The 42,956-nt window shown below is 62.3% G+C and carries 33 protein-coding genes and 1 pseudogene; 18 read left to right on the plus strand and 16 right to left on the minus strand.

What is annotated here, in order from left to right:
* The first annotated feature begins 88 nt into the window (after positions 1–88).
* The 8 genes from eat to BHC62_RS19525 all read left to right on the plus strand — a co-directional run bounded on the left by eat (position 89) and on the right by BHC62_RS19525 (position 7,789).
* A complete protein-coding gene (gene eat, locus BHC62_RS19490) occupies positions 89–1,522 on the plus strand; it encodes an ethanolamine permease (RefSeq protein ID WP_070995842.1) in 1,434 nt (477 codons plus the stop codon).
* Positions 1,523–1,574: 52 nt separating this feature from the next.
* Positions 1,575–2,969: an ethanolamine ammonia-lyase subunit EutB gene (locus tag BHC62_RS19495; protein WP_029292282.1), complete on the plus strand. Its 1,395-nt coding sequence runs from the start codon at positions 1,575–1,577 to the stop codon at positions 2,967–2,969.
* On the plus strand, positions 2,966–3,808 hold the full coding sequence (eutC, locus tag BHC62_RS19500; protein ID WP_070995843.1) for an ethanolamine ammonia-lyase subunit EutC: 843 nt from the start codon (positions 2,966–2,968) through the stop codon (positions 3,806–3,808). The genes BHC62_RS19495 and eutC overlap by 4 nt, the downstream gene beginning before the upstream one ends.
* Before the next feature lie 105 nt (positions 3,809–3,913).
* The gene (locus BHC62_RS19505) at positions 3,914–4,372 is read left to right on the plus strand and encodes an N-acetyltransferase (protein WP_029292284.1); all 459 of its coding nucleotides are present in this window, start codon (positions 3,914–3,916) and stop codon (positions 4,370–4,372) included.
* Between the two features lie 288 nt (positions 4,373–4,660).
* The gene (locus BHC62_RS19510; protein WP_029292285.1) at positions 4,661–5,317 is read left to right on the plus strand and encodes a DedA family protein; all 657 of its coding nucleotides are present in this window, start codon (positions 4,661–4,663) and stop codon (positions 5,315–5,317) included.
* A 6-nt stretch (positions 5,318–5,323) separates the two neighbouring features.
* Complete coding sequence (locus BHC62_RS19515) at positions 5,324–6,136, plus strand: zinc-dependent peptidase (protein ID WP_029292286.1); 813 nt, start codon at positions 5,324–5,326, stop codon at positions 6,134–6,136.
* 111 nt (positions 6,137–6,247) lie between these two features.
* Complete coding sequence (gene ppa, locus BHC62_RS19520) at positions 6,248–6,775, plus strand: inorganic diphosphatase (RefSeq protein WP_003176323.1); 528 nt, start codon at positions 6,248–6,250, stop codon at positions 6,773–6,775.
* A gap of 225 nt (positions 6,776–7,000) precedes the next feature.
* Complete coding sequence (locus BHC62_RS19525) at positions 7,001–7,789, plus strand: XRE family transcriptional regulator (RefSeq protein ID WP_029292287.1); 789 nt, start codon at positions 7,001–7,003, stop codon at positions 7,787–7,789.
* A 399-nt stretch (positions 7,790–8,188) separates the two neighbouring features.
* Here the strand turns inward: BHC62_RS19525 and BHC62_RS19530 are convergent, their stop codons facing one another.
* The 7 genes from BHC62_RS19530 to BHC62_RS19560 all read right to left on the minus strand — a co-directional run bounded on the left by BHC62_RS19530 (position 8,189) and on the right by BHC62_RS19560 (position 17,501).
* Positions 8,189–10,372, minus strand: a complete 2,184-nt coding sequence (locus BHC62_RS19530) for a TonB-dependent siderophore receptor (RefSeq protein WP_224791119.1) — start codon at positions 10,370–10,372, stop codon at positions 8,189–8,191.
* A gap of 66 nt (positions 10,373–10,438) precedes the next feature.
* Entirely contained in the window at positions 10,439–11,371 is a 933-nt protein-coding gene (locus tag BHC62_RS19535) for a siderophore ABC transporter substrate-binding protein (protein WP_070995844.1), read from the minus strand.
* Positions 11,372–11,379: 8 nt separating this feature from the next.
* Positions 11,380–12,144, minus strand: a complete 765-nt coding sequence (locus BHC62_RS19540) for an ABC transporter ATP-binding protein (RefSeq protein WP_070995845.1) — start codon at positions 12,142–12,144, stop codon at positions 11,380–11,382.
* Positions 12,141–13,073 carry an iron chelate uptake ABC transporter family permease subunit gene (locus tag BHC62_RS19545; protein ID WP_029292291.1) on the minus strand — a complete coding sequence of 311 codons (933 nt, stop codon included), beginning with the start codon at positions 13,071–13,073 and terminating at the stop codon, positions 12,141–12,143. The genes BHC62_RS19540 and BHC62_RS19545 overlap by 4 nt, the downstream gene beginning before the upstream one ends.
* On the minus strand, positions 13,070–14,002 hold the full coding sequence (locus BHC62_RS19550; protein WP_070995860.1) for an ABC transporter permease: 933 nt from the start codon (positions 14,000–14,002) through the stop codon (positions 13,070–13,072). Before BHC62_RS19550 ends, BHC62_RS19545 begins: the two co-directional genes overlap by 4 nt.
* Complete coding sequence (locus tag BHC62_RS19555) at positions 14,002–15,729, minus strand: ABC transporter ATP-binding protein (RefSeq protein WP_070995846.1); 1,728 nt, start codon at positions 15,727–15,729, stop codon at positions 14,002–14,004. Before BHC62_RS19555 ends, BHC62_RS19550 begins: the two co-directional genes overlap by 1 nt.
* Entirely contained in the window at positions 15,723–17,501 is a 1,779-nt protein-coding gene (locus BHC62_RS19560) for an ABC transporter ATP-binding protein (RefSeq protein ID WP_070995847.1), read from the minus strand. Before BHC62_RS19560 ends, BHC62_RS19555 begins: the two co-directional genes overlap by 7 nt.
* Before the next feature lie 116 nt (positions 17,502–17,617).
* Between BHC62_RS19560 and BHC62_RS19565 the strand changes: the two genes are divergently transcribed.
* Complete coding sequence (locus BHC62_RS19565) at positions 17,618–18,229, plus strand: TetR/AcrR family transcriptional regulator (RefSeq protein WP_029292295.1); 612 nt, start codon at positions 17,618–17,620, stop codon at positions 18,227–18,229.
* A gap of 387 nt (positions 18,230–18,616) precedes the next feature.
* Here BHC62_RS19565 and BHC62_RS19570 read toward each other — a convergent pair whose 3' ends face one another.
* From BHC62_RS19570 to BHC62_RS19595, 6 genes are all read right to left on the minus strand, one after another.
* Positions 18,617–19,972 (minus strand): DUF1329 domain-containing protein, encoded by a 1,356-nt coding sequence (locus BHC62_RS19570; RefSeq protein ID WP_070995848.1) that lies wholly within the window; start codon positions 19,970–19,972, stop codon positions 18,617–18,619.
* Between the two features lie 60 nt (positions 19,973–20,032).
* The gene (locus BHC62_RS19575; protein WP_070995849.1) at positions 20,033–22,018 is read right to left on the minus strand and encodes a DUF1302 domain-containing protein; all 1,986 of its coding nucleotides are present in this window, start codon (positions 22,016–22,018) and stop codon (positions 20,033–20,035) included.
* A 57-nt stretch (positions 22,019–22,075) separates the two neighbouring features.
* Positions 22,076–23,380 carry a phospholipase gene (locus tag BHC62_RS19580; protein WP_070995850.1) on the minus strand — a complete coding sequence of 435 codons (1,305 nt, stop codon included), beginning with the start codon at positions 23,378–23,380 and terminating at the stop codon, positions 22,076–22,078.
* Between the two features lie 223 nt (positions 23,381–23,603).
* Positions 23,604–25,193 carry an FGGY-family carbohydrate kinase gene (locus tag BHC62_RS19585; protein ID WP_050492741.1) on the minus strand — a complete coding sequence of 530 codons (1,590 nt, stop codon included), beginning with the start codon at positions 25,191–25,193 and terminating at the stop codon, positions 23,604–23,606.
* 10 nt (positions 25,194–25,203) lie between these two features.
* Entirely contained in the window at positions 25,204–26,793 is a 1,590-nt protein-coding gene (locus tag BHC62_RS19590; RefSeq protein ID WP_070995851.1) for a glycerol-3-phosphate dehydrogenase/oxidase, read from the minus strand.
* 4 nt (positions 26,794–26,797) lie between these two features.
* Complete coding sequence (locus BHC62_RS19595; protein WP_070995852.1) at positions 26,798–28,393, minus strand: FAD-binding oxidoreductase; 1,596 nt, start codon at positions 28,391–28,393, stop codon at positions 26,798–26,800.
* A gap of 229 nt (positions 28,394–28,622) precedes the next feature.
* Between BHC62_RS19595 and BHC62_RS19600 the strand changes: the two genes are divergently transcribed.
* Complete coding sequence (locus tag BHC62_RS19600; protein WP_029292302.1) at positions 28,623–29,642, plus strand: AraC family transcriptional regulator; 1,020 nt, start codon at positions 28,623–28,625, stop codon at positions 29,640–29,642.
* A 9-nt stretch (positions 29,643–29,651) separates the two neighbouring features.
* Here BHC62_RS19600 and BHC62_RS19605 read toward each other — a convergent pair whose 3' ends face one another.
* On the minus strand, positions 29,652–30,725 hold the full coding sequence (locus tag BHC62_RS19605; RefSeq protein ID WP_070995853.1) for a GlxA family transcriptional regulator: 1,074 nt from the start codon (positions 30,723–30,725) through the stop codon (positions 29,652–29,654).
* Positions 30,726–30,974: 249 nt separating this feature from the next.
* Between BHC62_RS19605 and BHC62_RS19610 the strand changes: the two genes are divergently transcribed.
* The 6 genes and pseudogenes from BHC62_RS19610 to BHC62_RS19635 all read left to right on the plus strand — a co-directional run bounded on the left by BHC62_RS19610 (position 30,975) and on the right by BHC62_RS19635 (position 38,107).
* Entirely contained in the window at positions 30,975–32,834 is a 1,860-nt protein-coding gene (locus BHC62_RS19610; protein ID WP_256324400.1) for a DUF1302 domain-containing protein, read from the plus strand.
* 27 nt (positions 32,835–32,861) lie between these two features.
* Positions 32,862–34,154: an MFS transporter gene (locus BHC62_RS19615; RefSeq protein ID WP_029292305.1), complete on the plus strand. Its 1,293-nt coding sequence runs from the start codon at positions 32,862–32,864 to the stop codon at positions 34,152–34,154.
* Between the two features lie 74 nt (positions 34,155–34,228).
* The gene (locus BHC62_RS19620) at positions 34,229–35,317 is read left to right on the plus strand and encodes a M14 family metallopeptidase (RefSeq protein WP_070995854.1); all 1,089 of its coding nucleotides are present in this window, start codon (positions 34,229–34,231) and stop codon (positions 35,315–35,317) included.
* 54 nt (positions 35,318–35,371) lie between these two features.
* Positions 35,372–37,012, plus strand: a complete 1,641-nt coding sequence (locus tag BHC62_RS19625; RefSeq protein ID WP_070995855.1) for a CapA family protein — start codon at positions 35,372–35,374, stop codon at positions 37,010–37,012.
* A gap of 114 nt (positions 37,013–37,126) precedes the next feature.
* Positions 37,127–37,722: pseudogene (locus tag BHC62_RS19630) on the plus strand (NAD(P)H-dependent oxidoreductase).
* Entirely contained in the window at positions 37,709–38,107 is a 399-nt protein-coding gene (locus BHC62_RS19635) for a MerR family transcriptional regulator (protein WP_070995857.1), read from the plus strand. The pseudogene BHC62_RS19630 and the gene BHC62_RS19635 overlap by 14 nt, the downstream one beginning before the upstream one ends.
* Here BHC62_RS19635 and BHC62_RS19640 read toward each other — a convergent pair.
* Complete coding sequence (locus BHC62_RS19640) at positions 38,104–40,068, minus strand: hypothetical protein (protein WP_070995858.1); 1,965 nt, start codon at positions 40,066–40,068, stop codon at positions 38,104–38,106. The two genes, BHC62_RS19635 and BHC62_RS19640, sit on opposite strands and share 4 nt — an antisense overlap.
* A gap of 97 nt (positions 40,069–40,165) precedes the next feature.
* A complete protein-coding gene (locus BHC62_RS19645; protein ID WP_029292311.1) occupies positions 40,166–40,399 on the minus strand; it encodes a hypothetical protein in 234 nt (77 codons plus the stop codon).
* Positions 40,400–40,521: 122 nt separating this feature from the next.
* Between BHC62_RS19645 and BHC62_RS19650 the strand changes: the two genes are divergently transcribed.
* Both BHC62_RS19650 and BHC62_RS19655 read left to right on the plus strand, forming a co-directional pair.
* On the plus strand, positions 40,522–41,394 hold the full coding sequence (locus BHC62_RS19650; RefSeq protein ID WP_029292312.1) for a WYL domain-containing protein: 873 nt from the start codon (positions 40,522–40,524) through the stop codon (positions 41,392–41,394).
* 170 nt (positions 41,395–41,564) lie between these two features.
* Positions 41,565–42,956: DUF6531 domain-containing protein (locus BHC62_RS19655; RefSeq protein ID WP_256324401.1), on the plus strand; the 1,392-nt coding region annotated here is incomplete at its 3' end.

Raw genomic sequence — 42,956 nt, forward strand, 5'->3', positions numbered from 1 at the left:
CTCCCACACTGAATCATCATAAATACTCGGCATCTCATCCGGCTCAAGTCAGTCGGGATAAAACAATAAGAACCAAAGGTACTTCCCCATGCCTAGCGAACCGACAGGATCCTCCGTCGACTTCGAAAAAGTCGACTCCGAATATTTCCAACAACGTGAACTGAAAAAAGGCGCTGCCGGCTGGGTGCTGTTAGTCGGCCTCGGCGTTGCCTATGTGATCTCCGGCGACTACGCCGGCTGGAACTTCGGCCTGGCCCAAGGCGGCTGGGGCGGGATGTTCCTCGCCACATTGCTGATGGCCACCATGTACTTGTGCATGTGCTTTTCCCTCGCTGAACTGTCTTCCATGATCCCCACCGCCGGCGGTGGCTACGGGTTTGCCCGCAGTGCATTCGGGCCCTGGGGTGGGTTCCTCACCGGCACGGCGATCCTCATCGAGTACGCGATCGCCCCCGCCGCCATTGCGGTGTTTATCGGCGCCTATTGCGAGTCGCTGTTCGGCATTGGCGGCTGGATGATCTACCTGGCGTTCTACATCATCTTTATCGGCATCCACATCTTTGGTGTCGGGGAAGCGCTGAAGCTGATGTTTGTGATCACCGCTGTCGCCGCGATTGCCCTGGGCGTGTTCCTAGTAGCGATGGTGCCGCACTTCAGCGTCGCCAACCTGTTGGATATCCCCGTGACCGAGGCCAAGGGCGCCAGCAGTTTCCTGCCGTTTGGCTATGTCGGTGTGTGGGCCGCGATCCCCTACGCGATCTGGTTCTTCCTGGCGGTCGAAGGCGTGCCCCTGGCTGCCGAAGAAACCAAGAACCCGAAACGCGACCTGCCCCGCGGCCTGATCGGCGCGATTGTGGTGCTGACCAGTTTTGCCCTGCTGATCCTGGTGATCGCACCCGGTGGCGCCGGTACCCTGGCGCTGGTCAAGTCCGGCAACCCGCTGGTGGAGTCCCTGGCCCTGGCCTACGGCGGTTCGACCTGGATGGGCAGCTTCGTCAACCTGGTGGGTCTGGCCGGGCTGATCGCGAGTTTCTTCTCGATCATCTACGCCTACTCCCGGCAGATCTTCGCCCTGTCCCGCGCCGGCTACCTGCCGCGCAAGCTGTCGCAGACCAATAAAAGCAAGGCGCCGGTACTGGCCCTGGTTATCCCCGGGATCATCGGCTTCGGCCTGTCGCTGACCGGCCAAGGCGATCTGCTGATTTTGGTGGCGGTGTTTGGCGCGACCATTTCCTATGTATTGATGATGGCCGCGCATATCACCCTGCGCATCCGTCGCCCCAAAATGGAGCGTCCATACCGCACGCCGGGTGGCATCTTCACCTCGGGCCTGGCCCTGATACTGGCCTGCATCGCGGTCGTGGCGGGTTTCCTGGTGGATCCACGCGTGGTGATTGGCGCGGCGATCATCTATGGAGTATTAATTGCTTACTTTGCTTTCTACAGTCGGCATCACTTGGTAGCAGGCACGCCGGAAGAAGAATTCGCGGCGATCCAGGCCGCAGAGGCCGCCTTGCACTAAACGCCGTAAACCACGATGCGGGCCAGCGCCCGCGTCGTCATGGAGAGTCTGTATGGCAAGTTTTTCCCATTCGGTCGGTGCATTGACCTACCGTTTCGACAGCCTCAAGGACGTGATGGCCAAGGCCAGTCCCGCACGCTCCGGGGATTTTCTCGCAGGCGTCGCCGCGCAGAACGATGGCGAACGGGTTGCGGCGCAAATGGCCCTGGCCAATATCCCGTTGAAGCACTTCCTTGAAGAAGCGCTGATCCCTTACGAAAGCGATGAAGTCACCCGGCTGATCATCGACACCCACGACCAGCAAGCCTTTGCCGTGGTCAGCCACCTGACCGTCGGCGGCTTGCGCGACTGGCTGCTCAGCGACGCCGCCGACGAAAACAGCCTGCGCGCCCTGGCGCCGGGGCTAACCCCGGAAATGGCCGCCGCCGTGTCGAAGATCATGCGCGTGCAGGACCTGGTGCTGGTGGCGCAGAAGATCCGCGTCGTTACCCAGTTTCGCGGCACCCTGGGCCTGCGCGGGCGCCTGTCCACACGCCTGCAACCCAACCACCCTACGGATGAACCGGCGGGCATTGCCGCGAGCATCCTCGACGGTCTGCTGTACGGCAACGGCGACGCCATGATCGGCATCAACCCGGCCACCGACAGCATCGCCTCGATCTGCGCCATGCTGGAGATGCTCGACGCGATCATCCAGCGCTACGAGATTCCGACCCAGGCCTGCGTGCTGACCCACGTCACCACCTCCATCGAGGCGATCAACCGGGGCGTGCCCCTGGACCTGGTGTTCCAGTCGATTGCCGGCACCGAAGCGGCCAACGCCAGCTTCGGGATCAACCTGAATGTGCTGCAGGAAGGCTACGATGCGGGCTTGAGCCTGAATCGCGGGACCCTGGGGCAAAACCTGATGTATTTCGAGACCGGGCAAGGCAGTGCCCTGTCGGCCAACGCGCACTTTGGCATCGACCAGCAAACCTGCGAAACCCGCGCCTACGCCGTGGCGCGGCATTTCAAGCCGTTCCTGGTCAACACCGTGGTCGGTTTTATCGGCCCCGAGTACCTGTACAACGGCAAGCAGATCATCCGCGCCGGCCTCGAAGACCACTTCTGCGGCAAGCTGCTGGGCGTGCCGATGGGGTGCGACATCTGCTACACCAACCATGCCGAAGCCGACCAGGATGATATGGACACCCTGCTGACCCTGCTGGGCGTGGCCGGGATCAACTTCATCATGGGCATCCCGGGCTCCGACGACATCATGCTCAACTACCAGACCACGTCCTTTCACGACGCGCTCTACGCCCGCCAGACCTTGGGGCTCAAGCCCGCGCCGGAATTCGAACAGTGGCTGGCGAAAATGGGCATCTTCACGCAAGCCGATGGCAAGGTGCAGTTTGGCAACAACCTGCCACCGGCCTTCCGCCATGCCTTGGCGCAATTGGGATGAAGAAGGAGCCTGAAGTGCAGACCGACACACCTCCAAGCGATAACCCATGGCTGGAACTGCGGCGCCTGACCCCGGCGCGGATTGCCCTGGGCCGCACCGGCACCAGCATCCCCACCGGCGCGCAACTGGACTTCCAGTTCGCCCACGCCCAGGCGCGGGACGCGGTGCACCTACCGTTCGACCATGCCGGCCTGAGCAGCCAGATGGCCGAGCGCGGCCGCGACAGCCTGTTGCTGCACAGCGCCGCCCCCGACCGCCATAGCTACCTGCAGCGCCCGGACCTGGGGCGGCGCCTGAGCGATGAGTCGGCGCAGGCCCTGCGCGACTACGCCCTGGCCAACCCGGGTGGCGTGGACCTGGCGGTGGTGGTGGCCGATGGTTTATCGGCGCTGGCGGTGCATAAACATACCGTGCCGTTTCTGACACGCATGGAAGAACAGACCCGCGCCGAAGGCTGGTCGTTGTCGCCGGTGATCCTGGTGGAACAAGGCCGGGTCGCGGTCGCCGATGAAATCGGTCAGTTGCTCGGCGCCAAAATGGTGGTGATCCTGATCGGCGAACGGCCGGGGCTCAGCTCGCCGGACAGCCTGGGGCTGTATTTCACCTACAACCCCAAGGTGGGCCTGACCGATGCGTACCGCAACTGCATTTCCAACGTGCGCCTGGAGGGCCTGAGCTACGGCATGGCGGCCCACCGTTTGCTGTACTTGATGCGCGAGGCCTGCCGGCGACACCTGTCGGGGGTCAACCTCAAGGACGAGGCGCAGGTTCAGACCCTGGAAACGGATGATCCGGACTTGATGAAAGGCAACTTCCTGCTCAGCCCGCCCAAGGAGTGATGCCAGCACGATTGCGATTTTTCGCCGCTTTAGGCAGCATCAAGCAGCGGGCGCCCGAGTAAAGGACCGTTTGCCGTCGTATTCCTATAGAAGTTGAGGCCTAGCATGCGGATCACTCAAGCGACTCTGGAACACCTGGACCTGTTGACCCCGTTATTCGTCAAATACCGTGAGTTCTATGGCGCGCTGCCCTTTCCTGACTCATCCCGGGCCTTTCTGGAAAAGCGCCTGCGGCGCAAGGAATCGGTAATCTACCTGGCCCTGCCCGATGACGACGACAGCAAACTACTCGGCTTTTGCCAGCTGTATCCGAGCTTTTCTTCGCTGTCATTGAAACGGGTGTGGATCCTCAACGACATCTACGTCGCCGAGGATGCCCGGCGCCAATTGGTGGCCGATAACCTGATGCGTACCGCAAAAAAGATGGCCAAGGAAACCAATGCCGTGCGCTTGCGCGTATCGACCAGCAGCGATAACGCCGTGGCGCAGAAGACCTATGAGTCCATGGGCTTTCGTGAAGACACCGAGTTCAAGAACTACACGCTCCCGATCAGCGAAGACTGAAACACCGCAAAAAAATGTAGGAGCTGGCTTGCCTGCGATGCAGGCACCTCGGTGTGTCAGTCAGACCCCGGTGATGCTATCGCAGGCAAGCCAGCGCCTACATTTGGATCAGTGCTAGGCAGAATAGCTGCGACATCCCCCGCTACAAAACCAACACGCATTTCATCATTCAATCCGTATAATGCCGACCTTTTAGGACTGTAAGAAAACCGGCATACGCCTGTAGCCTTATTGCCCGAAGCTTCCGCACAGGCCCGCTGAGCCAGGCCGTCCACACAGGTGCCATCCATGGATTTCAACCCGCTCGACCTTATCCTGCATCTCGACGTGTACCTCGACTTGCTGGTAACCAATTACGGTCCGTGGATCTACGCCATCCTGTTCCTGGTGATTTTTTGCGAAACCGGCCTGGTGGTCATGCCGTTCCTGCCGGGCGATTCGCTGCTGTTCATTGCCGGCGCCGTAGCCGCAGGCGGCGGCATGGACCCGGTCCTGCTGGGCGGCCTGCTGATGCTGGCGGCGATCATGGGTGACAGTACCAACTACGTGATCGGCCGAACCGCCGGGGAACGCTTGTTCAGCAACCCCAACTCGAAAATCTTCCGTCGCGACTACCTGCAAAAAACCCACGATTTCTACGACAAGCACGGTGGCAAAACCGTGACCCTGGCGCGCTTCCTGCCAATCCTGCGTACCTTCGCGCCGTTCGTCGCCGGTGTTGCCAGAATGCCTTACCCGCGGTTCTTCGGCTTCAGCGTGCTGGGCACCATCCTCTGGGTCGGCGGCCTGGTCACCCTCGGCTACTTCTTCGGCAACGTACCGTTCATCAAGAAAAACCTCTCGCTGCTGGTGGTGTTCATCATCCTGCTGTCGCTGGTGCCGATGATCATTGGCGTGGCCCGCAGCCGCTTTGGCCGCACCTCATCCGAAGCCAAGCCGCACTGATCGGCCATGTGGTCCCTCAGCGCCTGGCGTCGCCGGCGCCTCCTGGCCAAGCATCCCGTTGCCGATGACACTTGGCAGCGGGTGCGCCATCACCTGACCTTCCTCGACGGTATCAGTGCCGAACAGGACCAATGGTTGCGTGAGGCCAGCGTGCTGTTCCTCGCCGAAAAGCACCTCACCGCCCTGCCCGGCGTCGAACTGCACCAGGAACAACGCCTGCTGCTCGCCGCCCAGGCGCAACTGCCGCTGATGAACCTGGGCGACCTGGATTGGTACCAGGGTTTCCACGAAATCATCCTTTACCCCGATGACTTCCGCAGCCCCCAGCGCCATCGCGACGCCAGCGGCGTGGAACATGAATGGGACGGCGAACACAGTGGTGAAGCCTGGCAGCAAGGCCCGGTGATCCTCGCCTGGCCGGGCGTGCTGGCCAGTGGCAATTGGGAAGGCTACAACCTGGTGATCCACGAACTGGCACACAAACTCGACATGCTCAATGGCGACGCCAACGGCCTGCCACCCCTGCACCACGACATGCGCGTCCAGGAGTGGGCCAGCGTGATGCAGAGCGCTTATGACGACCTCAACCGCCAGCTCGACCACAACCCCGACGCCGAAACCGCCATCGACCCCTACGCGGCGGAAAACCCTGCGGAATTTTTTGCCGTCACCAGCGAGTATTTTTTCAGTGCGCCGGATTTACTCACTGAGAGTTATCCACAGGTCTACGAGCAACTGAGCCACTTTTACCGCCAGGATCCCCTGGCCCGCCTGAAACATCTGCAGGCCAGCGACCTGCGCTATCAGACTGAAGGCTAAGTACCGTACGACGTCTGGCGCGTGGCATCGGCACAGGAATATGCCTATAATCGCCGCCACTTTTAGGCCAATCCGGCCAATTTACCTGGCCACCAACGGGGGCAACGCCCAATGAGCTACAGCAAGATTCCGGCTGGCAAAGACCTGCCGAACGACATCTACGTCGCCATCGAGATTCCGGCCAACCACGCGCCGATCAAATACGAAATCGACAAAGACAGCGACTGCCTGTTCGTTGACCGTTTCATGGCCACCCCGATGTTCTACCCGGCCAACTACGGTTTCATCCCTAACACCCTGGCTGACGACGGTGACCCCCTCGACGTGCTGGTCGTGACCCCTTACCCGGTCACCCCAGGCTCGGTCATCCGCGCTCGCCCGGTGGGCATCCTGAACATGACCGACGACGGCGGCGGCGATGCCAAAGTTATCGCCGTGCCACACGACAAGCTGTCCCAGCTGTACGTCGACGTGAAGGAATACACCGACCTGCCGCCACTGTTGCTGGAGCAGATCAAGCACTTCTTCGAGAACTACAAAGACCTCGAAAAAGGCAAATGGGTGAAGATCGACGGTTGGGGCAACGCAGACGCTGCCCGCGCCGAGATCATGAAGTCGGTAGCTGCCTACAAAGGCTGATACCCGCTACTCATTGCCACGGCAATCAAAAAAGCCCCGATCATTCGGGGCTTTTTTTGTGGGAAAAAATAAACGGCAAGTTCATTTAGATAAACAAAACAGCAACTAACGTTTAACTAATCTCAATTCAATCAAGACTTTACTTGCAATAAGGAAATACCTACATACACCAACTCAACGCATGGTTTATTTGATCTAGTTTTCCGGCCAGTAAACTCTGCGTTTATGAATACATCAGGTGATCGCTTAAGAACGTTACTTAGGGAAGTGCATCTTTCCGCCTCCGACTTCGCCAAGAATCGCGACGTCACGCCCCAGCACGTCAATAACTGGTTCAAGCGTGGCGTGCCCATGGCCCGGCTCGACGAAATAGCAGAACTGCTGTGTGTCACCAGCCGCTGGCTGCGTACCGGCGAAGGCCCCAAACACCCGCCGACCAACTACCACCTGGAAGGCTCCAACCGCGCAAACAACGCCGCCGCACGCGAAGACTGCGGCCACTACCTCTGCGACCCCAGCAGCGGCCCGGAAAAAGTCGACGTGGAAGTCCCCCTCCACGCTTCCTTCAACGCCCAGGAAACCCTACGCCTGTCCCTGCATACCCTGGAACAACTCAACGTCACCGCCGACCGCGCCTTGGGAGCCTATATGGTTGGCAACAGCATGATCGACATCATCCAGGACGGCGCCATCCTGGCCATCGACCGCGGCCGCACGCAAATCATCGACGGCGAGATCTACGCCCTCGAACACGACGGCATGCTGCGCATCAAATACCTCTACAACCGACCCGGCGGCGGCCTGCGCATCCGCAGCCACAACAGCAACGAACACCCCGACGAACTCCTGACCTACGACCAGCGCTTCGAGCAAAACGTCCACATCCTGGGCTGGGTGTTCTGGTGGTCCACCCTCAACAAACGCCGCCCTCCCGTCCCGCTGGACGACCACCTGATCGGCCACGACAGCTCTAAATCAGACCAGACGCTGGGAAAATCAAATAAATGTGAGTAACATGCGCGGCACATTTGGCAGGGTCGGCGTAAAGCCCACACACCCTGCCCGGCGACGCGGAGGAGTTCCCGCCGATGCCCCCTTTATCACTTGGGCGAGCGCTTGAGTGAACGATTGAAGGCTGGTGAGGTTTACCAAAAATAGACTTAACCAGTCCCCGAGAAGCCGGCCACAAGCCGGCTTTTTAATTGTCCGAAATAAACCTTTTCCATCCGAGAATCCTGCCGATAGCTCAGCTATCACGGGCGTTTCAGGCTCGTCCCTGTCCAATGGCGTTCAACGCCACTTGACCTCATCCGACGATGAAGTGGGGGGACAAAAGACTCGCATTCTGAATAGCTGTGTGGCAAGGGAGCTTGCTCCCTCGCCACAGGTTGAAGTTTTACTCTTGCTAAAGCGTCAAAAATCCACGGTCGCCGACAACTCGTACGTGCGCGGCGCGCCCAGGCCCAGGCTGGACGTCAGCGGCATGCCCCAGTACGCCTTGTCAGTGACGTTGGTCACCGTGCCACGCAGGGTCACTGGTCGCCCGGCGACCTGCATTGCATACCGCGAGCCCAGGTCGAAAATGGTGTAGCCGGGGATCGACTGTGAGTTGTCATCACTGATGTATTGCTGGGAAACCGACGTCGCGTTGGCGGTCAGGGTCAGGCCCGGCACCAGTGGCGTGTCCCATTCCGCGCCGAGCTTGCCTTGCAGCTTGGGCAATCCGGTGGCCGTCTTGCCTTCGTCATCGCCGCCTGGCGATTTGGTGATCTTCGGATCAACATGGGCAACGCCGCCCATCAGGCGGACGTCGTCGATGGGCGAGCCGAAGAAGCCCCACTCGATGCCTCGGTTGCGCTGTTCGCCACCAAAGGAGAACACGTTGGTCACCGGATCGGTGGAGCTGCCCGGACGCTCGATCTGATACAGGCTAAGAGTGTGGGTGAACGCGCCCAGGTCGAGCTTGAGGCCGATTTCCTTCTGCTTGGATTTGTACGGGGCAAAAACGTCGCCGTAGTTAGCCGCCGTCATCGGCGCCATCGCGCCTTTGCTCAGGCCCTCGATGTAGTTGGCATACACCGAAACCTGTTCCGTGAGCTTGACCACCACGGCTGCGGCGGGAGTTGTCGCGCTTTCGTCATAGCCGGGCTTGTTACGCGCGCCAGTGGTGGTATTGAAGGTGTCCGTGACCACGTTCTGGCGGCGCACGCCAAGGGTCAGTTGCACCTTGTCGTCAAGGACCGACAAGGTGTCCGCCACGCCGTAGCTGGTCAGCGTGGATTCGGTGTGTGCCACCGGCGCAAAGCTGCGCGGCGCCTCCGGCCCCCAGGTCGGGTGATAGATATTGGTCAGCCAATCCGCACCGGGCACCCAACGCCGGCCATAGTCCTTTTGCTTGTCGGCATACCGCGTGGCATTGACCACCCACTGGTGCCCGATCGGCCCGGTCTGCCATTTGCCCTTGAGCCCCGCCTCGCCCGAGGTTTTCTCGATGTCCATCTTCAGTTGGCCCATGCTGGTCTTCAAATCCCCCGCATTGTTGATCACCTGGGCCGACATCGCGCCGCTGTAGCGGTAGTGGGTCTCGCTGGCGCCGAACGCCGCGTAGGCCGACAGTTGCTCAGTCAGGTCAAATTCGCCGCGCACAATCGCGCCCTGATCCTTGGTATCGACAAACGCCCAGTCCGGGTTGAGCAAAGTGTCCGACTTCGGCGGCTTGGGCACGGCCACATTCGCCGCCAGGCTGATCCCACGGTTTTGCCCGCGCACGCGGTCTTCGCTGTTGTAGAGGTCGGCCGACAGCCGCGCCCGCTCACCGCGCCAATCCAGGCCCAACGAATTCAACTGCGCTTTCTGCTGTTGCTGCTCGGTCGCTGTGTCGCCATCGCGGTACACACCGTTGAAGCGCACGCCAAATTGCTGCTCATCGCCAAAGCGACGGCCTACGTCGAGGTGGCCGCCAAACTGCGCCTCGGACATGTAGGTGGTGGTAAAGCGCGTCAGCGGCTCAGCACCGGCACGCTTGGGCACCAGGTTGACCATGCCTCCCACCGAACCGCCTGGCGGCATGCCATTGAGCAGCGCCGACGGGCCTTTCAACACTTCGATGCGCTCGTACATTTCCGGCGAAATGCGGTAGTACGGCGCCACGCCAAACAGGCCGTCGATGGTCACGTCGCTGATGCTGGTGGCAAAACCACGGATCGAATAGTTCTCGCTGTAGGTGCCCTTCAGGCCATTGCTGAACACCGCAGGGTCGGTCGCGGCGATCACATCGGTGACGGTCTGGGCCTGGCGGTCGGCAATGAACTTTTCCGTGTAGCTGATGGTGCTGAACGGCGTTTCCATAAAGTCCTTGTTGCCCAGCAGGCCGAGCCGGCTGCCATACGCCACCTGGTCACCGGCGTAGCTCAGCGGCAGATCGGCGGCCGGCATTTCACCCTCGACGCGAATCGCCGGCAAGGTGGACACGCGGTTTTCTTCGGCTTGCACGAGTTCTTCGGCGAACGCAGGGGCGCTGCTGATTGCCAGGCCGAGCAAGGCCATGGAGGTAAAACCCGGACGAGCGGGCACAGGGGTACGTGTACGGTGAGTCATGGAAGGCTCCGTAAGGTGGGATGTTTTTTTAGTGTTGGCAGCTTGAAGCGGGATTAACGCCTGGAATCAGGGTTGATAGCCCTGGATCACATCGGCGATCACTTGCTTGATCGAGCTAGGGCTGGCCGCCATGACGTACCAGGCATCGGCATCGACAAACACCACGCGCCCGGTTTTCCAGGCATTGGTCTGGCGCAACAACGGGTTGCCCAGGGTTTGCGCATTCAGCAACGGGCGATGCTCCATGACGGCCGTGCGATCAACTACGTAGAGAATGTCCGGGTTGGCCTGCTGGATGAATTCACTGGAAATCGGCTGGCCATGCAAGCCGGCCTCGGCGGTCGGGCTGGCCGGTTTCACCCCCAGCTCGGTGAACACAAAGCCGTAGCGCGACTGCACGCCAAACGAGCTGAACGCACCGTTGTTATGCAGCACCACCAGGGCGCGCTCGGGGCGGTCGGCGGTGATGCGTTTCGCTTCTGCAACCTTGGCGTCGAGGGCGCCAACCTGTTGTTGCGCCAGGGCCGGCTTGGCGAAGATCTGCCCGAGGGTCAGCAGGTGCTGCTTGATTACTTCGATATGGCGCTTCTGGCTGTCGCGGTAATCCACGTCGAAATGCACGGTGGGCGCGATCTCGCTGAGTTCGCCGTAGTGCGGGGCCTGCAGCGAGGTGATCAGGATCAGGTCCGGTTTGGCCGCGTGCACCCGCTCCAGATTCGGCTGGACGATGGCGCCGGTGTCCACCACCGCCGCGTCGTCCTTGTAGCGTTGCAGGAACGGCGGCACGAAGTCCTTGGGCATCCCGGCCACCGGTACGCCCAGTTGGTCGAGAAAATCCACTTCGTTCATGTCCAGGGCCACCACGCGCTGTACGGGCGGCTGGATCAGCGTGCTGCCCAACGCGTGGGTCACGCTGATCGGGGCGGCGGCCGAAGCCGGCCCTGCGCCAAGCGCGGCCAGTAACAGGGCGCAGGCCCAGGCTGTGTGTGTGCGGTTCATGGGAGTTCTCATGCGGGGTTGAAGTAGTTGCACAGGCGGCCACGGGCGCCGTGGGTGATCTCGAAATCGAGGTCGTACAGTTCGCCCAGGCGGGTTTCGTTGACCACCTCGGCCACGCTGCCGGCGCAATGCACGGCACCGCCTTTCATCGCGAGGATGTGGTCGGAGTAATGGGCGGCGAAGTTGATGTCGTGCACCACCAGGATCACCGTACGGCCCTGCTCGTCACATAGCCGGCGCAGCGCACGCATGATGTGCACGGCGTGTTTGATATCGAGGTTGTTCAACGGCTCGTCTAGCAGCAGGCAGTCGGTTTGCTGGGCGATGGTCATGGCCAGGAACGCCATTTGCCGCTGGCCGCCGCTGAGCTCGTCGAGGTAGGCGCGGCGCAGGGGTTGCAGCGCGAGAAAGCTCAGCGCGTCATCGATCACGCGGTGATCTTCGCCGGTCAGCGCGCCACGGCTGTAAGGGAAGCGCCCGAAGGCCACCAGTTCCTCGACGGTCAGGCGCAGGTTGAAATCCGGCGCCTGGCGCAAGGTGGCCACGCGCTTGGCGTAGTCGCGCAGCGGGATATCGCCGACCTGGCGGCCATCCAGGCGAATGTCGCCGCCGCTCGGTGCCATCAGCCTCGCGATCATCATCAACAGCGTGGTCTTGCCGGCGCCATTGGGGCCGATCAGCGAGGTCAGGCGCCCAGCGGCAAAGCTGGCGTTGACGCCGGCCAGCACGGTCTGGGTGCCGTAGGTTTTGTAGAGGTTGTGCACAGTGATCATCGGGTGCCTCGGGTGCGCAGCATCAGCGCCAGGAAATACGTGCCGCACAGCAGGTTCACAAGAATGCTGACGGTGGTCTTGTAGTTGAAGACGTGCTCGACCAGCAGTTGCGCCGCGATAAAAATCGCGATGGCAATCGTGCTGCCCATGGGCAACGTGACCCGGTGGCGGAACGTGCGCGCCAACGCATAGGTGGTGTTGGCCACGAGCACGCCCATGAACGCCGTGGGCCCCAGCAGCCCAGTGGAAATCGCCACCAACGCCGCGACCAATGCCAGTTGCAGGCGCACCACGCGCGGGTAGTCCACCCCCAGCGACATGGCTTGGTCGCGGCCCAGGGCGAGCACATCGAGGGTCGGCAACGTGCGTGCAAAGCCCAGGCACAGCGCCGCCACCAATAACCCCGAGAACAGCAGTTGCTGCGGCTGCACGCGGTTGAACGAGGCCTGGCTGAAGCCTTGCAGGATCGAGAACTCGCCGGGGCTGATCTTCAACTGCACAAACTGCGTGACCGTGCCGATCACCAGGCTCAACACCAGGCCCAACAGCAACAGGAAGTACACGTTGCTGTTGCCCTCGCGCAGCAACCAGCGTTGCAGCGCCCAGGAATAGCCGAGCATCAGCAGCACCGACAGCACAAAGTTGCCCTGGCTGCCCAGCAGCATCAGGCTGGCGGTGCCCAGCAACAACACCAACAACGCCTGGAACAACAGGTACACCGCTTCATAACCCATGATCGCCGGCGTGAGGATGCGGTTGCCGGTGAGGGTCTGGAAAATGATCGACGACCACGCCACGCACACCCCGCCGATACACATCGCCGCCAACCGCGCGAGCCGCTTGGGGATCACGTAGTCAAAATCCAGCCCCGAACGGAACAGCACAAAGCCCGACGCCAGGGCGAATACCAAGGCCCACAGCCGCTTCATCGCTGCCTCCAGACGATCAACGCGAGGAACATCCCGCCACCCACGATGCCCGCGGTGAGGCCAATCGGCACTTCGAACGGGAAGATCAGCAGGCGCCCGAGAATGTCGCAGGCCAGCAGCAACGCGGCACCGCCGAGGGCGACGATGGGCAGCGTGCGGCTGAGGTTTTCGCCGTAATACAAGGCCACCAAATTGGGAATCATCAGGCCGACAAAGGGGATCGAACCGATGGTGATCACCGTCGCCGCCACGGTCACGGCCACCAGCAACAGGCCCAGCGCCGCCGTGGCCGCGTAGTTCACGCCCAGGCTAGTGGCCATGCCCTCGCCCATGCCCATCACGGTAAAGCGCTGCGCATACAGGTACGCCAGCGCGACGATGGGCAGGATCAGATAAATGATCTCGTAGTTGCCCTGCACCACCTTGGAAAAATCCCCCAGCAGCCAGCCCTGCATGCTTTGCAGGATGTTGTGGCGGTAAGCATAAAACTCGGAAATGGCGCTGAGCACACCGCCGTACATCAGGCCAATCACCGGCACCAGCAAGGTATGGTGAAAACGCAGGCGCCGGATGATCGCCAGGAACACTAGGCTCGCCGCGAAGCAACACAGCAGCGCAAACAGCATGCGCACGCCGGCGCTGGCGGCCGGCGCCACGCCCAGCGAGACGAGGATGCCAAGCTTGGCCGCGTCCAGGCCGCCGGTGGTCCCCGGCTCCACGAACTTGTTGCGCAGGATGTGCTGCAAGATCACCCCGCACACCGCCAAGCCCACGCCGGTCAGCACCAGCGCGGCCAAGCGCGGCAAGCGGCTGGCCGTCAGCGTCAGCCACGCGTCGCCGTCGACTGCCAACAGGTCGATCTCGCGGGCGCCGACCAGCAGCGACGCGCCGCACAGCACCAGCAACACGCCACAGCCCACTAGACGCATCATGCAATCCGCCAACCACGGGCCGCCCGGCGCTGGGCGAGAAACTGCGCGTACCGCCCAGCGCTGGCCGCCAGGATCGCTGGCGTGCCCTGCTCGACAATCTCGCCGTCATCCAACGCTAGAATCTGATCGGCCATGGCCACCGTCGACAACTGATGCGCGATCACAATCAACGTGCAGCGCCCGCGCAACCTGGCCAGCGCATCGGCGATGGCGGCTTGGTTGTAGGTGTCGAGGGCGGCGGTGGCTTCGTCCACCAGCAGGATCGGCGCGTCCTTGAGCAACGCACGGGCAATGGCGATACGTTGGCGCTCGCCCCCTGACAACCGCGCCCCGCCCTCGCCCACCGGCGTGTGCAGGCCCAGGGGCAAACGCGCAATGATCTCGGCCACGCCGGCTTGCTGCGCCACCGCCGCAATCTCGGCCAGGCTGGCGCCCGGTTTACCGAGGCGGATGTTGTCGGCAATGCTGCCCTGGAACAGGTAGGTGTCCTGGAAAATCTGGCTGATCTGCGCGGCCAGCACCGCTTCGGACATCTCGCGCACCTCCACGCCACCGATCAACACCTGGCCCCGGTTCGCATCGAAGAAGCGCGCCAGCAGCCGCACCAACGTGGTCTTTCCCGAGCCCGACGCGCCGATCAGTGCGGTCATGCTGCCCGGCTCGATACGCAGGCTCACCCCGCGCAGCACCTGGGGTTCGTCGGGGGCATAACGAAAACTGACGTTGCGCAATTCCACCGAACTATCCATGGGCATTTTCGCTTGCGCGGCGACCGGTAACGGCTGCTCGGCAAGAATGCTGCGCACCTCATCGAGCTGGGCGTTGGCGCTGCGCAGGATCTCGCCATAACTGGCCACTTCCAGCAGCGGTTCGATATAACGACACACCAGCACCAAGGCCACGCAGACGGCGATGGCTTCGTGGGCATCCAGGGCGTCGCACCACAGCGCGACCGCCACCAGTAAGGCGCAGAAGATCCCTTGCACCGCCCAGGCATTGAACACCGCCGACAATGAGGAGCGATAGATCAAACGCTGGCCGGACTGGCGTTGCTGGTCGATGGCCTGGTCCAGCAAACGCGTAGCGCCGCCGCTACCATTGAACGCGCGCAACACCGACTGGGCCTGCGCGAACTCGACCATGCGCTGGCTGGTCTGGGCGAAGTTCTGCTGATAGGTGTTGTCGGCACTTTGGCCCAGGCGCGCGGTGAGCAGCATCACGCCCACCAACACCGGTAGCGCCAGCAACGCCAACACACCCAAGGGCCAGTGCAAGGCAAACAGCGCGGCAACCAGCACCAACGGCGTCACCGCGCCGCTGATCACCGGGGTGAACACATGCGCCGGCAACTGCGCCACCGCCATCATGCCCTGGGTGATCAGATGGCCGAGCCGCGCACTGTTTTGCGCGCTGAACCAGCCCAGCGGCAGGCGCGCCACGTGATCGCCGACGCGTTGTCGCGCACCTTGCAGCACCGCCACGCCGACGGCTACACCGGCTTTGTCGAGGGTGCGACGCCACAGCGCGCAAGCGGTCACGCCAAACAGCAGCGCAATCAACCAACGCCCTGCCTCCAGCGCATCACCGGCCAACAGGTGGCTGATCAGCGGCACCAGCGTGATCAGGGTCAGCCCGCTGAGCAGGCCGTAGAACACCGCCATCACGGCATAGCGGCGCAGCGTGGGCGCGTCTTCACCGAGCAGGCGCACAAAAGTCTTCAGCATGGTTGCACCGCCTGTGATTCGCTGCGGGCGTAATCGCCCAGTTGCCATAACCGTGCGTAGAGCCCGCCATGGGCCAGCAGGTCGGCGTGACGGCCATGCTCGTGCAGGGTGCCGTCGTGGATCACGAGGATCTGATCGGCGTGCATCACCGTGTCGAGCCGATGGGCGATGACCAACAATGTGCGGCCCTGGGCGAAGCGTGACAGTGCTTCCTGGATCGCCACTTCGTTGTCGGCATCGGCCGCGGCGGTGGCCTCGTCGAGCACCAGCACTGGCGGGTCCAGCAGCACTGCACGGGCGATGCTGAGGCGCTGTTGCTCGCCGCCGGAGAGCTGGGCGTCCTCGCCGATCACCGAGTCGTAACCACGCGGCAGGCGCAGAATGCGCTCGTGGATATTCGCCGCGCGGGCGGCGTCTTCGATCTGTTGCGCGGTGGCGGACGGTCGGCCGAGGGCGATGTTGTCGCGCACGCTGGCGTTGATCAGGCGCACCTCTTGCAGCACAAAACCGATGCGCTGATACAACAGCGGCGTATCGATGTGGCGCAGGTCCGCACCGCCCAAAGTGATGCGCCCACTGCTGGGATCGAAAAACCGCAGCAGCAGGCGCGCCAGCGTTGACTTGCCGGCGCCGGACAGGCCGACGATGGCCGTGGTGGTGCCCGGTTGCAGGGTGAAGTTGATATCCCTCAGCACCGCGTGGTCGCGCTCATAGGCATAGCCAACCTGCTCAAAGCAGATTGCGTTGCCGCTCGGCAACTGCACGGCCGATTGCGTCAGCGTCGGCGTGTCCAGCAACCCCTGCACGCGCTGCGCAGCGCCGGTGGCGTTGTTCAAATCGTGGGTGATGTAGTGCAACAGCAGCAACGGCGCGCTCAGACCCGGCGCCACCAATACGAAGGGCAGCACGTCCACTGGCGCGATCCAACCCAGGCTAACAAACAGCGTGCCCGCTGCCAGTACTACGCCGAGCACAGTGACCGGCGCGATCATCGCGTTGGCATTCGCCATCGACGCCACCAGCGGGCGGGTGAAGTCGATAAAGGTCGTGGCAAAGGTGTCGATGGCGCTGCGATAAGCCCCGTGCGCTTTGCCACTGGCGCCGAAAGCCTTGACCACCGGAATGCCGTTGACGAACTCCACCACCGCGTTGTCGATGCGAGCCATCCCGCTGACAAATTCCTGCATACTCGCGCCGCTGGCGCGCATGGCCCGCGAGAGAAACAGGAAATACCCGGCAAACGGCAACAGCGACACCAGCGCCAAACGCCAGTCCATCGCCAACAGGTAAACCATCGACACCAACACCGCTCCGCCCGCGCGCCCCGCGGTGGTGTAGAAGTGCGCGGTGAGGCTGTGCAGCGTATTGATATCGTCCTGCATCGCCCGTTTCACTTCGCCCGATGCTCGGCTGCTGAACCAACCCAGTGGCACACGGCTCAGGCGCTGGGTGATCGCGCGGCGTAAATGGTGAGTGAGGCGATTGTCGGCCAGGTGGGCGAGCAGCTCAGCGATAAAAATCAATGCCATGCCCGCGAATAGGCTTAAAGCGCTAAGGCCAACAACCCACCACACTTCGCTCGACAGCTGAGCGCCAGCGCCGAGGACACGTGCGCCGATATGGGCGATGGCCGCCAGCGGCACCAGCGTCAGCATGCCGCCGACAGCGGCAAGCCCTGCGGCGACACACAGACGCCCACGGATAGGCCTCAGAATCCGGCTAAGCGTGCCTGCGACTTGAGGGTTGGCCGAAGCCGCTTCAGGTGAGTCCATTGACAGAAAAAGTCCGTTTGAGAATCAGAATCATATTTAGTTGCATGACTATAAACTAATTTGCGCAAAGCCGACAAGACAGCTACAACCTTGTGTTCAGCGATTAAGGAATACCCATGGAACCCGCAAAAAAAACCGCCACCCGCGGCCGCCCGCCGAGCATCACCCGCGAACGCATCGTCGACGCCGGCATCGAGATGGGCCTGCCCAACATCACCTTCGTCGGCCTGGCGGCGGCGTTGGGGGTCAGCCATATGGCGCTGTACAAACACGTGGCCAACCTCGAAGCGCTCAAGGCCATGGTTGCTGAAGAAATCTTCACCCGCTGGCAGATCCCCCAGGACTGCGGCGAGGCCGACGGTGGGTTGAAGGACTACCTGATCGTGTTCGCCACCTCGGTACGCGAGTTCGTCAAAACCCACCCCGGGCTGACGCCCTACGTGATCCGCCGCGCGGCAGCAACCGCGCCGATGCTGGCCAAGATTGATGGGCACCAAGCGTTGATTGCGCAGGGGTTTGGGGTGAGCAAGGAACAGGCGCGGTGGCTACTGGCGACGGTGGCGTTTCACTGCATGGCGGTGGCGGATACGGTGTACACGGTGACGCAGCGGGAGCCCGTGGTGGAAACGGCGCGGGATACGGAAGAAGCGGAGATGGAGGTGGAATTGGCGCGGGGGATGGAGGCGTTGGTGGTGGGGGCGTTGGTATTGGTGGAGGGCGTTGCCTGAGCGTTGCCAAGGCCTGCCTTGGGCAGGCCGATAGGTTGTCATCGTCCCAATCGGGACTTGACCGGTTTCTGAGGCCATCCAGATCAGAAAGCTACGTCGTTGCGCGGTAAATTCTTTCGGCTTGGCGTCCGGGTGCGTAGAGCATCGAAGAGTTCTACCTCAATGACCTTACTTTCGCCGCCCCTATCCACAACATCTGGGGAGCGCCTGTGGCCTCATTGAAAATCGGAATAAATTTTATAAATAACGCCGCACAAGCCGGCTTTTTATTTGCCCCGAATAAAGCGCCCCAACAGCCTGACTACCCATCGGGCTAGACACCTTAAAAAAAAGCAAAGAGCCGCACCCTCAAGCACGGCTCTCGCCATCTAACTAACAACGACAGCCCTATCGAGTCCCGCGCAAGCGCAACGCCGAGGGCATGAAGTACGAGTCTTCCGGAATCGGCTGCGCAAAGTCCACCGTCTGCGGCTCTTCGTTATCCAAGTTCTGCACGTAGTACCGCCGTGCCTGCAGGTCATGGAACACGTCCAATGCGCTCCAGGTAGTCGGCAAATCGTAGAAGTTTTTCAAGTAGGCCATCGACACCCGCCACAGTTCGCCACGGCCGTCGTACTGATCAACCACTGCCGCGCCCCAGCTGTCTTCATCAAGGTACAGCACGCGTTTGGAATACAGGTGCCGCGCCGTTGGTTTGAGGGTGCCTTCGACTACCCACACGCGGTGTAGCTCGTAGCGGGTGTATTGCGGGTTAAGGTGGCCGACTTTGAGCAGGTCGGCGTATTTCACGTCGGCGCTGGCGAGTTTGTAGTTGTTGTAGGGGATGTAGATTTCTTTCTTGCCCAGCAGTTTCCAGTCGTAGCGATCCGGCGAGCCGTTGAACATGTCGGTGTCGTCCGCCGTGCGCAGGCCATCGGAGGATGAGATCGGTGTGTCGTAGGCCAGGTTCGGTGCGCGGCGTACGCGGCGTTGGCCGGCGTCGTAGATCCAGGCTTGGCGGGCGTCTTTGATCTGGTCGAGGGTCTCGTGCACCAGGGTCGCACCACCGGCCAGGCGGGCCGGGCTTTTTACGAAGGTCAGGTAGTAGAACAGGATGTTTTTCAGGTCGGCGTATTGCCCGCCCTGGCGGTAGTAGTTGAACAGCCCCTCCTGCTGCGCCGTGACCAGGGCGAAGCTGCCGTTGCGTTGCACGGGCGCCTCCGAGGCGCGGCGCACGATGTAGGTGCCGCGGTAGCGGGTGATGTGGTTCCACAGTGCTTCCACGCCGTTTTGCGGAATGGGGAACGGCACGCCGCCAAAGGCATCGGCGAAGCCGGTACCACCGTCCAGCAGCTTGGCGCTGGTGGCGTTCTTGAAGGTGTTGTCATACACCCACTGCGGCGCCGAGCCGGAGCGTCGGCTCGGATAGATGGGCATCTGGAAGCTGTCGGGGTAGCTGTTGAACAAGGCGATCTCGCCCGCCGTCAGGTTGGCCTTGTACTGTTCCAGGTTGGCCTTGGTGATGGTGAACAGCGGTTTGTCACCGGCAAAGGGATCGACGTGGTGCTTGCCCTTTTCATAGCCCTTGGGCGCCTGGGTGATACCGCCCTCCCAGGTGGGGATGGTGCCGGCGGCATTGCCCGCACGCTCGGCGCCGAAGGGGGTGAGCTGGGCCTTGAGCTGTTGCGCCGCAAGGGCATTGCCAGCGGCCAGGCCGAGGGCCAGCGCCAAACCGGCGGTGAGCATTCGAGGTGTGTGGAACATGGCGAATCTCCAAAAGAACGAGGGCGGGCAACCGCCCTCGCGCCGCAGCATGGCAGCGGCTTACAGGAAGTACTTGAGGTTGAAACCGATGTTGTCGCGGTCGCGGATAACGTTGTTCTGGCCGCCACCAAAGAACTCGGTGTATTGCAGCTCGGCTTCCAGCTTGTTCTGGTAGTTGGCCTTGAGCCCCAGGGTGTAAGCCTTGCGGCCCTCGATGTAGTTGCCGGCCTGGTAGGAGTTGCCTTTGAAGTCGTCTTTGTAGACCACGTAGGGCGACAGGTTGACCCCGGCGTACACGTCGTTCCAGGTACCGTTGAACATCAGCGTGTAGCTGTAGGAATCACGGCTGACCTGGTCATCACGATCACCACCCGACACATAGGAAGTGTTGCCGCTGCCCGCGTAGTAACGGGTGCTGCCATCGTAGGCCTGATACTTCAGACCACTGCCGCGCAGGTGCTCGGAGGCCAGTTCGAAGACGCCGAACAGTGAGTCGAAGCCCAGGCCCGGGCCGAAGTTATAGATGCTGCCTACGGACGTGTTGAAGGCCTCTACGCGCTCGGAGTTGTCGATCTGGCTGTCGAGGTTGACCATCTGCCCGCCGACATTGATGAACTGCCCGCCCGCTGCCGCGCCGGCACCATTGGCCAGGTCGCCGATCAGGTCGTTGGTGGCGGCGACACCGATAGGCAGGTTCGGCCGGTAGGCCAGCTCGCCAAACACCGAGGCCTTGCCCAGGGTGGTGTTGAAGCTGAAGCCGTACATGCGGATATCTTCAGCGTAGCGCCGGTGCGCCTGGATGTTGCCCATCACGTCCACCGTCGCCAGGCCATTGGCCAGGGCCGCCGCCTGGCTGCCGGCCACCGACGACAGCATGCTGGTCAGGGCCGCCATGTCGATACCTTTGTAGCCCGCCAGGTTAGCGGCGATGGTCGGTTCCTTGGCGTGGTAGTTGACCAGGTACAGGCCGAACTCGGTGCTATTGAGCTCCTCGGCGATGTAACGGAAGGCGAAGCCGAACTGGCCATCGTTGCGCGCGTTGTAGTCCTTGCCGATCGACGCCACCTTGAGGGTGTTGCCGTAGGCCGGGGTCATGCCGTTGGCGTAGAGCCCGGTGCTGCGCAGCATGCCCCCGAGCATCGGGTTGTTGCCCAGGGCGTCGTATAGCCCGATGACGTTGCCGCCGATGGGCGTCGGGGTGTCGAGGGCGCTGCCGGTGAAGTTGTTGTAGCCGGTGCGGCCGCCATCGGCGAACAGGTCGCTCTGGGAGTAGAAGGTGCCGACCGGATCGATGCGTGTCTCCTTCCAGTTCCACTGGTAGAAACTCTCCATCGACAGGTTGTCGCTCAGCCCGATATTGAAGCTGATGGCTTCCACCGGCATCAGCACTTCCTTGACCTCGGCACCCGGCAGGCGGTATTTGGCCGCGTCCACCGGGTTGGTGGTGTTGACCCCGCCGCGATAGAAGATGCCCTCGCCCCAGTTGAATACCTGGCGCCCCAGCCGGGCAGTCAGCGGCATCTGGCCAACGTCCCAGTTGCCATAGACGTAGGAGTCGAGAATCTCCACACGGCTACCGGCAATATCCCGGGTCTGGTCAGTGAAGTGGTTATCCTGGGGATGGCTCTGGCTGGGTTGCGATGGGCTGTTGTTGCGGTAGTAGTCGTTGCGCTTATCCATGATCTGGGTGTCATAGAACGCCGTGCCACGCACGAACAACCCGTAGTTCTGGTAGTTGGCTTCCAGCTCCGACGTGATCTTGTACACCTCGGAAACCAACCCGGTATCGAAGTTGCGATTGCCGTCGTTGGTGTTGACGTCGTCGTTGCCCTTGTCCCGCCCCTGGACCCGCCACAGGCGCCCATAAGACAGGGTGCTGTCGAGCGAGCCGGTGACCTGCTTGTCCAGCAGGCTGAACTCCATGGCCTGCACGCCCCCGCTGCTGCACAGTTGCAGCAGGCCTACCAGGCCGACACCCAGCCCAGTGGATTTGATGGACCATTTACCCTCGGATCCCGAGCCTTGCGCGCGCACTGTCGTGCTCATTGCGGTCTCTCCCCTGCAATCTTTCTTGTTGTTATTGCACTGCGATGTGTTGTGGTTTCACTGCGCCGGGCGATCGAGGCCGGCCCGGACGTAGTTGCGACTGTGGGCGCCAAAGTGGCGCAGCAACTGCACCAACTGCTCGTTGAGCCGGGCATGGTCGTAGCGCTCGACGGGCAACTGGTTGCCGGCACTGAAGCTCTGGGTTGCCCCGGGCGTGGCCAGCCACTGGCCGATGGCCTCGTCGAACGCCACCGCCTGGGCATCCGCCTCGGCGCTGACCACCTGGCGCAGGTAGTCCGCCGAATAGCCGGGGTAATCGCCGTCTTGGCGGGTGTCGGCATAGGCCGCCAGCATCGGGTTGCTCGCCCCCGTCAGCAGCAGGTGACGTAGCCAGGCAAACTGGTAGCGCTCCACCTCGTTGTGGCGCGTGGCGACACGTTCGATCGCCGCTCGCTTGTCGCTGTCATAGCCGGCCAGGGCCTTGCCTTCCATCAGCAGCATGCTGGTCAAATCGTCGCCCGGCAGCGTGGTGGCGTGATAGGGCTGGGTCAGGTCCTGCAGGTAGTGCATGCCCCAGCCGAGGAAGCGATAACCCCAGTAGGGATGGCCATTGGCGAAGGCAAAACGTGCCAGGCCGAAGTACTGGTAGGCCCGCCAGTCCGGCCAGTTGCGCAGCAGGAACGGCGCAGCGGCATACACCAGCGCGCTCTCGTGGAAGAACCCCATATGGAACGGCGCCTGGGAGCTGTACTGGAAACGCGCATCGCCAAACGACTGCACGCCAAAGCCATATAACGCGCCGACGGCTCCCGGGTTATCGCTGAACAGGTTGATATCGTGGCCGTAGTCCGGCTCGTCGGCAGCGGTCGCCAGCACCGCCAGCGGCGCGACCTTCTGCCCCGGTTGCAGTTGGATAAAGCGCTGGCGATTCCACGGTGAGAGGGTTTGTTCGACCATCACGTCGGCCGCCTTGAGTTGCGCGCGCCCCGCCAGGTCTTCGCCGGGCATGGGCTGGATCACCTGGGCCAGGTGGATCTGTGGATTGACCCGCAGGGCCATGAGGAAGTCGCGGCGCAAATCGGCGCCGGGCTGGGGCGCCAGGCGCAGGTTATCGGGGCGCGGCGGATAGTCGGGAAAGTGGCTGCGGGCGAAGTTTTCCTGCTCGTCCAGCAGGGCCACCAGGCCAGCGTATTGCTGGGAAAGAAACTGCTCAAGCGTCTCGACCTGCACCTCGGGCGCCTCGCGCAACGCGGGCAAATCTTGCAGGGCCAGGTAGCTGCCCACGCTGTGATTGGACCAGGCACCAACCCCCGGCGACAAACTCCATAGCCCCAGGCACAGCAGCAACGACGGCAACTTCATGGCTTTACGCTCTTGTTGTAGATGCGTTCAGCCTAACAATCCGGGTATGCCGCGACACTGTCCGATCTTGCCAAAACGACTCACCAATAGCGCCACGTAGCGGGGTCTAATGCCCCTGTAGGAGCGAGCTTGCTCGCGAAGGACGTCAACGATAACGCGTGCTTGCAGGATAAACGCGGAGCTCTCAAGTTCTTCGCGAGCAAGCTCGCCCCTACAGGGGGGCCTACGCCGGGTAGCCGGTAATCTCGCGGATGCTCTGGTACAGCGGCTTGAGCTGGCGATACATGCGCAGGTAAACCTCACGGTACAGACGGTCGTACATCTGTTGTGCCTCGGGTTGAGGCATGAAAACTTCGGCGGTGCGGGTCATGGCGGCGATGGCGGTATCAAAATCCGCGTACAACCCAAGCCCCACGGCACAGGCGATCCCAGCGCCCAGCCCGGACGCCTCATACACATGGGGACGCTCGGCGGGCAGGCCAAAGATATCGGCGGTCAGTTGCATCGCCGCGTCGCTCTGGGAGCCGCCACCGGCCACGCGCAAGCGCGTGATCGACAGTTTCGAACGGCGCTCGATACGCTCTTTGCCCTGGCGCAGTGCATAGGCCAGGCCCTCAAGAATCGCCCGGTAGATATGGGCCCGGGTGTGCACATCGCCAAAGCCGATCATCGCCCCCTTGGCCTCCACCCCCGGCTCGCGGATGCCGGGCGACCAGTAGGGTTGCAGGGTCAGCCCCATGGAGCCAGGTGGCACAGCGTTGACCAGCGCATCAAACAACTGTTCCGGCTCCAGGCCCTGCTCGCGGGCCTGTTGCATTTCCCGCAGGCCAAACTCGTTTTTGAACCAACTGACCATCCAGTAGCCGCGATAGATCATGACTTCGCAGTTGTAGTGATCGGGGATCGCCGCCGGATAGGGCGGGATCAGCGGGACAATTTCCAGGTAGCGCGAGCGAGTGGTGGTGATGGTCGCCGTGGTGCCATAGGACAGGCACGCGGTCGTCGCTTCCACCACGCCGGAACCAAGCACCTCGCAGGCCTTGTCGGAGCCGGCGGCTATCAGTGGCAACCCTTCCGGGATCCCGGTATGGCGGCTGGCCTCGGCGGTGATGCGGCCCAGCTCTTCCCCCGGTTTGTACAGGCTCGGCAGTTGTTCCGCACGCACCGCCAGGGCCTGCCACTTCCAGTCCCGGGGGGCGGCCCAGCGCAGATGCTTGAAGTCGAAGGGCAAGTAGCCCACGCAACAGCCCACCGAGTCGACAAAACGCCCGGTCAGGCGATGGCTGAGAAACCCCGAGAGCAACAGGAACTTGTCAGTGGCAGCCCAGATATCCGGCTGATGCTGGGCGATCCAATTGGCCTCGGCCTGGGCGCGGAAGTAGTCCACCGTGGCCTCGGCCCCCACCAGTTTGAACAGCCAACCCCAGGGCCCCTTGATCCCGCCCTCCGGCTCGCACTGGCGCTGGTCGAGCCAAAGGATGGCCGGCCGCAGCGCCTGGCCCTGGGCATCGACATTGATCAAGGTGCCGCGCTGAGTGGTCAGGGATACGCCACGGATCAGACTGCGATCGATGCCGGTCTGCGCCCACAACTGCTGGCAGGCCTCCCCCAGTTTGCGCCAGTAATAGTCCGGGTCCTGCTCGGCCCAGCCGGGCTGGCTGGAATAGTAGGCCTGCAACTCGACCTTGCCTTTGCCCAACAGGTTGCCCTGCAAGTCGAACAACAGCGCACGAACACTCTGGGTGCCGTTGTCGATCGCCAGCACATAGTCTTTGCCGGGGGTGTTGTTATCCACGAAGCTCTCTTTTTTCATGAGGCACTCTTCAGATCGAGGCGCAAGGGACGCTGTGATGGCGTTGCCAGAGTTGCAGGTAGCGCTGCTGTTCCTGTTCCCAGCGCGTGTCGTCCCAACCCAGGCGAGGCTGGCATAGCCGACGGATGTCCGCCAGGTAGTGGGCAGCGCCTTCGGCCAGTAGCAGGCCGAGGCGCGTGCGCCGCAGCAGCAGGTCGTCCAGGTGCAAAACCATCTCGGTCTCGGAGGCAAACGCCAGCTCCGCCCAGAGGGTATCGCTGGCACCCACACAATCACTGCCCAGGCTGTTGATCAGACTGGCCAGGCGCGGCAAATCGCGGCCATGACGCCCGGCCAGGCGCCGCACGCCGGTGTCGCTCAGCCCGGGGATCGCCTGCAACGGTATGGCCTGGAACACCGGCGCGCCGTCATCTTCCAGGGGTTTGCCGAGCATCCCGGCACAGGCCCGCAACACCTCAATGGCCTGGGGCCGGAAGGTGGTCAGCTTGCCTCCCGCCAAGGTCACGCAGCCGGGTTCCTGCCACAGCACGTGCTCGCGGGTTTCATTCGATGGCTTGGCCTGGGAGTCGGCGGCGCCCACCACCGGACGCACCCCGGACCAGGTGCACAGCACGTCCGCCGCCGTCACTTGGGCCTGGGGAAATGGCTGGGCGCAGGCTTCCAGCAGGTAGTCGAGTTCATCAAAGGTGATGCTCGCACCAAGGTCCAGATCCTCGCGGTGATCCAGGTCTGTGGTGCCCACCACCGTGGCCCCTTCCCACGGAAAGACAAACACCGGGCGGCCGTCGCGCCGGTGCATGAAACTGAAGGCATGGGCCACCGGCAAGCGCCAGCCCGGCAACAACAGATGGCTGCCACGCAAGGGCCGCAACTGGCGCTGCCCGCCGCCCGGTTGCAGGCGCTCAGCCCAGGCACCAGTGGCCACCGCCAGCACCGCGCAGCGCACGTGCATAACCGCGCCGCCCTCAGTGTCCTCGACCTCGACCCCACACACTCGCTCGCCGTCGCGCAACACCTGGCGCACCCGCAGGCCATTGAGCGCCCAAGCGCCATCGGCACGGGCCTCGGCCAGCACGCGCATGACCAGCCGCGCATCGTCGGTCAGCGCATCGCGAAACTGCGAAGCCCCCAGCAGCCCCGGCTCCTTCAAGCCCGGTGCCAGATAACGCAGTTGCTCAGGCTTGTGGAACTGCCGGCTGCGACAACCGGCCAGGGCGTCATACAGGCGCAGCAAACCGCCGAATACCCGCGGCCCGGGGAACCCGCCGCGATAGTGCGGCATCAGGAAACTCATGGGGTCCACCAACCCCGGCGCTTCGCCCATCAAGCGTTGGCGCTCGCGCACCGAATCACGGGCCAGGCGCCACTGGCCCTTGGCGATGTAGCGCAGGCCACCATGGACCATTTTCGACGAGCGGCTGGAGGTGCCCCAGGCAAAATCCCGCTGCTCCAGCAGCAGGCAGCGCCAGCCGCGCCGGGCCGCCTCGCGCAGGATCCCGGCGCCGCTGATGCCGCCGCCGATCACGATCAGGTCCCAGGTTTCACTCGCCAGTTGCGGCAGCACGGCCTCGCGCCATTGGGCATTCCAGTCATTGCTCATGGGCCTAGTCTTCCAGCAGCGTGCCGGGGTTGAGGCGCCCGGCCGGATCAAAATGCCGGCTCAGGCTGTGCAGCGCTGCCATCGCCAATTCGCCCTTTTCCCTCGGCAGGTAGGGCGCGTGGTCCTTGCCCACGCCATGCTGGTGGCTGATGGTGCCGTGGTTTTCGACGATGGTGCGGCTGGCCGCCTGCTTCAGGGCCTTCCAGCGTTCGAGGGTAGCCGGGTAGTCCGCCGCCGGGCGGAACACGTAGCTGGTGTAGATGCTCGACCCTTCGCCATAGACATGGGACAGGTGGGTGAACACATGGACCCGCTCGCCCTCGGCCGCCAGGCAATCGCGCAGGCTGGCCTCGATCGCGTGCAGCAAGGCGTCGACATGGCACCAGTCGGTCGCGGTCTCCAGGGTGTCGACCACGTAGCCGGCCTGCCAGAGGTTCTCCCGCAGGTAGGGGAAGCGAAAGCGGTTCTGTTGCCATTTCTTGCCCAGCAAGGTGCCGGTGAACACGCCGCCAAAGGCCTTCAGATGCTGGCGGGCCTGGCGCAACGACAGGGCATTCTGCCGACGATTGCCGGTGACACCGAAGGTCAGCAGGCACTTGCCCTCGCCAGCGCCACGCAGCGCCAGGTAGCGCTCCAGCCAGGCGATCTGGTTGGGGTGGCCGGCCAGCGCCAGCTGAGTCTGGGTTTCCATGGCATTGGACAGGCGCAGCATCGACAGCGGCACCCGTGCCTGCACCAGTTGCCGAATGGCCTGCAGGGCCCGGGGCCAGTCCGGCAGGAACACGCCATAGAAGCGTTCATCCTCGGGCAAGGCGCTGACCCGCACCTTGACCTCGGAAATGATGCCGAAACGTCCTTCACTGCCCAGCACCACTTCCCGCAGGTCGGGGCCGGCGGCCGACGCCGGGAAGCTCGGGATCGCCAGGGGCCCGGCGAACGTTTCCAGGGTGCCGCCGGCGAACAGTTGCTCGATCCGCCCATAGCGCAGCGATTGCTGGCCGCTGGAGCGACTGGCGACCCAGCCGCCCAGGGTCGACAGTTCCCAGGACTGCGGGAAGTGCCCCAGGGTGTAGCCTTTGGCCCGCAGCTGGCTCTCCACCTGGGGGCCACTGGCACCAGGGCCGAAGGTGGCGAGCAGGCTTTGCTCGTCCAGGCCGAGCAGGCGATTCATATGGGCCAGGGACACCGTCAGCACCGGGCGCAAGGACGCCGGCGGGTTGATATGCCCGGCCACCGAGGTGCCACCGCCATAGGGAATCAGGCACAGGTCGGCACTGTCGGCCAGGGCCAGCAACTGGCGGATCTGCTCGACGCTTTCCGGCAGGGCCACCCCATCCGGATACTGGCCCAACGTCCCCTCACGCAGGGCCAGCCAGTCCGGCAAGCTCTGGCCCCGGGCATGCATCAGGCGGTCACGGGGTTCGATGCTGTAAAGCGGATGGGGCGCCAGGCGCGAGGCGGGAACCCTGGCCAGGGCGCTGTCCAGGCTGGCGTCAGGCAGGGTGTGACCCTCGCCCAGTCGCTCGCGCAAAAACGCCGCCCCATGGGCCGGCATCTCCATCTGCGTGGTTTCTTCGCCCCAGCCGTTCCAGCGTCGCATGCGTGTTTCTCCCAGCAGATCGTGTGATTTTCAGTCCACCCATACTAATCAGCCGGCGCAAGCTGTCACGGTCGCATCAGGACAAATGGAGTAGCCAATTGGGTCAATCGGTCCATTACCCGATGTCGCCACGGGAGCATTTACTTTAGCCACGGTTTCAAATTACCTTGCCAGCCATCGAAGCGCGCAAGGTAATGCCGCCGGCAACACCCCCGCCAGGAACCCGATCATGCAGACACTCGGCTCGACCTCAGTCCCTCCTCTGCTGAAATATCTGCGCCATGCCGAACAACTCGGCGTAGCGACCGCCCCCGCCCTGGCGGCGGCCGGGATCACTGCCGGCCAACTGGACGACAACAGCCTGCGCCTGCCCGTGCACGTCCACGAACGCCTGCTGGAGTATTTCTGCGAGCACTCCGGGGACCTGCTGTTCGGGCTCAACTCGGCACGTTTCGTGTTGCCCAACTCGTGGAGCGTGCTGGGTTACATCACCATGAACTGCGCCACCCTGGGCGAGGCGATGAACCGCATCATGCCGTTCGAAAAACTGGTGGGCGACATGGGCACCAGCCGCGCGGAGATGGTCGGTGAGCAGGTGCGGCTGATTTGGAACTGCCGCCACCAGCAGCCACGAATCCGTCGGCATATGGTCGAGAACGTGCTGGCGTCCTGGCTGGTGTATGCACGCTGGATCGCCGACGCCGAACTGTCGCCCAGCCAGGTGCTGCTCGAACACCCTTTGCCGGACGGCGCGCAACTGAGCCAATACGAGGACTTCTTCGGTTGCCCGGTGCTCTTCGAGCAACCCTGCTCGGCCCTGGTAGCGCCGTTGAGCTACCTGCAAACACCCCTGCGCCAGGCCGATGCGCAACTGCTGCGGACCCTGGAAGAACACGCCCTGGCCCTGATGGCCACGCTGGACGACTCGACCCTGGCGCTAAGGGTGAAAAACGCCCTGCGCCAGTTGCTCAAGGAAGGCCTGCCGCGCAAGGAACAGGTGGCCGAGCAGTTCGCCATGTCGGTGCGTACCTTGCAACGCCAGTTGCAGCAGGCCGGCACGTCCTACCAGCAGATCCTCGACGACTTGCGCCAGGAACTGGCCGAGCACTACCTGCTGCACAGCGACCTGCCGATCCAGGACATCGCCCAATATTTGGGCTTTACCGAACCGCGCTCGTTCCACCGCACCTTCAAGAGCCGCACCGGCATGCCGCCGGGCGAGTATCGGCAGACTCACCGCGCCAGCTGACAGCGCAGATTAAAGGCGGTCGAGCCCCAACCCCTCAATCAAATCCTCCCCCGCCTCGTCCGCCCGCCACCGCCGGCTGGATATGCGCATGGTGTAGCGCCGCCGATACTCTGAAGGCGTCAGCCCCGTAGTGCGCAAAAACAGGCGGCGAAACGCACTGGCGTCCTGATAACCGCAGTACTCCATGACTTCCGTCAGATCGATCAAGGTCACTTCCAGCAATTGCTTGGCCCGTTCAACCCGCAGGCGGTGCAGGTAGTCCAGGGGCGTCATGCCTTCCACCTCTTTGAAGTGCCGCAGCAAGGTCCGCGGGCTGGCGGTCGCGGCCTCGGCTACCGCGTCCAGGCTGTAGGGTGTCTGAATATGCTGCTGCAGCCATTGCTTGGCGCGGAACACGACGCTGTCGCGGGTTTTTACCGAGATGCCGGGGAAGTTCAGGCTGGAATGCTCAAAACGCATCGGGTGGTAAAGCAGGCCGTTGGTGGCGATCTGGGCCATTTCTTCGCCGGCGAAGTGACGGATCAATTCCACCATCAGGTCGCAGACCGCCGCAGGGGCTCCGGCGGTGAATACCGGCCCGTCGACTACTACCGGGCCTTCCATCGCCAATTGCACGTTAGGAAAGGCGGACGCAAACCAATTGGCAATCATCCAGGTGACGGTTGCGCGCCGGCCATCCAGTACCCCTGCACGCGCAAGCAGCACGGCGCCGTTAAAACTGGCAGCCACCACACGCCCTTGGGCGTGATACCGCGCAATGCAGTTCAACTCGTCGGTGCATTGAGCAAGAACCTGGTTCAGGTCCGGCACGCTTTTCATCTGCACGCCAGGCACAAACAGGACCGTCTGCGAGGGCCGCAAGGTTTTGCGGCCGGGGCTGGGCGGGCGCATTTCCGACAGCCAGTCCGGAAGTGGCAGTTCATTGCCCGCCGCATCGATCAAGCGCCAGTGGAAAAACGCCCCGCGCTTATCCGGGTTGCGCAGCTGCCAGAGGTTGTTGAAGGTGCGCAGCGTGTCGATAACGCTAAACAGCGTGCCAGCGAGATTGTGCGGGCCATGCAATAAATCGACGCGGACATTCATGGGCTTACCTGGCGATATTGGATTTATGGTTGGCGATATTAGCCCTACGCCTCATAAAAACCAGCCCTGGCACTGCGCTGACTTGTGGCGATGAGGCTTGCCCCCTCGACAAAGCTCAGCAGATCCCTGGTTTTTTCTTGGCGATATTGGCTCTATTGCTGTCGGTATTCGCCGTATTACCGCAATCGCTTCAACGCTAGACTGAAAAACACCTGGCCTCAGCAAGAAAAAAAACAAGGGTATCAGTCAGTGAAAACAACAATAAGAAACGCCTGGGGAAGTACCGGCAAGCCAGTGGCTGCAGGGTTGGCCACGACCTTGCTCAGTGCGGGTATCAGCGCTCCAGTCAGCGCAGGGGAGCTGGTGTTCAGTGACCTCAAGTCAGGGCTGGGTAACGGCATGCAATGGCAACATGAAGACACGCGCCTGCAGGTCAAAGGCGCCCTGGCCCTGGGCACGGTACGACGCATGGACGACCCAAGCCACCGCCTGACCAGCGCCGAACACGGTATGAACCTGTTCAACGACGGCAACCTCAACTACAAGCGCGGCGATGCGGTTTCTACGTCTGCCGAAGCCTACCTGCAAGCCGATCTGAGCCACCGCAACCTCGGGGTTTTCGTCAGCGCAAAGGGTTGGTACGACTACACCCAGAAACACCAGGACGTCGACCACGGCAGCGTCCCCAACGGCTATCGTTCGGGAGAACCACTCAGTGACTCGGGGTTCGATTCCCTGGCGCGCTTCTCCAATGCGCTGTTCAACGATGCCTACGTCTACGGCAACTTCCAGCCTGCCGGGCATGACCTGCTGGTGCGCCTGGGCGACCAGGCGATCCCGTGGGTCACTCCGACCACCATCAGCGGTGGCCTGCAGGCGGTGAACGCGTTTGACTGGGCGGCGGCACGCCGGGCCACCTCGATTGCCGAGGCCCGCACCGTGCCAATGCCGACCCTGTACGCCAAGCTGGCCCTGACCGAGAACCTGTCGGTGGATGCGTTCAACCAGTTTGAATTGCGCCCCAGTGCCTACTCTGGCTGCGGCACATTTCTGTCGACCAGCGACTACGCCCAACCGGGCTGCAACCAATTCATCCTTAATGGCAGCGTGATGAGCGCGATAGCCGGACGGCCGATCTACACCAGCGATGGCCAGGCCCTCAACAACCCCCTGGACTACGTGGCCCGCGGCCCGGACCATCGCCCAGGCAACAATCAATTCGGCGCCAGCCTGCAGTATTTGTGGAAGGACGTCGGGTTGTTCGGTTTGTATTTCGCTGACTACAGTAGCCGCGAAGCGCTGACCCAAGTGGTGCGCACCGGCCCTGGCGTACTGACGCCACCGGCCGCGAACGTGGGGCAGGCAACGCCAACCGGCGTGGCGGCTTATTATCAGCGCGCCTATCCAACCCGCATTCGCCTGTATGCCCTCAACTTCAAGACGCGGCTACCGGGCGGCACCGGGATTTATGCCGAATACAGTTACCGCCCCAATCAACCGATTGCGTGGAACGGCGCCGACTTTATTGCCGGGCTGCTCGCCGGCAGCGGGCCCCTGGGCTACCTGTCCAAAACCCCGACGGGCTACCTGGCAAGCGGCTACGACCGCTTCCACGTCAGCCAGTTGAATCTGGGCGCCAGCCACCCTTTTGGCCAGGTGTTGGGCGGCGCGATGAAGCTGTCCGCAGAAGCCGGATTGAAATACGTACACGACCTGCCCGACACCGAGCAGATCCGTTATGGTCGCCCCGGTTTCGGCAGCGCGCCCTACGGTAAAGCCGCGAAGTGCACAGGCCCGGCGGCCAGGTGCGCGGATGACGGGTTTATCACGCCGTTTGCCTGGGGCACCCGCGTCAAAGGCGAAATCAACTACAGGAATGTGTTGCCCGGGCTGGACGTGACGCCGTCGCTGACACTGGTCTACGACATCAAGGGTCATGCCTATGACGGGGTATTTTCCGAAGGCCGCTACGCACAAATACTCGGTGTGCGCGGCGATTACAAAAGCACTTACACCTTCGATCTGAGCTACCTGAACACCGGTGGCGGCGATTACAACCTGGTGGCAGATCGCAGCCTGTTAGAGGCCAGTGTCGGCATTCGCTTCTAGCACTCCCCTTAAAACAAGGCCATTTCCATGCGTTCATTGACCGATAGCCGACGCCCGCTCGTAGTTGCCCTGCTGATGACAGTGGTGATTATCAGCGTGCTGGACAAGACCATTTTCGCCTTCGCCGGCCCGCAGATCATTGATGAGTTAAAGCTCACGCCAGCGCAGTTCGGCTTTATCAGCAGCGCGTTCTTTTTTCTCTATTCGATCTCGGGGGTGCTGGTGGGTTTTCTTGCCAACCGCATGCCGAGCCGCTGGATTCTCTCCGGCATGGCCCTGGTGTGGATGACCGCACAATTGCTCGCGGCCCTGTCCACCAGTTTCTTTACCCTGTTGGCCAGCCGCGTCCTGCTCGGCGCCGGTTGCGGACCGGGCACGGCGGTGACCCAACACGCCTGCTTCAAGTGGTACACCAGCCGCGAGCGGGTGCTGCCGGCGGCGCTGATTCAGGTTGCGATCATGCTCGGTGCGATTGCCGGCGCCGTGGCGCTGCCCAAGTTGATCGAGCAGTACGGCTGGCGCACGGGCTATGTGCTGCTGGCCGGTGTCGGCCTGGTGTGGCTGCTGCTGTGGCAACGATATGGCCGCGAAGGCCAGCATGACGATACACGCGACACCCAGGGCGACCTGCTGCCTACGCTGCCCTACAAGCGGCTGTTGCTCAACCGCACGTTTGTCTGCATTACCTTGGTTGCGTTCTGCAGCTACCTGCCCAATGCCTTGCTCTACAGTTGGTTGCCCACCTACCTGCAAAGAGGCCTGGGCATGACGCCGATGCAATCGGGCTACCTGGTGCTGGCCACCACACTGGGGGTGATCTTTATCAACCTGCTGGTTTCCAGCCTGGCGCAACGCGCAATGAAACGCGGCGCCAGCATCCGCAAGGCGATGGTCGTGCCGCCCCTGCTCGCTTGCCTGGTCGCCGCCGTGACCTACATCCTGATGGGTTTTACCAACACCAGCCTGACCGTGACCCTGGGCTTTTTCCTGCTCGGCAGCATTCTCCTCAACCTGCTGTCGGCTTTCGGTTTCAGCATCGTTGCCCACATCGCCCCGGCTCGCCAACGCGGGAGCATGCTGGCGATCCATATCGCCCTGCTGACCACCGCCGGCATGCTCGCGCCCGTGCTGGTCGGGCAAGCCATCGGCTGGCAGAACGGCGACCTGGTGAGTGGCTTCGAACTGGCCATCGGCCTGTTTGGTATTGCCCTGCTGGTGTTCAGCCTGCTTGGGCTGGCGCTGATCGACCCGGAACGCAGTCGCCGCGCACTCACGGCCAGCATTCCCGGCGCTGGTTCTGCGGCCATCAGCCCGGCATAAGCTGCGCAGCGGCGGCCCCACCACCTTGATCGCTGCGCGCAGCGCCCAGCACGACTGCCAATAGGGAACACCCGATGGACTTATCCTGCTTTTCACAAAGCTACGCCGAAGCTCGGCAAAAATTCCTCCAGGCCTGCGCCAGCGCCGGCCTGGAGGTCCAATCCCATCCTCACCCGTTACCGGGCAGCGATGGCGAGGAACTGGCCCTGGATGTGGCGCTTGCAGGCTCGCCCACGGCCACCAACCTGCTGGTTCTGAGCAGCGGTGTGCATGGCGTGGAAGGTTTCTGCGGCTCGGCCGTGCAGGTCGATCACCTGCGCAACCGCGAGTGGATGCAACACGGCCAGCGCCAGGACCTGGCGGTGCTGTACCTGCATGCGATCAACCCCTACGGCTTCTCCTGGCTGCGCCGGGTCAACGAAGACAATGTCGACCTCAACCGTAACTTCATTGACTTCGCGCAACCGCTGCCCGACAACCCTGACTACCACGCCCTTGCCCCACTGCTGCTGCCGCGACGGCAACCACCGACCCTGCTCAGCACGTTGGGCCTGGCCGGATACGCCCTGCGCCATGGCAGCAAAGCCTTGCAGTCAGCCATTACCCGCGGCCAACACAGCCACGCGGATGGCCTGTTTTTCGCGGGCACCTCACCAACCTGGAGCAATCAGCAACTGCGCCAGATTATCCGTCGCCTGGGCAACCACTGTCGGCGCATCGGCTGGATCGATGTGCACACGGGGCTAGGTCCGTGTGGCGTGGGTGAGCGGATCTACAAAGGGCTCAACCACCCCGGCGATATTGCACGGGCGCGAAGCTGGTGGGGCGCGCAGGTCACGACCAGCGCAGACGGAACCTCCTCGTCGGCCATGCTCAACGGCACCCTGGACCTGGCCGTGATGGAGGAATGCCCCCACGCGCAATACAACGGTTTGACCCTGGAGTACGGCACACAGCCGGGGCCACGGGTGCTGGCGGCCCTACGTGCCGATCACTGGCTGCACACCCATCCGGATACGGCACACGCCCGGCGAGTGCAGATCAAGCGCCAGTTGCGCGATGCTTTCTACATCGATACCGAGCGCTGGAAACGCCAGGTACTGGAACAAGCCCGCGAAGTGACGGCGCTGACCCTGCGCGGTCTTGCCACGCGCCTTGAATGACAAAAATGCCCACTATCGGTGGGGTACCCACTCAAACCACAGAGGATGTTCATGATGAGTGCCTATTTGGTGCAAGCGTTAAAAGAGGTCATGCAAAAGATCCAGGCCCGACTCGACCAGCATCAGGATCAGGTCGTCGCCACACTCAGCCAGGTAGCCACTGGCGAACTGCAGATGACCGAGACGCTCAGCCCCCAGGAGCAGGAAAACGCCCGGGTGCTGTTCGGCTGGGTGGCCCAGGAGGGCCCGCAAAAGGTATTTGCCGCGATCCAGCCAATCCTGGCCGACCCTGCCACGTTGAGCGCGGGCGTCACCTTCGATGACCTCATCAACGGCCCGCCGTTCGGGATCATCCCCCCTGCTCTCAAGCACATTGACCTGCGCGGCCTGACCCGGCTCGCGGTCCTGCTGGCCAGCTACGTTTTCTATGAGCAATTCCACTACCCGCAGGCAGAAACCGGGGTGTACGACATCTCGGGCAAGCCCTTCCAAAAACTCAAGTGGCTTTATCGCTACTGGTTCAATCAACTTGAGGTGGCCGAGAAAGGCTCAGGGCTGGAGGAGCTGTTTGAGTCGCAGGCGTTCAACTTCTTCAACCTCAATCAATCGCCGCTGGACCCTGGCTTCGGCTACCCGCCTTTGCGCTCGGTCTCGGTGTCATGTGCCGGAGACCTGCTGGCGGTCGATGTCCTGACCCCGGAGAACACACCGCACCTGTTCGATGACATCACGGACTTCTACAGCACCGCAGACATCGTCAGCGCCAACCTGGAATCGACCGTTGACCGGGACAGTGAACTGGGACGCTATCAGGACAAAGGGCAACCGGCCAAGATGAACACCTCCGAGGCGATGTTCCGCAAGTTCCGTGATGAGGCGAACATCAACTTCTTCAGTACCGCGACCAATCACGCCCTGGACTGGGGTGAACAAGGCGTACTCGCCACCCTCGATGTACTGAAAAAATCCGGCGCCTACTATGCCGGCACTGCCGCCAGCCAGGCCGAGCAGGATGAAGTGGTGGTGGTGGAGAAAAACGGCATCAAGGTTGCCCTGCTGGCCTATACCTTTGACCTCAATGGCCGCGACCCATCGCCTGACAAGGCGTACCTGGCCAACGTGGTGCGCTTCAACGATGTAAACCCGGCGCCCGACTACTCACTGATCGAAGAACAGGTCGCCCGCGCCAAAGCCAAGGGTGCGGACTGGATCATCGCCTACTGCCACTGGGGCTGGGAGTTCGAGATGTACCCCCACGTCAATATCGTGGAAGCCGCACGCAAGGTGATTGCCTGCGGTGTAGACACGATCCTCGGCAACCATGCCCATGTCAGCCAGCCCGCAGAACTTATCCCGCGCCCTGGCAAGCAGGATGCGCTGGTGATCTACGCGTTCGGCGACTTCGTCAGTTACCACCCCGAAAGCCGTAACTCAAAACTGGCCTACACCCTCAAATTCAGCATCGGGAAATTCCTGGGGGTTACTCGCCTGTTCAACGTCAAGGCACTGCCTATCTACATCGTTAACGAAAGATTGGATGACAAGCGTTTCAACTGCCGCATCGTCAAGTTCTTCGATGTGCTGGAGAACCCGGATGGCTACGGGCTGACCGAACTGGAGAAGAGCCAACTGCCCCATCTGCGGGACAAGGTGTGGAACGAGATCCTGTCGCCACTTTCCAGCCTCCCGGACTGATGGGAGCAACAGCGCCAAGCCTGCCTTGAACCGCAGGCTTTTTTGTCGCGGGCCTTGACTCTCCCCTATACGGCAGACCCTACGCTGAACATCACTCCCTTCAGGACTTCCCCCGTGGTTCAGCGCACCCTGGTCATCCTTGGCCATTCCTCGAGCACCAGCTTCTGTTCGGCCCTCGCCGAGACCTACCTGCAGTCGGCCCGAAACGCCGGCCATGAGGTGCGCATCCTGCGCCTTGGCGAGCTGGTTTTCGACCCGATCCTGCACCATGCCTATCACCAGGCCCAACCCCTGGAGCCCGACTTGCTCGGCGCCCAATCCGACATTCTGTGGGCGACACATCTGACGTTCGTGTTCCCCATCTGGTGGGGCGGTGTTCCGGCCTTGTTGAAGGGGTTCATCGAGCGGATTTTCCTTGCCGGCTTCGCCTTCAAATACCGCAAGGGCAAAGCGTTCCCCGACAAGCTGCTACAAGGCCGAACCGCTCACCTGCTGGTGGCCCTGGATACGCCGCCGTGGTATTACCGCTGGTTCTACCGCGCGCCCGGCGTGCACCAGATGCGCAAGACCACCCTTGAGTTTTGCGGCATTAAGCCGACCAAGACCTTAATGTTCGGGCCTGTGCTGGGCTCTACCGCAGCGCAGCGCGACAAGTGGCTGAAAAAGGCCGGCACACTCTTTTAGGAAAGGATCTGCATGTACATCGGTAAAGCCGCGCAGCTGTCAGGTACGACAATCAAGGCCATTCGTCACTATGAGGACATCGGCTTGCTGCCACCGCCACAACGCGAGGGGCGGTATCGGGTTTACTCGGCGCAGAGCGTGGAGCTGCTGACGTTTATCAAGTGCGCGCAACAGCTGGGTTTCAAGCTCAAGGAGTTGCAGGAGATTCTGCACGGGCATCATGGCGATGAGCTGCCGTGGCAGCGCGCCAACCAGGCGATAGCGCAAAAGAAGCGCGAGTTGATGACGCAGATCGAAGCCCTGCAACAGGTGCATGCAGGGCTGGTGGCGTTTGAGGGCAGCCTGGAGCAGGCCCAGGGTCAGTGCCAGTTTGCACGGCTGGTGGAAACTGGCACTGCGCGCAACAGCTAGTTCAGCAGATCGCCCCATTTGTTTTGCAGGGCGCGCTCTTCGGCGATGATCTCCCGCGTCAGGTTGTCGACCCACTGCTGGGCAAACCCATTGGCCTCACGCAGCAGCAACATGATGTCGTCGACTTCAAAGTCGCCAGGTTTGGCGCCGCCCTTGTGCTCATCCAACAGCTTCCTGACCATCTCGTTGAGCTGCTGCTTGGTGGCCATTTTGGCCATGGCCATTGCCATCAGCATCTGGTCGTCTTCCGGCCTGACCTTGCTGTGGGGACTGCGTTCCTGATAGTTCTCGCACACCATCAGGAACCCGGTCAGGAAGCCCTCGAGCAGGCCATCCTGCTGGCGGATCGATTCGGGAATCTTGTGAAAAGAGAAGCCGTACATAAAGGCCATCACGTAGAAAATCTGCTCTTCAATCTCTTCATCCGGGCAGCCGATCAGCTTTTTCGCCTTGGGAATCACCGCCCCCAGGTAGTTGATCGGCAACTGCCAGATCACAGCTGAATCCGGATCGTCACGCTGTTCCTGTTTCAGGTCGGCAAGGATGGCCTGCATCTTTTCAATCGCCCGCTGCCCCGGTTGCACCACCGGTTCGTCGTCCATCAGCAGGTCATCGAGTTCGGCGTGATAGGCCGGTGCCAGTTGCGCCGCCGGGGTGATGTCTTGCAACGCCGCGACCCGCTCGGCTTCACCGGCCAGCAGTTTGTCGAGGAGCTTGTTGCGGTTGTCGAGCACAAAACGTACGAAGGTCTCTTCCTTGAGGGCCAGGCGCACAACACCGGGCAGGAAGGCGTAGATAAACCCGCCGAGCTTTTCGACATTGCTGTCATCGCGCAGGGCCGCCAGGGACGCTTCGCCGGTCTTGTCCTTGATGAACGGCAGGATCTTCGATTTGTTCTGCTCGATGGCCACGGCAACGTAGCCCAAGAGCTTGTCCTTGCCGCTGACTTTTTTCTGCGGGTCGTCAGAAGAAGTCTCTTCGATCACCGCCAAGGCGAGGATTTCTTCGGCAACCGGCTCTACCAGCGCGGGCTCGGCTTCGGGCTTGGGCGCGAGCACCGCGACGGCAGGCTGCGCCACTGCCACCAGCGGCTGAGCGGCCAACCCACGGCGGGCATCCCTCAGTGCCTCGTTGATCACCGAGAAGAACTCACCCAGCTCTTTCTCACCCACCTGGGTAAAGGTTCCGACCTTGCGCGAGTTGACGAACAGGTCGCGTTTTTCCACCGCCAACGAATCCAGATGGCGCCAGAAAAACAAGCGTGGCGTGTCAAAGACCATCTTCACCGCCAGCTTGCTCTCGCCCATCAACACGCCTTCCTTGGCGCCGCCGAACAGGGTGTCGTCAATCAGCACCAGCACTTCGTCTGCGCTCATGTTGGCGCCGTAGGACTCCAATGCCGCCGACAGTTTTTTCTGCGGGATATGCGGGCGCACATACACACGCTCCAGCCCCAACCGTTCGGCCAGGCTGAGGGTCATTTGCACAATGGAATCCACCTGCTCCGCCGACAGCTCCTGGTTACCGGCCGAGGCTTTTACCGCCGCAGGCTTGGCCTGCGGGGCCGACTGCTCGCCGCCCCGGGTCCGCAGCCATTCCTGCACCAGGGAAAAGCAATCGTGCAGATCGTCTTTGTCCGGCATGTTGAAGGCAATCGCCTGACGCTTGTTGAGGAAGAGTTTGCTGCCCTTGAGTTCCAGGGCGTCTACCTCGTCGTAGGCATAGGCCACGGCATCACTGAAGCTCTCGCGGATGGCCAGGTATTGCTGGCCGATCAGGCAGCCGTCCTTGCCGCTGGCGAACATGGTGTCGTCAATCAGCACCACCACTTCGCTGGGGTCCACGGTCAGGCCATAGGCAGAAAGGGCGTTGCTCAAGAGTTTCTTCGGGATATTGGGTGCAACATGGACCCGCCCCGAACTCGAATACTTGTGGGCCTGCAAGAACTCCAACAACGACATATCCCTATCTCCCTTTCTGATTTTTTTCAGCGTCATCACGCCTGGCCCCCGGAGGTTGCGCGGCAGAATAGCACTAGGCCACTATCCCGATCACCCTTCAAGACAGCTCCAGCTTGACCTTCAACTCCTGGACCCGTGCCCGCTCCGCCCGCAAGGCGCGCTTGAGTTCACGGTTTTCCATCTCGCGGATCTTGGCCCAGCGTGCTGCCGTGCGGCAGCCAGCCACGAAGGTCCAGATTTCCCGCAGGCGCAGGTACTGCATCAACAGCACCAGCAAAATCACGCCAATGAGCACCAGTGCGCTTGTCGAAACAAGCTCCGACATCCCCATGTCCTGCTTCCTTTTAGTGAGTTCGAGTGATCTCGAAGACAGCCGCAAGATATGTCGTGTTTTATTACAGGTCCATACTGTAGACAGATACAGGTAAAGTAATCGCACACATGGGAGGGGTCATGAAACGCAAACAATCCGTCGAGCAGGTCCGCTGGGACCTGGCACTTCGCTATCGTTTAATCGAGACCGTCGCGTGGTGGGAAGGCCGCCTGACCACGGGGCACTTGATCCAGAGCTTCGGCATCAGTCGCCAGCAGGCCTCGAAAGACATCAACACCTACATCACCGAACATGCGCCCCGAAACTTGACATATGACAAGCAGCTCAAGGGCTACATCCCGAGCAAACACTTCAAGCCGCGCTTTATCGACGACAGCGCCAGCGCCTATTTGCACCTGCTGTACCAAAACAACGAACGCGCGCCGCACATCGAAGGGCTGGCGCTGGCCTATGCCCATACCAAAGTGCTGGAAGTGCCGGACCGCAGCATCCGCCCACAAATCCTGCGCCCGCTGCTCAAGGCCTGTCGCGAAGGGTTACGCCTGGAAACCGAGTACGTGTCCCTGGCCAACCCGGAGCCCGAGGTGCGCCTGATCGCGCCGCACACCCTGGTGTACACCGGCATGCGTTGGCATGTGCGGGCCTACTGCGAGAAGAACGGCAAGTACCGCGACTTTGTGCTCAGCCGCCTGCGCGGGGAACCGGAGTTACTGGGCAAGTCCGATAACCCGATCGGCGAAGACCACGTGTGGCAGACCGCCGTGGACTTGGTGATCACCCCGGACCAGCGCCTGGCGGCGATGCAGCGGGCAATCATCGAGGCGGATTTCGGCATGCTCGATGGGCAGTTGGTGATCCCCAGCCGCCAGGCGTTGGTGAAATATGTCCTACAGCGCTACCAGATCGATCCAAAGAACCTGGACCCCAAACCCGAGGCCCAGCAGATTGTGGTGAAAAACCTGCAAGAGCTGAAGCCTTGGCTGTATGACTGAAAACGGCTTTTGCCAGTCAGCAACATCGCCGTTTGATGTGGGCTCAAGCGGCGATTCCACCCAGTAAATTCTCCCTGCACGTAAGCCCATTCTGATTTAACAGACCACACCTCCAACCGCCCTTTTCCTGCGGCATTCTCCGACGCCTTTCTTTTGCAGAGACGTCATGGATGCCAGCCCCTGCCCCTGATTCATCGCCCATCGACCTGATCGAATACGAGCTGAATGGCTTTCACCAGAGCCTGGCGGTATATCGCCAGCAGGTCACCAGCTGGTACGCGCAGGCCCTGGATAAAGCCAGCCATGCCGCGGACTTGCCGGCGTTACTGGGCATGGAGCGGGTGCTGCGGGTCGGGGATTCCCAAATGTCGGTGAGCATGACCGACAGCGACTTTGCTTCCAGTGTTGCCGTGTGCCCGGCAGGCGGTGAGCTGAAGATCGAGAGCAAGTTCGAGTCGGTGTATGACGTGCCGCTGGGCAATCTCCAGGTGCAGGTGATTGGCCTGGATGACGGCAGTTCCACGTTTATCCAACTGGATGAACAGGGTCAGGCCTCCCATCACTGCGTGGCCGGCGGGCGCTATCAGGTGCGTGTGCAGGGCGGGGTGTCGCCGGCGCAGGTCGAGGCGCTGTTTGCGTCCTACGACGGTTTGACCGCTGAGCTGGAAGCCTGGCTGCGCAAGGAGTGGAGTGGGTTCAAACCGCACTGGCAGGCCTCCAGCGCGAGCGCCATTGGCAGTGGGATATTGGCCGGGACCTGGTCAGCCATTTCCGGAGTGTGGGACAGCGTGTCGCTGGTGCAGGACATCCTCAAGGACCCGGCCAAGCACATCGAACGCCTCGGCACCCAGGCCGCCGAGTTGGCGGCCCTGGCGCGTGAGGCGCCCCAGGTGATGGAACAGGCGATGTTGCTGGCCAGCGACGAGGCGGCGCTGTACCTGATGCTGCGCACGGCGATGATCTGGCTGTCGGCGTTGCCGCCCAGCCAGGTGGCGGGGAAAACCGCCGAGGTGATTGCCGGGTTTGCCGTGTCGCTGCTCATTGATTTGCTGATTGCGCTGGTGCTGACCATTGCCCTGCAAGGTGCCGGGATCGCGTATCTGGGGCTGCGGCTGGCGAAGTATGGAGCGCAGGTGGTTGAGCTTGCGGTGGGCTTCGTCAAAGGCGTGTTCGACATCCTCAAGCGTTTTACGGCGGCGGTGGATCGCTACAAGGCGGTGGCCGTGCGCGGCGTCGTCGGCGGCTTACAAAAAGGTGGCCTGCAGATGCACTGGGGGGCACGGCGCAATACCACGCTCAAGCAACTTGAGGCGGTGGACGACGCCCCCTCCTCCGCGAAAAACCCCAACGGCGCGGCCAGCGCCAGCGCCGATAACACCGCGACCCATGGCTGCCCGGTGTCCATGGTCACCGGCGAAGAACTGCTGACCCTGACCGATGGCGAGTTGCAGGGCGTATTGCCATTTGCCTGGACGCGGCTGTATCGCACCAGTGCCGTGGAGGTGGATAGCGGGTTGGGCTTTGGCTGGAGCCATTCCCTGGCGCAGCGGCTGGAAGTGGCC

The organism is Pseudomonas sp. 06C 126 (assembly GCF_001855215.1).
In the GTDB taxonomy this organism is placed as follows: Bacteria; Pseudomonadota; Gammaproteobacteria; order Pseudomonadales; family Pseudomonadaceae; genus Aquipseudomonas; species Aquipseudomonas proteolytica.

Excerpts from the sequence above, each read along its gene's own strand:
- BHC62_RS19595 (WP_070995852.1), bottom strand. The coding sequence starts at position 28,393 with ATGCGACGCTGGAACGGCTGGGGCGAAGAAACCACGCAGATGGAGATG.
- BHC62_RS19575 (WP_070995849.1), bottom strand. The coding sequence starts at position 22,018 with ATGAGCACGACAGTGCGCGCGCAAGGCTCGGGATCCGAGGGTAAATGG.
- BHC62_RS19580 (WP_070995850.1), bottom strand. The coding sequence starts at position 23,380 with ATGAAGTTGCCGTCGTTGCTGCTGTGCCTGGGGCTATGGAGTTTGTCG.
- BHC62_RS19540 (WP_070995845.1), bottom strand. The coding sequence starts at position 12,144 with ATGATCACTGTGCACAACCTCTACAAAACCTACGGCACCCAGACCGTG.
- BHC62_RS19600 (WP_029292302.1), top strand. The coding sequence starts at position 28,623 with ATGCAGACACTCGGCTCGACCTCAGTCCCTCCTCTGCTGAAATATCTG.
- BHC62_RS19645 (WP_029292311.1), bottom strand. The coding sequence starts at position 40,399 with ATGGGGATGTCGGAGCTTGTTTCGACAAGCGCACTGGTGCTCATTGGC.
- BHC62_RS19565 (WP_029292295.1), top strand. The coding sequence starts at position 17,618 with ATGGAACCCGCAAAAAAAACCGCCACCCGCGGCCGCCCGCCGAGCATC.
- BHC62_RS19535 (WP_070995844.1), bottom strand. The coding sequence starts at position 11,371 with ATGAACCGCACACACACAGCCTGGGCCTGCGCCCTGTTACTGGCCGCG.
- BHC62_RS19615 (WP_029292305.1), top strand. The coding sequence starts at position 32,862 with ATGCGTTCATTGACCGATAGCCGACGCCCGCTCGTAGTTGCCCTGCTG.
- eat (WP_070995842.1), top strand. The coding sequence starts at position 89 with ATGCCTAGCGAACCGACAGGATCCTCCGTCGACTTCGAAAAAGTCGAC.
- BHC62_RS19560 (WP_070995847.1), bottom strand. The coding sequence starts at position 17,501 with ATGGACTCACCTGAAGCGGCTTCGGCCAACCCTCAAGTCGCAGGCACG.
- BHC62_RS19620 (WP_070995854.1), top strand. The coding sequence starts at position 34,229 with ATGGACTTATCCTGCTTTTCACAAAGCTACGCCGAAGCTCGGCAAAAA.
- BHC62_RS19570 (WP_070995848.1), bottom strand. The coding sequence starts at position 19,972 with ATGTTCCACACACCTCGAATGCTCACCGCCGGTTTGGCGCTGGCCCTC.
- BHC62_RS19625 (WP_070995855.1), top strand. The coding sequence starts at position 35,372 with ATGAGTGCCTATTTGGTGCAAGCGTTAAAAGAGGTCATGCAAAAGATC.
- BHC62_RS19495 (WP_029292282.1), top strand. The coding sequence starts at position 1,575 with ATGGCAAGTTTTTCCCATTCGGTCGGTGCATTGACCTACCGTTTCGAC.
- BHC62_RS19510 (WP_029292285.1), top strand. The coding sequence starts at position 4,661 with ATGGATTTCAACCCGCTCGACCTTATCCTGCATCTCGACGTGTACCTC.
- BHC62_RS19550 (WP_070995860.1), bottom strand. The coding sequence starts at position 14,002 with ATGCGTCTAGTGGGCTGTGGCGTGTTGCTGGTGCTGTGCGGCGCGTCG.
- BHC62_RS19555 (WP_070995846.1), bottom strand. The coding sequence starts at position 15,729 with ATGCTGAAGACTTTTGTGCGCCTGCTCGGTGAAGACGCGCCCACGCTG.
- BHC62_RS19530 (WP_224791119.1), bottom strand. The coding sequence starts at position 10,372 with ATGACTCACCGTACACGTACCCCTGTGCCCGCTCGTCCGGGTTTTACC.
- eutC (WP_070995843.1), top strand. The coding sequence starts at position 2,966 with ATGAAGAAGGAGCCTGAAGTGCAGACCGACACACCTCCAAGCGATAAC.
- BHC62_RS19515 (WP_029292286.1), top strand. The coding sequence starts at position 5,324 with ATGTGGTCCCTCAGCGCCTGGCGTCGCCGGCGCCTCCTGGCCAAGCAT.
- BHC62_RS19545 (WP_029292291.1), bottom strand. The coding sequence starts at position 13,073 with ATGAAGCGGCTGTGGGCCTTGGTATTCGCCCTGGCGTCGGGCTTTGTG.
- BHC62_RS19650 (WP_029292312.1), top strand. The coding sequence starts at position 40,522 with ATGAAACGCAAACAATCCGTCGAGCAGGTCCGCTGGGACCTGGCACTT.
- BHC62_RS19525 (WP_029292287.1), top strand. The coding sequence starts at position 7,001 with ATGAATACATCAGGTGATCGCTTAAGAACGTTACTTAGGGAAGTGCAT.
- BHC62_RS19640 (WP_070995858.1), bottom strand. The coding sequence starts at position 40,068 with ATGTCGTTGTTGGAGTTCTTGCAGGCCCACAAGTATTCGAGTTCGGGG.
- ppa (WP_003176323.1), top strand. The coding sequence starts at position 6,248 with ATGAGCTACAGCAAGATTCCGGCTGGCAAAGACCTGCCGAACGACATC.
- BHC62_RS19505 (WP_029292284.1), top strand. The coding sequence starts at position 3,914 with ATGCGGATCACTCAAGCGACTCTGGAACACCTGGACCTGTTGACCCCG.
- BHC62_RS19635 (WP_070995857.1), top strand. The coding sequence starts at position 37,709 with ATGTACATCGGTAAAGCCGCGCAGCTGTCAGGTACGACAATCAAGGCC.
- BHC62_RS19605 (WP_070995853.1), bottom strand. The coding sequence starts at position 30,725 with ATGAATGTCCGCGTCGATTTATTGCATGGCCCGCACAATCTCGCTGGC.
- BHC62_RS19585 (WP_050492741.1), bottom strand. The coding sequence starts at position 25,193 with ATGAAAAAAGAGAGCTTCGTGGATAACAACACCCCCGGCAAAGACTAT.
- BHC62_RS19590 (WP_070995851.1), bottom strand. The coding sequence starts at position 26,793 with ATGAGCAATGACTGGAATGCCCAATGGCGCGAGGCCGTGCTGCCGCAA.